This is a genomic window from Paenibacillus pinistramenti (assembly GCF_005869875.1).
Classification (GTDB): Bacteria; Bacillota; Bacilli; order Paenibacillales; family Paenibacillaceae; genus Fontibacillus; species Fontibacillus pinistramenti.
Map to the genome: position 1 here is coordinate 1 of NZ_VAWG01000013.1, position 57,671 is coordinate 57,671.

The 57,671-nt window shown below is 52.2% G+C and carries 50 protein-coding genes and 9 tRNA genes (1 of these 59 running past the window's edge); 50 read left to right on the plus strand and 9 right to left on the minus strand.

Annotation, left to right across the window (positions count from 1 at the left end):
* The first annotated feature begins 55 nt into the window (after positions 1–55).
* The 17 genes from FCN15_RS14275 (at position 56) to yajC (ending at position 8,882) form a co-directional block, all read left to right on the plus strand.
* A tRNA-Glu gene (locus FCN15_RS14275) sits at positions 56–130 on the plus strand.
* Positions 131–137: 7 nt separating this feature from the next.
* Positions 138–213 (plus strand) — tRNA-Val (locus FCN15_RS14280).
* Between the two features lie 27 nt (positions 214–240).
* Positions 241–314: transfer RNA gene (locus tag FCN15_RS14285), tRNA-Met, on the plus strand.
* 79 nt (positions 315–393) lie between these two features.
* Positions 394–470 (plus strand) — tRNA-Asp (locus FCN15_RS14290).
* Positions 471–484: 14 nt separating this feature from the next.
* Positions 485–557 (plus strand) — tRNA-Lys (locus tag FCN15_RS14295).
* 15 nt (positions 558–572) lie between these two features.
* Positions 573–647 (plus strand) — tRNA-Gly (locus FCN15_RS14300).
* Between the two features lie 6 nt (positions 648–653).
* Positions 654–730: transfer RNA gene (locus FCN15_RS14305), tRNA-Arg, on the plus strand.
* 24 nt (positions 731–754) lie between these two features.
* Positions 755–837, plus strand: a tRNA-Leu gene (locus FCN15_RS14310).
* Between the two features lie 7 nt (positions 838–844).
* Positions 845–918, plus strand: a tRNA-Pro gene (locus FCN15_RS14315).
* Positions 919–1,135: 217 nt separating this feature from the next.
* Complete coding sequence (locus FCN15_RS14320) at positions 1,136–1,753, plus strand: BofC C-terminal domain-containing protein (RefSeq protein ID WP_238996696.1); 618 nt, start codon at positions 1,136–1,138, stop codon at positions 1,751–1,753.
* A gap of 193 nt (positions 1,754–1,946) precedes the next feature.
* Positions 1,947–2,450, plus strand: a complete 504-nt coding sequence (ruvC, locus tag FCN15_RS14325) for a crossover junction endodeoxyribonuclease RuvC (protein WP_138495674.1) — start codon at positions 1,947–1,949, stop codon at positions 2,448–2,450.
* On the plus strand, positions 2,447–3,061 hold the full coding sequence (gene ruvA / locus FCN15_RS14330) for a Holliday junction branch migration protein RuvA (protein WP_138495675.1): 615 nt from the start codon (positions 2,447–2,449) through the stop codon (positions 3,059–3,061). The genes ruvC and ruvA overlap by 4 nt, the downstream gene beginning before the upstream one ends.
* A 30-nt stretch (positions 3,062–3,091) precedes the next feature.
* On the plus strand, positions 3,092–4,096 hold the full coding sequence (gene ruvB / locus FCN15_RS14335) for a Holliday junction branch migration DNA helicase RuvB (protein WP_138495676.1): 1,005 nt from the start codon (positions 3,092–3,094) through the stop codon (positions 4,094–4,096).
* A gap of 98 nt (positions 4,097–4,194) precedes the next feature.
* A complete protein-coding gene (locus FCN15_RS14340) occupies positions 4,195–6,318 on the plus strand; it encodes a SpoIID/LytB domain-containing protein (RefSeq protein WP_138495677.1) in 2,124 nt (707 codons plus the stop codon).
* A gap of 8 nt (positions 6,319–6,326) precedes the next feature.
* The gene (gene queA, locus FCN15_RS14345) at positions 6,327–7,355 is read left to right on the plus strand and encodes a tRNA preQ1(34) S-adenosylmethionine ribosyltransferase-isomerase QueA (RefSeq protein ID WP_138495678.1); all 1,029 of its coding nucleotides are present in this window, start codon (positions 6,327–6,329) and stop codon (positions 7,353–7,355) included.
* Positions 7,356–7,382: 27 nt separating this feature from the next.
* Positions 7,383–8,522: a tRNA guanosine(34) transglycosylase Tgt gene (tgt, locus tag FCN15_RS14350; RefSeq protein ID WP_138495752.1), complete on the plus strand. Its 1,140-nt coding sequence runs from the start codon at positions 7,383–7,385 to the stop codon at positions 8,520–8,522.
* 39 nt (positions 8,523–8,561) lie between these two features.
* The gene (gene yajC, locus FCN15_RS14355) at positions 8,562–8,882 is read left to right on the plus strand and encodes a preprotein translocase subunit YajC (protein WP_138495679.1); all 321 of its coding nucleotides are present in this window, start codon (positions 8,562–8,564) and stop codon (positions 8,880–8,882) included.
* An 83-nt stretch (positions 8,883–8,965) separates the two neighbouring features.
* On the opposite strand, the gene FCN15_RS14360 is transcribed toward yajC, so the two are convergent.
* From FCN15_RS14360 to spoVB, 3 genes are all read right to left on the minus strand, one after another.
* Positions 8,966–9,793, minus strand: coding sequence for a phosphatase PAP2 family protein (locus FCN15_RS14360; RefSeq protein ID WP_138495680.1), 828 nt, complete (start codon positions 9,791–9,793; stop codon positions 8,966–8,968).
* 91 nt (positions 9,794–9,884) lie between these two features.
* Positions 9,885–10,277, minus strand: a complete 393-nt coding sequence (locus tag FCN15_RS14365; protein ID WP_138495681.1) for a TIGR04086 family membrane protein — start codon at positions 10,275–10,277, stop codon at positions 9,885–9,887.
* A 69-nt stretch (positions 10,278–10,346) separates the two neighbouring features.
* A complete protein-coding gene (spoVB, locus tag FCN15_RS14370; protein WP_138495682.1) occupies positions 10,347–11,942 on the minus strand; it encodes a stage V sporulation protein B in 1,596 nt (531 codons plus the stop codon).
* Between the two features lie 237 nt (positions 11,943–12,179).
* Here spoVB and FCN15_RS14375 point away from each other — a divergent pair, with 237 nt between their 5' ends.
* The 6 genes from FCN15_RS14375 to FCN15_RS14400 all read left to right on the plus strand — a co-directional run bounded on the left by FCN15_RS14375 (position 12,180) and on the right by FCN15_RS14400 (position 18,830).
* Positions 12,180–12,437, plus strand: a complete 258-nt coding sequence (locus FCN15_RS14375; RefSeq protein WP_138495753.1) for a post-transcriptional regulator — start codon at positions 12,180–12,182, stop codon at positions 12,435–12,437.
* Between the two features lie 129 nt (positions 12,438–12,566).
* Positions 12,567–13,841 carry a protein translocase subunit SecD gene (gene secD, locus FCN15_RS14380; RefSeq protein ID WP_138495683.1) on the plus strand — a complete coding sequence of 425 codons (1,275 nt, stop codon included), beginning with the start codon at positions 12,567–12,569 and terminating at the stop codon, positions 13,839–13,841.
* Positions 13,831–14,778, plus strand: a complete 948-nt coding sequence (gene secF / locus FCN15_RS14385; RefSeq protein WP_420819581.1) for a protein translocase subunit SecF — start codon at positions 13,831–13,833, stop codon at positions 14,776–14,778. The genes secD and secF overlap by 11 nt, the downstream gene beginning before the upstream one ends.
* A 91-nt stretch (positions 14,779–14,869) precedes the next feature.
* A complete protein-coding gene (locus tag FCN15_RS14390) occupies positions 14,870–15,820 on the plus strand; it encodes a cation diffusion facilitator family transporter (protein WP_162515368.1) in 951 nt (316 codons plus the stop codon).
* Positions 15,821–15,862: 42 nt separating this feature from the next.
* On the plus strand, positions 15,863–18,262 hold the full coding sequence (gene recJ, locus FCN15_RS14395) for a single-stranded-DNA-specific exonuclease RecJ (RefSeq protein ID WP_203232155.1): 2,400 nt from the start codon (positions 15,863–15,865) through the stop codon (positions 18,260–18,262).
* A gap of 49 nt (positions 18,263–18,311) precedes the next feature.
* Complete coding sequence (locus tag FCN15_RS14400; protein WP_138495686.1) at positions 18,312–18,830, plus strand: adenine phosphoribosyltransferase; 519 nt, start codon at positions 18,312–18,314, stop codon at positions 18,828–18,830.
* A 103-nt stretch (positions 18,831–18,933) separates the two neighbouring features.
* Here the strand turns inward: FCN15_RS14400 and uraA are convergent, their stop codons facing one another.
* Complete coding sequence (gene uraA, locus FCN15_RS14405) at positions 18,934–20,250, minus strand: uracil permease (RefSeq protein WP_138495687.1); 1,317 nt, start codon at positions 20,248–20,250, stop codon at positions 18,934–18,936.
* 346 nt (positions 20,251–20,596) lie between these two features.
* On the opposite strand from uraA, the gene FCN15_RS14410 reads away from it, so the two are divergent.
* The 9 genes from FCN15_RS14410 to FCN15_RS14445 all read left to right on the plus strand — a co-directional run bounded on the left by FCN15_RS14410 (position 20,597) and on the right by FCN15_RS14445 (position 31,700).
* Positions 20,597–22,777 carry a RelA/SpoT family protein gene (locus FCN15_RS14410; RefSeq protein WP_138495688.1) on the plus strand — a complete coding sequence of 727 codons (2,181 nt, stop codon included), beginning with the start codon at positions 20,597–20,599 and terminating at the stop codon, positions 22,775–22,777.
* A 65-nt stretch (positions 22,778–22,842) separates the two neighbouring features.
* A complete protein-coding gene (dtd, locus tag FCN15_RS14415; protein ID WP_138495689.1) occupies positions 22,843–23,289 on the plus strand; it encodes a D-aminoacyl-tRNA deacylase in 447 nt (148 codons plus the stop codon).
* 125 nt (positions 23,290–23,414) lie between these two features.
* A complete protein-coding gene (locus tag FCN15_RS19210; protein ID WP_162515369.1) occupies positions 23,415–23,585 on the plus strand; it encodes a hypothetical protein in 171 nt (56 codons plus the stop codon).
* Positions 23,586–23,786: 201 nt separating this feature from the next.
* Complete coding sequence (locus FCN15_RS14420; RefSeq protein WP_138495690.1) at positions 23,787–24,293, plus strand: type 1 glutamine amidotransferase domain-containing protein; 507 nt, start codon at positions 23,787–23,789, stop codon at positions 24,291–24,293.
* Between the two features lie 69 nt (positions 24,294–24,362).
* Entirely contained in the window at positions 24,363–24,821 is a 459-nt protein-coding gene (locus FCN15_RS14425; protein ID WP_138495691.1) for a hypothetical protein, read from the plus strand.
* 615 nt (positions 24,822–25,436) lie between these two features.
* Positions 25,437–26,681: a histidine--tRNA ligase gene (gene hisS / locus FCN15_RS14430; RefSeq protein ID WP_138495692.1), complete on the plus strand. Its 1,245-nt coding sequence runs from the start codon at positions 25,437–25,439 to the stop codon at positions 26,679–26,681.
* A gap of 49 nt (positions 26,682–26,730) precedes the next feature.
* Positions 26,731–28,527, plus strand: coding sequence for an aspartate--tRNA ligase (gene aspS, locus FCN15_RS14435; protein WP_138495693.1), 1,797 nt, complete (start codon positions 26,731–26,733; stop codon positions 28,525–28,527).
* Between the two features lie 41 nt (positions 28,528–28,568).
* On the plus strand, positions 28,569–29,336 hold the full coding sequence (locus FCN15_RS14440) for a tRNA threonylcarbamoyladenosine dehydratase (protein ID WP_138495694.1): 768 nt from the start codon (positions 28,569–28,571) through the stop codon (positions 29,334–29,336).
* A 210-nt stretch (positions 29,337–29,546) separates the two neighbouring features.
* Positions 29,547–31,700 (plus strand): HelD family protein, encoded by a 2,154-nt coding sequence (locus tag FCN15_RS14445; RefSeq protein ID WP_138495695.1) that lies wholly within the window; start codon positions 29,547–29,549, stop codon positions 31,698–31,700.
* Between the two features lie 222 nt (positions 31,701–31,922).
* Here the strand turns inward: FCN15_RS14445 and FCN15_RS14450 are convergent, their stop codons facing one another.
* Positions 31,923–32,231 carry a CD3324 family protein gene (locus FCN15_RS14450; RefSeq protein ID WP_138495696.1) on the minus strand — a complete coding sequence of 103 codons (309 nt, stop codon included), beginning with the start codon at positions 32,229–32,231 and terminating at the stop codon, positions 31,923–31,925.
* A 480-nt stretch (positions 32,232–32,711) separates the two neighbouring features.
* Here FCN15_RS14450 and FCN15_RS14455 point away from each other — a divergent pair, with 480 nt between their 5' ends.
* Positions 32,712–34,028, plus strand: coding sequence for a replication-associated recombination protein A (locus FCN15_RS14455; RefSeq protein WP_138495697.1), 1,317 nt, complete (start codon positions 32,712–32,714; stop codon positions 34,026–34,028).
* 102 nt (positions 34,029–34,130) lie between these two features.
* On the opposite strand, the gene mnmA is transcribed toward FCN15_RS14455, so the two are convergent.
* The gene (mnmA, locus tag FCN15_RS14460) at positions 34,131–35,261 is read right to left on the minus strand and encodes a tRNA 2-thiouridine(34) synthase MnmA (protein WP_138495698.1); all 1,131 of its coding nucleotides are present in this window, start codon (positions 35,259–35,261) and stop codon (positions 34,131–34,133) included.
* A gap of 272 nt (positions 35,262–35,533) precedes the next feature.
* Between mnmA and cymR the strand changes: the two genes are divergently transcribed.
* Together cymR and FCN15_RS14470 are read left to right on the plus strand one after the other, a co-directional pair.
* Positions 35,534–35,953 carry a cysteine metabolism transcriptional regulator CymR gene (gene cymR, locus FCN15_RS14465; RefSeq protein ID WP_138495699.1) on the plus strand — a complete coding sequence of 140 codons (420 nt, stop codon included), beginning with the start codon at positions 35,534–35,536 and terminating at the stop codon, positions 35,951–35,953.
* A gap of 213 nt (positions 35,954–36,166) precedes the next feature.
* On the plus strand, positions 36,167–37,018 hold the full coding sequence (locus tag FCN15_RS14470) for a copper amine oxidase N-terminal domain-containing protein (protein WP_138495700.1): 852 nt from the start codon (positions 36,167–36,169) through the stop codon (positions 37,016–37,018).
* A gap of 38 nt (positions 37,019–37,056) precedes the next feature.
* On the opposite strand, the gene FCN15_RS14475 is transcribed toward FCN15_RS14470, so the two are convergent.
* Entirely contained in the window at positions 37,057–37,743 is a 687-nt protein-coding gene (locus FCN15_RS14475; RefSeq protein ID WP_203232156.1) for a cupin domain-containing protein, read from the minus strand.
* Positions 37,744–38,044: 301 nt separating this feature from the next.
* Here FCN15_RS14475 and FCN15_RS14480 point away from each other — a divergent pair, with 301 nt between their 5' ends.
* The 15 genes from FCN15_RS14480 (at position 38,045) to FCN15_RS14550 (ending at position 55,294) form a co-directional block, all read left to right on the plus strand.
* Positions 38,045–39,202: a cysteine desulfurase family protein gene (locus tag FCN15_RS14480; protein ID WP_138495702.1), complete on the plus strand. Its 1,158-nt coding sequence runs from the start codon at positions 38,045–38,047 to the stop codon at positions 39,200–39,202.
* Positions 39,203–39,263: 61 nt separating this feature from the next.
* The gene (locus FCN15_RS14485) at positions 39,264–39,767 is read left to right on the plus strand and encodes a PRC-barrel domain-containing protein (RefSeq protein ID WP_138495703.1); all 504 of its coding nucleotides are present in this window, start codon (positions 39,264–39,266) and stop codon (positions 39,765–39,767) included.
* Between the two features lie 29 nt (positions 39,768–39,796).
* Entirely contained in the window at positions 39,797–40,006 is a 210-nt protein-coding gene (locus FCN15_RS14490; RefSeq protein WP_203232157.1) for a hypothetical protein, read from the plus strand.
* A gap of 237 nt (positions 40,007–40,243) precedes the next feature.
* The gene (locus FCN15_RS14495) at positions 40,244–41,311 is read left to right on the plus strand and encodes an AI-2E family transporter (RefSeq protein WP_138495705.1); all 1,068 of its coding nucleotides are present in this window, start codon (positions 40,244–40,246) and stop codon (positions 41,309–41,311) included.
* 375 nt (positions 41,312–41,686) lie between these two features.
* The gene (gene alaS, locus FCN15_RS14500) at positions 41,687–44,314 is read left to right on the plus strand and encodes an alanine--tRNA ligase (RefSeq protein ID WP_138495706.1); all 2,628 of its coding nucleotides are present in this window, start codon (positions 41,687–41,689) and stop codon (positions 44,312–44,314) included.
* A 178-nt stretch (positions 44,315–44,492) separates the two neighbouring features.
* Entirely contained in the window at positions 44,493–44,753 is a 261-nt protein-coding gene (locus FCN15_RS14505) for an IreB family regulatory phosphoprotein (protein ID WP_138495707.1), read from the plus strand.
* A gap of 38 nt (positions 44,754–44,791) precedes the next feature.
* Positions 44,792–45,208 carry a Holliday junction resolvase RuvX gene (gene ruvX / locus FCN15_RS14510; protein WP_203232158.1) on the plus strand — a complete coding sequence of 139 codons (417 nt, stop codon included), beginning with the start codon at positions 44,792–44,794 and terminating at the stop codon, positions 45,206–45,208.
* 12 nt (positions 45,209–45,220) lie between these two features.
* Positions 45,221–45,523, plus strand: coding sequence for a DUF1292 domain-containing protein (locus FCN15_RS14515; RefSeq protein WP_138495709.1), 303 nt, complete (start codon positions 45,221–45,223; stop codon positions 45,521–45,523).
* Complete coding sequence (locus FCN15_RS14520; protein WP_203232159.1) at positions 45,523–45,828, plus strand: DUF1292 domain-containing protein; 306 nt, start codon at positions 45,523–45,525, stop codon at positions 45,826–45,828. Before FCN15_RS14515 ends, FCN15_RS14520 begins: the two co-directional genes overlap by 1 nt.
* Positions 45,829–45,962: 134 nt before the next feature.
* Positions 45,963–47,015 (plus strand): endolytic transglycosylase MltG, encoded by a 1,053-nt coding sequence (gene mltG / locus FCN15_RS14525; RefSeq protein WP_138495711.1) that lies wholly within the window; start codon positions 45,963–45,965, stop codon positions 47,013–47,015.
* A 19-nt stretch (positions 47,016–47,034) separates the two neighbouring features.
* Complete coding sequence (locus FCN15_RS14530; protein WP_138495712.1) at positions 47,035–47,970, plus strand: peptidase U32 family protein; 936 nt, start codon at positions 47,035–47,037, stop codon at positions 47,968–47,970.
* 27 nt (positions 47,971–47,997) lie between these two features.
* Positions 47,998–49,329 (plus strand): peptidase U32 family protein, encoded by a 1,332-nt coding sequence (locus FCN15_RS14535; RefSeq protein WP_138495713.1) that lies wholly within the window; start codon positions 47,998–48,000, stop codon positions 49,327–49,329.
* Positions 49,330–49,712: 383 nt separating this feature from the next.
* Positions 49,713–51,668, plus strand: coding sequence for a methyl-accepting chemotaxis protein (locus FCN15_RS14540; protein ID WP_238996700.1), 1,956 nt, complete (start codon positions 49,713–49,715; stop codon positions 51,666–51,668).
* 153 nt (positions 51,669–51,821) lie between these two features.
* Positions 51,822–53,708, plus strand: coding sequence for a peptidoglycan D,D-transpeptidase FtsI family protein (locus FCN15_RS14545; RefSeq protein WP_138495715.1), 1,887 nt, complete (start codon positions 51,822–51,824; stop codon positions 53,706–53,708).
* Positions 53,709–53,821: 113 nt separating this feature from the next.
* On the plus strand, positions 53,822–55,294 hold the full coding sequence (locus FCN15_RS14550) for a polysaccharide deacetylase family protein (RefSeq protein ID WP_138495716.1): 1,473 nt from the start codon (positions 53,822–53,824) through the stop codon (positions 55,292–55,294).
* A 228-nt stretch (positions 55,295–55,522) separates the two neighbouring features.
* Here the strand turns inward: FCN15_RS14550 and ilvD are convergent, their stop codons facing one another.
* A complete protein-coding gene (gene ilvD, locus FCN15_RS14555; RefSeq protein ID WP_203232160.1) occupies positions 55,523–57,208 on the minus strand; it encodes a dihydroxy-acid dehydratase in 1,686 nt (561 codons plus the stop codon).
* Between the two features lie 452 nt (positions 57,209–57,660).
* Positions 57,661–57,671, minus strand: the 3' portion of a protein-coding gene (locus FCN15_RS14560) for a KGG domain-containing protein (protein ID WP_138495717.1). Its footprint extends 247 nt past the window's final position; only the last 11 of its 258 coding nucleotides appear in the window; its start codon lies off the right edge, out of view — the gene reads right to left on this strand; its stop codon occupies positions 57,661–57,663.

Genomic DNA, 57,671 nt, shown 5'->3' on the forward strand with positions numbered 1-57,671 from the left:
CAAGCGTCTCGAGGGTTCGAATCCCTCTCTCTCCGCCATAGATATCTCATAGCATGGCCCGTTGGTCAAGGGGTTAAGACACCTCCCTTTCACGGAGGTAACAGGGGTTCGAATCCCCTACGGGTCACCATATTTTCGGAGGCTTAGCTCAGCTGGGAGAGCATCTGCCTTACAAGCAGAGGGTCGGGGGTTCGATCCCCTCAGCCTCCACCATTATTTAAATGAATATTTTATTACTGACGCGGGGTGGAGCAGCCCGGTAGCTCGTCGGGCTCATAACCCGAAGGCCGCAGGTTCAAATCCTGCCCCCGCAATTTATCCCCAAAAGTGAAGAATTGCCTTGCAGCAAATTCTGATTACTTTATAGGGATCCAATGCAATACCTTAGGCTGTGGAACCGTGGTGTAGAGGCCTAACATGCCTGCCTGTCACGCAGGAGATCGCGGGTTCGAATCCCGTCGGTTCCGCCATTTTATCTTAATAAGAGCCATTAGCTCAGTTGGTAGAGCACCTGACTTTTAATCAGGGTGTCGAAGGTTCGAGTCCTTCATGGCTCACTTTTATTTCTTAATGCGGACGTGGCTCAGCGGTAGAGCATCGCCTTGCCAAGGCGAGGGTCGCGGGTTCGATTCCCGTCGTCCGCTCCATAATACGCGCCCTTAGCTCAGCTGGATAGAGCGTTTGACTACGAATCAAAAGGTCAGGAGTTCGAATCTCTTAGGGCGCGCCATTTTTTTATAATCAAACTATACTTGCCGGTGTGGCGGAATTGGCAGACGCGCGCGACTCAAAATCGTGAGGGAAACCGTGGGGGTTCGAGTCCCTTCACCGGCACCATATGTATCGGGATGTAGCTCAGCTTGGTAGAGCACCTGGTTTGGGACCAGGGGGTCGCATGTTCGAATCGTGTCATCCCGATTCCTTAAACAGCAGTCATTCATTTGAATGACTGCTGTTTTTTTTATATTCAATTTTACAATTTTCATTACGAGAATGATTTGAATAAGAAAACTAAAGGGAGGTCACACTAGGTTAAAATAACACTGGATAGAAGGGATAATCCATGAGTATCTTTAATTTAAAGAGACGAATGCGAAACCGTTGGAGAAGATGGAGAAGAGCGGTTTGGACGATAATGGCTGGCTTAGCTGTGTTTGGTGTGGCTTGTCTTGGAATGCCCATTTCCGGAGAGCTTAAGGATCTCCTTAAAGACGAGGGGCCAGTAGCTCGGGAGACACTTGCCGGATTGCAGGAATGGACGGCTGAAAGCAGCGAGGAGAACGCAAGAAACATTTTTATGAATCAGCTTCTAGCATCAAAACAAACGCGAATTGTTCACACCGGCACGGTCTATGTATGCGGTTCAGAGAACAAAATCGCCGGTATAATGAAGCCGGAGGAGATTATCAGCTTGTTGAAATCCGATCCAAACCTGGAAGGCCGGATAGACAGCAAGGGAGAGGTTTGGCTTGAAAAACATGTGGCCGAATTATCGGCAACCTGCAAAGAGAAAGGATACATCGGCTTAGATGCGACCGGAAGCCTGAGCTTGTTTGAAGGGAGACCGGAGAAGGAGAAGGTGATGAGGACCTTTTTCCAGATTGATATCAAGTCGATGGAATCTTCCCTCCCAAAAGAGATTATTCAGCAGCTTCATAACGGGATCCGGGTTCAGGATTTGGAGGAGTACAACAGTGTGATCTCAACCTTCAGCGATTATGCAATGGAGTCGGAAGGGAAAATGAAGCGTTAAGCAGAGGACTATAGTTTTAGATCCCGGAAAATGAAAATTGAGCAGAAGCGGCTGGAAGGCGTTCTAATGGAACGTCTTTATTTTTTTGTTTGGAGAGAATCATGTCCCCTACCGGATAAAGTTTGTTATAATAGATTGAATACATATGTTCGCCTCATAAGGGATTGGCGGGCATAACTTGGGAGAGATGAGATTGCGTATTTTAGGCATTGACCCGGGGATTGCGATTGTGGGTTTTGGATTTATTGACAAGCAGGGCAGCAAATGTGTGCCGGTCCAGTACGGATGCATCCAGACCGAGGCTCATACGCCTGAAGAAGAAAGGCTGCTGCACGTCTATGAAGGCATGATACAATTAATTGATAAATATAAGCCGGATGCGGTTGCTTTGGAGAAGCTGTTTTTTAACCGCAATGTCACTACAGCTATGACGGTCAGCCAGGCAAGGGGTGTTATGGTGCTTGCAGCTGTACAAAAAGGACTGCCGATTGCCGAATATACCCCTATGCAGATTAAACAGGCCATCGTAGGATACGGGAAAGCGGAGAAGAAGCAGGTGCAGGAAATGACCCGGATGTTTCTGAAGCTGCAGGAGATCCCCAAACCGGACGACGTGGCGGACGCGCTGGCGGTTGCCATTTGTCACGCTCATTCTTATACTTTAAATTCCAGGATAAATGAGGTTCTGCGCAAATGATCGATTATTTGAGAGGGCATGTGGCCCATTTTGAATCCGAATATGTAGTGCTTGATGTGCATGGGATCGGGTACAGGGTGTTCTGCCCTAATCCTTATTATTTTGCTAAATTCAAAGAGGAAGTAACCATTTATACGCACCACCATGTGCGGGAAGATGCCATTCTGTTGTTCGGGTTTGCGACTAGGGAGGAGCAGAAGCTTTTTCGCAAGCTGATTGAGGTTTCGGGCATCGGGCCCCGCGTGGCGCTCGGGATCTTGGCTGGAGGAACGCCTGACAGTGTCGTTGCTGCGATTTATCAGGAAAATATTACATTTCTGACCCGGCTGCCGGGCATCGGGAAGAAGACGGCGCAGCGCATTATTTTGGATCTGAAGGACAAACTGGACGGAATCAGCACAGGTGCGGTAGTTATCCATTCCGAGCTTGAAATTGATTTGTTTAATCCGGATCAGTCAACCTGGCAGGAGGCTAAGGACGCTCTGAAGTCGCTGGGGTATACAGATGCGGAGCTGGATAAAGTATGGCAGAGCCTGAAGGGCGATGTAACACCGGATGAGTCTGTGGACGCGGTTATGAAGAAAGCGCTGAAGCTGCTGTATGTCGGATAAGCGATTTAACGGGAAAGGAGCGGTACAGGGATGGAGGACCGGATCATTTCGGCAAATTTGATGATGGAAGATCAGGCGGTGGAGCTCAGTCTAAGACCGCGTTATTTAGCCGAATATATCGGACAAGGTCAGATTAAAGAGAATTTGAAAATATACATTGAAGCAGCAAAAATGCGCAAGGAAGCCCTGGATCATGTGCTGCTCTACGGTCCCCCTGGTCTCGGAAAAACGACGCTCGCCAATATTATTGCCAACGAGCTTGGCGTAAACCTGCGGACAACCTCGGGTCCTGCCATTGAACGGCCGGGGGATCTCGCCGCGCTGCTGACGAATCTGCAGGAGGGCGATGTTCTTTTTATTGATGAGATTCATCGTCTGCACCGAACGGTTGAGGAAGTGCTGTATCCGGCCATGGAGGATTTTGCGCTGGATATTATGATCGGCAAGGGGCCGAGCGCAAGGTCGGTCCGGCTGGATCTTCCGCCTTTTACGCTGATCGGGGCTACCACGCGGGCTGGACTGCTTTCTGCGCCGCTGCGGGACCGTTTTGGCGTCGTCAGCCGTCTGGAGTTCTATACGGTCGAAGAATTGAGCTACATCATTTCGCGGGGAGCCGATATACTGGGCATTGAAATTGTCGGGGATGCGGCGGAAGAGATTGCCCTGCGTTCCAGAGGAACGCCGCGGATTGCCAACCGGCTGCTAAAGAGAGTCCGTGATTTCGCGCAGGTGCGCGGTGACGGCATTATTACGCAGGACGCTGCGGTTGAGGCGCTGCGCATGCTGCAGGTGGACCCGAGGGGACTGGATCAGATTGACCACAAGATGCTGCGGGCCATGATTACCAGCTTCAGAGGCGGGCCGGTGGGCTTGGACACGATAGCCGCAACGATCGGCGAGGAAAGCCAGACCATTGAAGATGTCTATGAGCCTTATCTGCTGCAGATTGGTTTCTTGCAGCGTACGCCAAGAGGGCGGGTGGCCACGCCGGCAGCTTATCATCATCTGGGATTGCCTATTCCGGATCCTCTTTAAACAAGGATAAGTCCGATACAGGCAAAGAAAGTACAAGATTTTTAATCAGCAGGAAATAGAATAATTTGTAGTATGTCGATACGGAAAGTGAGGTCTCCATGAAATCTACCGGAAGATTGACCGGATTCATGAAATGGGGCAGGAGCCTGGGGGCCGGGCTTCTTGCGCTTGGTGTATTGTACATGCCGGTTAAGGCGGAAAATTTGGAAGGGCAGTCCACGGATTTGATTCGGGTAGCCATGTTTCTTGATCTTGGAAGCACTTATAAATCAACTACGCCTTCTGTAACGCTTGTCTCCTCAGGGGGCCTGAGCGCCGGACCGGGAACAGAAGGAAGCTACCAGAACTGGATTCAAGCAAGTGCGGGAGAAGCTGCAAAATTCAGCGTAAATGCCTTTCGGGTAAAAGTAATGGAAACGTCCAGCTTCAGCACGGCGGCATCAGCGGCCAAAAAGCTGCAGGCGACAGCGAATAAACCGCTTATTTTTGCTGAGGAGGCAGGTGGAGCGACGGTCTATAAGCTCTATGCCGGTATGTATGCTACGGCAGAGGACGCTACTAAAGCAGTTACGTCCATCACAACTACACTGGGGAGCCTGCTCGGTTCGCAGAAGCCGGAAGCCCGCGGCAAGCTGTATCTCTCGGCAGGACAGTTCAGCTCAGCCTATGACGCACAGACCCTGCGGGATCAAATATTGTCCCAAGGCATTGATGCCTGGGAAGTCTTAACGCCTGGAGCCGGGGACAAGCCGGCTTATTCGGTCTGGATCGGTGAGGCTGCAACTGAAGCACAGCTTGCGGCTGATAAAGCTTCGCTGTCCGCCAAACTGCCGAATGCAGCAGCAGCGGAGGTCGATGATTCGGCACCAGCGCTTGTGATCCAAACCGATGTCACTTCCGATCTCAGCAATCCGGCAGAAACGCCGCTGTTCATGCTTACGGGCAGCGGTGCGAAGCTGTGGATAGACACAGGGGACAGCGGTGTGACAGAGGTCAAGGAGAGATCGGACCGGAAATACCGGGGCGGGTTTGAGATCAGCATGGTGAACGGCCAGCTTGCCTTTGTGAACGAGCTTCCTGTGGAACAATATTTGTATTCGGTTGTGGGCGGGGAGGTCTCCTCCTCCTGGCCGATCGAGTCTTTAAAAGCACAGGCGGTTGCCGCGCGAAGCTATGCTCTTTTTCAATCTCCAACCAAGTTCAAAATAGCCGGAGTTGTAGATACAACGCTCAGTCAGGTCTATTCAGGCACAGGGACAGAAGCGGACAGCATTAGACAGGCAGTAGACAGCACGGCAGGAGAAGTGTTAATGAGCGGCGGGAAAATGATCGAGGGCGTCTTCTCCTCAAACAGCGGAGGAATGACAGCGGACCCGTCCGAGGTATGGGGCAACCCGAGCACGGTTTATGCAGCTGTTACAAGCGTAGAGGACAATGCCGCTTCGGCAGGGTCAAAGCAGTGGTATCATGTTCTCCTTAGCAGCGGCAAGAGCGGCTATGTGCGGGAAGATAATACAAAGCTGACAGGGGCTTCTACGGCTGCCGGGCTGAGCTACTTGACGGTGACGGCAAGCAGCACGAATGTCCGGCCGCTTCCGATGATTCAATCGGGCGTCGATCCGGTAGCTAAAATGAATCCGGGTGATCAGGCGGTGGTGCTGGAGAAGGTGAACGAGTCCAATTCCTATTCCTGGGTCAGGGGGCCTTTCACCTCGAGCCAGATTGCATCAAGCCTGAAGGGTAAAATTTCGGGGACGGTTCCTTCTTCTATTACGTCTCTTGAGGTCACCAAACGCGGGCCTTCGGGACGGGCAGTTGAAGTGCAGGCTAGCGGACAGGTGCTGAAGGTCAAGTATCCGGATTTGTACCGTTCGGCTTTCGGAAGCCTGCCAAGCACGTTGTTTGATATTGTAGAAACAGGAAGGTATACTGTACTGGGTGCAAATGGACAAACGGATACGGGAACAATGAGCTCGGGAACGACTGTGCTTTCGGCTTCCGGTAAAACAACGGTTTCCGGCAGCACCGGGCTTGTGGTCATGAATGGCGACAAGTCAGCCAGAGTGATTGAGAAGACGAATGGATTTCTGTTTATCGGACAGGGCAACGGACATGGCCTCGGCATGTCGCAATGGGGGGCAAAGGGAATGGCCGATGCCGGGTATGATTACCAGAGTATTTTGCAACACTATTATCAAAATGTAACTATTACAAAGGAATGACTGGACTTATGAATGTAGATTTATATGATTTTGAACTGCCGGAGCGGCTGATTGCGCAGACGCCGCTGCCTGACCGCACCGCCTCACGGCTGCTTACTTTAAATAAAAAGACCGGACATATCGAGCACCATCATTTCACCCATATTCTTGAAGAGCTGAAGCCGGGGGATACGCTAGTCCTTAACGATACCAGAGTGCTGCCGGCGCGCCTGTTTGGCACAAAGGAAGATACGGGTGCAAAGGCTGAAGTGCTGCTGCTCAAAAATTTGAGCGGGGACAAGTGGGAGACGCTGGTCAAACCGGGAAAGAAGCTGAAGAAGGGCTCTGTCATCGTATTCAGCGACGAGCTTAAAGCGGAAGTGGAAGAAGAAGGCGAAATGGGCGGACGGGTGCTTCGCTTCATTTATAAAGGCATCTTTAACGAGATTCTGGACCGGCTTGGTCAGATGCCTCTGCCGCCTTATATTAAGGAGAAGCTGGATGATAAGGAACGTTATCAGACGGTTTATGCCCGCAACGAAGGCTCGGCGGCGGCTCCGACAGCCGGCCTGCATTTTACACAGGAGCTTCTGGAGCAGATCCGGAATAAGGGTGTGACCATCGCTTTTGTAACCCTTCATGTAGGTTTGGGAACCTTCCGTCCGATGTCGGTTGACCGGGTCGAAGACCATGTCATGCATGAGGAGTATTATATTTTGCCGCAGGAAACGGCAGATATTCTGAATGAGACGAAAGCAAGAGGCGGACGCGTCGTCGCGGTCGGTACAACGTCAGCCCGAACGCTGGAGACGGTGGCGGGCAAATGCGAGGATGGCAGAATTGTCAAGTCCAGCGGCTGGACAGGCATTTTTATATACCCCGGCTATGAATATAAATTGGTTGACTGCCTGATCACGAACTTTCATCTGCCAAAGTCAACACTGGTGATGCTGGTCAGCGCCCTTGCCGGGCGGGAGCGCATTTTGGAGGCCTATCGCGAAGCCATCAAGCAGGAATACCGCTTCTTCAGCTTCGGAGATGCCATGTTTATTTATTAAAAGATTGTCAGAGGATGGTTGATGAGATTGGCAGCAGCGATTACTTATGAGCATATCAAAACGTGCAAGCAGTCCGGCGCGCGGCTTGGACGCGTACATACGCCGCACGGCGTGTTTGAAACTCCTATTTTTATGCCGGTAGGAACACTGGCAACGGTCAAGACGATGAGCCCCGAGGAGCTCAAGGAAATGGAAGCGCGGATTATTTTATCCAACACGTACCATTTGTTCCTCCGTCCTGGACATGAAATTGTCCGCGAAGCAGGCGGCCTGCACAAATTTATGAACTGGGATCGGGCGATTCTGACGGACAGCGGCGGTTTCCAGGTCTTTTCTCTCAGCGAAATGCGGAAAATTACCGAGGAAGGCGTTCATTTCCGCTCTCATCTCAATGGGGACAAGCTGTTTATCTCCCCGGAAATAGCGATGGAAATCCAGAACGCGCTGGGCTCGGATATCATGATGGCGTTTGATGAATGCGCGCCTTATCCGGCTGATCACAGCTATGTGAAGCAGTCGCTTGAACGGACGACCAGATGGGCGGAAAGATGTCTGAACAGTCATGCCAGACCGCATGATCAAGGCCTGTTTGGCATTGTTCAGGGAGGCATGTTTGAAGACCTGCGCAAGCAGAGCGCGCGGGATTTGACTTCCCTGGATTTTCCGGGTTATGCTATTGGTGGACTGAGTGTAGGTGAGCCTAAACACCTCATGTATGAAGTGCTCGATTACACGGTGCCCTTACTGCCGAGTGACAAACCCCGGTATCTGATGGGGGTTGGTTCACCGGATGCGCTGATAGAAGGTGCAATCCGCGGTGTGGATATGTTCGATTGCGTACTTCCGACCCGGATCGCCCGAAACGGAACAACGATGACCAGCCAAGGAAGACTGGTAGTCCGTAATGCTCAGTATGCCCGTGATTTCGGTCCGCTTGATCCGGAGTGCGACTGCTATACGTGCCGGAATTATTCGCGCGCTTATCTCCGTCACTTGATCAAGAGCGACGAGACTTTTGGCCTCCGGCTGACGACGTATCACAATCTGCACTTCCTCCTGAATCTGATGAAACGGGTGCGCGAAGCGATTATGGAAGACAGATTGCTGGATTTCCGGGATGAATTCTTCGAGCAGTACGGCCTTTTCGGCAATGAAAAAGGGTTTTAAAACAACATCCGTTTAGAAATTAGAGGGGGAGGAAGTAATATGTTCAGTAATTTTGCAGCAGCAGCTTCAGGAGGAAGCTCTATGCTTGGCGTCATTGTTCCATTTGTTATCATGTTCGCTGTATTCTATTTTCTCCTGATCCGTCCACAGCAGAAGAAACAGAAGAGCCGCAGCGCCATGCTTAGAGAGCTGAAAAAAGGAGACAAGATCGTAACAATTGGCGGTCTCCACGGTACAATTGTGGAATTGACCGACGATGTGGTTGTCATCCGGGTTAACGATGTAACGAAGATGACGTTTGACCGCAGTGCGATCAGCCACGGCGTACCTTCAGGTTCCAATCAATCAACGACTGCCTAAATCGTTGGTTTCAAATGTAAAAGCCGGCCGCAGCGTGAGAACGCTGCCTGCCGGCTTTTGCTATTTTTAAAACTGAATAACATTTAAGGCTGATGTACAAGCACAGGATTATTAACCCTGGCGTTAACCGTACGTGATGCCCAGTAAACGGCTAGGGTAGTGGCAAAAGCAGAAAGCATCAATCCGCCCATCATGTCTGTAAGCCAATGAATGCCCATGTAGAAGATTGTGAAGACAATGACCGCTGCGTTTGTACAAGCGATTGCAGCCCAGCGGCGGTTGCCCGATCGAACGGCAAGAATAGCCATGGAAACGGATATGGACGTATGTAAGCTCGGAAAGCAATTATCAAGGCCCGACATGGGTCTGTACACTTCTTCAAAGCGGGGGAAAGCTTCAAGCATGTAAAACGTAACATTAGCCGGCGGGTAAGACCACACCTCATTGATAGGAAAGAACAGAAAGAACGGGATGGCAATTCCGTAATTGAGGAGTACGGTGTAACAGGCAGCGAACAGGAACACCTTGTTCCGCTGTCCTGCATAAATGCCAATGGAAGCGACCAGCACGGACTGGAGCATGATGACATAGAAAAACGCTGAAACCTGGGTTACCCAATTCTGGTGGAAGAGCTGCTGAAAATGATGGACAAATTGGCCTTCCAGATGAAAAAAGACCGGCGTTAAGTCAGGACGTTCAGGCATCAAATGTTCAAGTTTGAGTTCATATTTGTTGACCAGAAGCACGCAGGCCATAGCGGCAAACAGCAGCAGAAATCGCCAGGAATGAAGCAGTTCATAAGCAAACAGATAAGCTGCAGACAAGGGATTCCGGCCCGTTCCAAAGCAGATTAATACGGCAGTCATCACTACGGTTAATGCCGATACGAAATACATGGATTCATAAAGCAAAACGGGTATAGCCTCCTCTGGTTTCAAGAAAATGATTATATTAGTTTAGCATAACTAAAGAGAGAGAGGATATCCCTGTTTTAAAGGTGAATCAGTTTTTTTTGGCATTTTTACCAAAAATTCCGCCAGCAGCCCCGATGATAAACGCGGGAATCAAATAGAGCAGATCATGTCCGCCGATCGTGGCATCAAGGGCAAGAAAGCTGATGATATTCAATACAATAGAGTAAAGCGTGCCCGTCAATGCGCCCTGATACCAGCCTTTACGATCGCTTCTTTTGCCGGAGATAAAGCTTCCCGCAAACACAGACAAGCCATGGATGACATAAGTAAGCGGGGAAAGGTTGTCCTCCTGCAGATTGGTCCATCTCAGAAGCAGGGACAGAATCAGGGCGCCAAGCATCATCCATAAATAGGCATACCATAGACCGGACAGGGTGGGACCTGCAATACGGAACGGAAGAAGACGGCGAATCTGTTGCATAAAAACCCTCCTTAAGCTGCTGATATATTAAAAATGTATGGCAAGCGTGACAAGCCTAGACCGGCTGTTTTAGCGGAACCATTTTCCCAGCACAGGCACTCTCTGCATATCCGAGCGGTCGATCAGACCTGTGGCGAAAGTAAGAATCAAATAGAGCATAAAAGCAGCCGTACAGGAGAAAATAAATTGGAAAATGGAGGATGCGGCCACGTGGACTTCATGATACAGGTAGCTGGCGCAGCCTGCCATAATGACCATGCCGCAGCTGACCTTGATAACATCCGCAAGCGGAAATTGATACTGCAGCGCACGGGAAACGGCATAACCGTGAAGCAGCGTGACAATCACGATGTTGACAATGCTGGCGATGATAGCTCCGTAAATTCCGAGCGACGGATTTGAGGCCAGGTACAGGATCAATCCGATTTTGATGATGGCTCCGATCAGCGTATTTGTCAGGGCGGTTCCGGGTTTGTCCAGTGCCTGGAGCGTAGCCTGGAGAGGCGCCTGCGCATACATAAACACAGCAAACGGGGCCATAACCTTCAGCATCCCGGCAATTTCGCCGTTATTATATAGAAGCTGGCAAAGGGGCCCGGCCAAAACGTACATGATTACTGCGAAAGGAGCTCCGGTAACAACAGCTAAGCGAAGCGATTGGTGCAGCCTTTTGTGAATGGTGCGTTTATCCCCCCGCGCCTGGGCTTCCGCTAAAGACGGCACGAGTGAAGTGGCCAAAGAGGTTGTAAGCGCTCCAGGCAGAAGCAGGACGGGGATAATCATCCCCTGCAGTGCGCCGTATTGGGCAGTGGCTGCGGCTGTCGCGACCCCGGCGATGGCGAGGCTTTGGGCGGTGGTGATGGATTCTAGAAGGTAGGAAAGCGAACCTACGAGCCTGCCTCCGGTTACAGGAACGGCAATACGAAGGATGCGGCGAAGCGTGTAAATGAACCCCGTATCCGCTTTAGCTGCCTTAGCTTCCTGTAAGGACTCAGGCTGGGCAGTCTCTTTGCCTGTCTCCTGCTTGTCTTTCTTGCGCTGTGCAAAAAACTGCCACAGTAAGGACAGCAGCGCGATTCCTTCCCCTGCGACAACTCCCAGCATGGCTCCTGCAGCTGCATAGGCTATGCCGTATGGAAGGAACAGGGAAGCAAACCAGAGCTGGCACAGAATCCGGGCTAATGTCTCCAGAATGGAGGAGCTGGCTGACGGAATCATGTTCTGTTTTCCCTGGAAATAACCCCGGAAGACGGAGGAAACCGCTACGATCACGATCATGGGGCTCATGCATACAAATGCCGGGTACACCCGTCCGTCTGTCAGCACGTTCCGCATCAGCCATGGAGCAAGCAGAAGGGAAAGTACCATAAACAATAAGCCTGCGGCACTGGAAATGATCAGGCTGGTCCGCAAAATCGCTTTGGACTTATCCGGCCTGCCCTCGGATTCGGCTTCGGCAATCAGCTTGGCGATGGCAAGCGGAATTCCGCCCGAGATGATGGTGACCAGGACAAGAAAAAATGGATAGCCAAGCTGGTACAGCCCCACTCCTTCTGCTCCGATCACCCTTGGCAGCAAGATACGGGGAATGAAACCCAAGATCCGGTTTACGATGCCTGCAGCGAGCAGAATCATAGTTCCGCGAATAAAAGATTGTTTGTTCAAATGAAGTCCCTCTTCCCTTACGTAATCCTGGGCAGTCCATCAGGTAGTTGATATATGGATATGCCTGACCTGTCCAGCTTCATGACATCTACTTTTAAGCTCATATCGTGTCAACTTCATGAAGAAGCAGGAATTCTGGGAATGGACCGCGAAAAAAATCTCATTCTCTGCACACAGAGAATGGTATAATGACAGAGAGGTTCAGATCACCTGAGAGGGGCGATAGAAGTCCATATGATGGCTGAGGAAGAAATCAACGAACAGGAACTGATGAAGGCCATTGACCAGCTCTGTCTAAGCAAAGCGGAAGAGTTTCACCTGTTTGGCTATGAACACGTAACGGCGGACGATATATGGGAATGTGTCAGCTCCAAGTACAAAAAGGGAGGAATACCGCCGATTCACCGGCTTGTCAACGATATCCTGACCTTAAAAGCAACGGCCTTTATGAATTATTTGACGCTTTCCGCCTTCCGTGGATCCCGTTTTGAATAACCGGGGTTCTTTTTTTGGCTGCGGCAGACCATAAATTGACAAGGTCCAACTTGTTTCGAACAAATTGACGCCATTTTCTTGCATCGCTATAATGGGAATATTGAGAATGAAAGGGGAACAATTTACGGGATGAAAAGAATCATCACATTCATAGCCGTAGTGGTAATTACCATTGGGGTTATGGCCGGGACAAGCCCTTGGCTGATCAGCAAAATCGAACTCGGCCTCGACCTTAAGGGTGGACTTGAGATTTTGTATCAAGCGACACCTTTGGAGAACGGCGCTAAAGTAACAAAGGAATCCCTGACACAAACGGCACTAAGTCTTGAGAAACGCTCCAACACGCTGGGGGGGACGGAGCCTGAAGTTACGACAGAAGGAACTGACCGGATCCGGATTAAAATTCCGGGTGTAGCGAACAGCGAGGAAGTCCGCAAGAAGCTCAGTGAACCGGCTACGCTTACTTTCCGCAGTAAGGATGGTACGGAGACAGACGCTAACCAATACAACAAGATTGAGCTGATTGGCAGCGACTTTGCGGAGAACGGAGCAAGCATTACGTATGACCAGTTAAACAACCCGCAAATCAGCATTAAGCTTAAGAGTAAAGATAAATTTGCAGAAGTAACCAAGCGGCTTTCGGCTAACGCTTCAGGCTCCGCTGAAAGAAAGCTTGCGATTTTCCTTGACGACCAGCTGCTCTCCGCTCCGGAAGTACAGCAGGAGCTTGACCAAGGGACAGCCGTCATTACAGGTTCTTATACGCTGGATGAAGCGAAAGACCTTAGAGATACGATCAACCTCGGTGCCCTGCCTTTGAAGCTGACCGAGAAGTATTCCCAGGTTGTAGACGCAACTTTGGGTAAATTGTCTCTGCATCAAACCCTGCTTGCAGGTACGATTGCATCTGTTGTCATTCTGCTGTTTATGATGATTATCTATCATCTGCCAGGAGTGATCGCGAGCTTCACCTTGATTTCCTATGTATGGCTGATGCTGCTCGTCTTCCATTTTGCAGGAGTAACACTCACCCTTCCGGGCATTGCGGCATTTGTACTCGGGATCGGGATGGCGGTTGACGCCAACATCATCACCGACGAACGGATCAAGGAAGAGCTTAGAAGCGGCAAGAGCATCATGTCCGCGGTTAAAGCCGGCAACAAGGTTTCGTTCCGTACGGTTATGGATGCTCACGTGACCACATTTATTGCAGGTGCGGTTATGTACTGGATGGGAACAGGTTCCGTAAGAGGCTTTGCTCTCGTCCTGATGATCGACATCGTAGTAAGTATTATTACGAACATTTTCTTCTCCCGCTATCTGCTTGTGCTTCTGGTGAAGGGAAATGTCATCAAGAAACCGGGCTTGCTTGGTGTTAAGGAGAGTGAAATCGGTGCCCTCTAATTCGAATAAAACAACGGATAACCCGAATCAAAAGACAAAATGGAATTTGGATTTTATTAAAACGAGCAAATATTTTTACACCTTTTCCATTATCTTGACGATTGTGGGGATCATCAGTCTGCTGGTGTTCCACTTGAACTATGGAGTAGATTTCCGGTCTGGCTCAAACGTGGATATTTCCTCCAAGAACTTGACGAAAGCCAAAATTCAAGCTGTATTGGATGAAGCGGCTTTAGGCAGCCGCGACGCGGTCATTACCCCAGGGGCACAGCAGAGCAGTATTCGTTTTTCGGACGTGCTGACCGAATCCGAGCAGGCCAAGCTTCAAAGCGTAGTTACGAGCAAGCTGGGCAAAGACGCATCTACCGAGATCAATACAGTAGATACGGAAATTGCTAAAGAACTGGAGCGCAATGCTTTGATCTCAGTTCTGGTAGCCAGCCTGGGGATTATCATTTACGTAACGATCCGGTTTGAATGGCGGTTTGCCATTTCGGCCATTGTAGCGCTGCTGCATGATGCGTTCATGGTTATCTCTGTATTTTCCATTTTCCGTCTGGAAGTCAATTTGACATTTATCATCGCGCTGTTGACGATCGTCGGTTATTCGATTAACGATACCGTCGTTATCTTTGACCGGATCAGGGAAAATATGAGATTCGCCAAAGTGAAGAGCCGTCAGGAGCTTCAAATGGTAATTAATAAGAGTATTTCTCAAACTATGACACGGTCGATCAATACTGTATTTACGGTGTTTATCGCTTCTCTGGGGCTGCTGATCTTCGGCAGTGAATCGATCCGGATGTTCTCGCTTGCCATGGTCATCGGCCTCTTGTTTGGCGCTTATTCTTCTATCTTTATTGCGAGCCCGCTCTGGTTTCTCCTTAAAGGTAAAAATGTCAGCACCAGCAGCAAACCGGCTAAGGCTGCAAATTAAGCCATAATCAAAGATCACAGAGCCGCGTCGCTTGACGCGGCTTTGCCCTTTTGAGGGATGCAAAAGGAAGATTGCAAGGAGGACTAACATGATGAACAGGCATTCTGTTCAAGGGGATGAAGCAGCTTGGGCGGGAGCTTTAAACAGCTTTACCCTTGCTTTGTTTAAAGGAGCTGTTGGCTGGCTTGGCGGCAGCAAGGCGCTTGTGTCCGATGCGCTGTTCTCCGCGGGAGAGGCGGTACAGGACTTGTCGAGGATGGTGCGCCGTAAGCCGGCAGAACGAAGTAACGTGACTGAAAGCTCCTCCAAAGCCAGACAAAGTGACAGCAGTCTGCTTCTGATCGTGATTTTATTCCTTATTCTTGTTTGGGGAGCTGCCCAGGCTGTTGCGGTTTCAATTAAAGCTCTCGCAGGCACGGTGTCCGGCGCCCCTCATTATACGGCGGGGATGGCAGCAATTCTCTCCATCGGAATTCGAGAAGCCGCCTTCCAGGCCAAGATTCGTCATCTCCCTGCAGGAGAGAATACAGGCAGACTGCTCTATCAGCACAGATTGTCTATGGCCACGTCACTCCTTATCCTGGCCGGCGTGATTGGAGCCATGACGGGGGAGCTGCTGGACAACAAACTGCTGCTCAGCTTTGATCCTATAGCGGCAGTTCTTGCAGGAATGATCGTCTTGTGGAGAACGGGGCAGATGCTGTATCAGGTTTCTTCCGCAAGCTCCAGCGGGCGCAGGCAGTCTCCGCAGGATTCGGGACAAATGCTGGACACCATCCAGCGGGTGTACGGAGTGATCACGGTCGAAGAGCTGGAAATGAACGATCGTGCGGCTAAGCCATTCCTATTCGTCCAAATCGGTGTGAGTCCCCGCATTTCCATGCAGGAAGCCGCAGAAATTTCAGGAAGAGTGAAGTTCTTGCTGCTGAGCAGGTTTTCTTATATTCAGGATGTTGAGGTTAGAGCTGTTCCTTATGAGCAGGGATATCCTTACAAGAGCAATTTTGAGGACAAAGACAGTGATGAAACGCTGCTGCAATAAATACGCTTCATCTATTAGAACAAACAGCAGGAGGTGGCCGAAGTGCTGCATGCCCATTATCGCTGGGATACGCTTAAGCCGGATCAAGACGCGGTTACCAGACTTGCGGAAGACTTAAAGCTTCCGGAGATGGTAGCTTCCCTGCTGGTTAGCCGGGGATTTGACACGTCAGAGAAAGCAGAGGCTTTCTTAAATGCGGACAGGCAAGGACTTCATGACCCGTTCAGCCTGCATGGAATGGACAAAGCGGTCAGCCGGATACGGCAGGCTCTGGCCGGTAAGGAACGGATTCTGATTTATGGAGATTACGATGCCGATGGGGTTTCTTCAACAGCACTGATGATCAGGCTGATGGAGCATCTGCAGGCCCATTTCGAATGGTACATCCCGCACCGCTCAAAGGAAGGATACGGTCTTCATAATCATGCGCTGGAGGCAGCGGCAGAGCGGGGAGTAACTTTGGTGGTGACGGTGGATACGGGAGTCAGCGCCGTCAAGCAGGTTGAGTTTGCCAAATCGCTTGGCATGGATGTGGTTGTAACGGATCACCACGAACCACCGGCCGTTCTGCCGGAGGCGTATGCGCTGGTGAATCCGAAGCTGCCTTTTTGCCCCTATCCGTTTAAAGGACTTGCGGGCGTCGGAGTTGCGTATAAACTCGCTTGTGCTTTATTGGATGACGTGCCTGCTCCATGGACCCAGCTGGTTGCGCTGGGCACCGTAGCGGATCTGATGCCGCTGACAGACGAGAATCGGATTCTGGTTACGGCGGGGTTAGCTTCCATGAAGGAGGAGCCGCTGACGGGATTTTCCGCGCTGCTCAAGGTTTCAGGCAGTAACGTTATCAACTCTACGGCAATCGGATTTGCCTTGGCCCCGCGGATTAATGCAAGCGGACGCCTTGCACACGCGAGAGACGCCGTTGAGCTGCTGACTGCGAGCGACTTGGACAGAGCGGAGCAGGTTGCGGAGCAGCTGGATTTGCTAAACCGGGAACGGCAGCAGATTGTAGAAGATATTGTGCAGGAAGCAGCGGCGCAGCTGGAAGAGACCCGTGCAGGCGGAACTGTTCCATCCGTTATTGTGCTGGCGGGAGAAGGCTGGAATGTCGGCGTGGTTGGTATAGTTGCTTCCAAAATTCTGGAAAAATATTATCGTCCCGTTCTTATTCTGGGAATTGATCCCGAGACCGGGATGTGCAAGGGATCTGCGCGGTCCATTCCCGGATACGACATGTACGAAGCGTTAACGGACAGTGCGGACCTGCTGGATCACTTTGGCGGGCACCCTTCAGCAGCAGGCATGTCGCTGCACCGGGATCAGCTGGATGCGCTGCGGGAACGTCTGAATCAATTTGCGCAGAAGGTTCTGACCGAGGAGCACTACGTCCCGATGCTGACCGCTGATCTGGAATGCACCTTGGAGGAGGTCAATGTCCGGTCCATCGAGCTGCTGTCGAGGCTTGAGCCCTTCGGCATGAACAACGGCAGCCCGCGGTTTCTCATCCGGGGCACGCAGATTCACGAATGCCGGCAAATGGGCAAAGACAAACGGCATTTAAAGATTACGCTCAAACAGAACGACATCATGATGGAGGCGGTAGCCTTCGGTAAAGGCGCGTGGGCCGAGCAGCTGACCGAAGGGGCAGTAATGGACCTGATCGCAGAGGCGAGCATTAATGAGTGGAACGGTTCAAGGAAAGCCCAGCTTATGCTGGTGGACGGGGCCGTCGGGCACACCCAAATTTTTGATTACCGGGGCATTAAAAATCCTTGGCATAAGGTAGACGAGCTCCTTGAGCAGCTGCGCGCCTCGGCAGACCGGAGCAAAGGGCAGGCTGCACTTGTGGCCAGAGCGGAAGCTGACCTGAGGTTATTTAGGCAATTGCGGGAACTGCCGGTTTGGGTATATGATAGGAACGCTGGTCTGATCGAGGAATCCGCCGCACAAGCGGTGCGCTGCTCACCGAAGGAAGTAACCGTGCTTCTGATCGCGGATGCTCCTGAAACCCCTGAACAGTTGAACGCCTTGATCGCAGCTTTCGGTGCGGTAGAACGCATCTACCTGCTTCATTCAGCAGGAGAAGCTTCAGAACGTGTGGAAATTCCTACACGGGAGCAATTTAAGAACGTATATGCACTTCTGCGTAAAGCAGGCGGACAGGCAGTCTCTGAAGCCAAGCTGATGGCTTGGATTGCAGGGCAAACGGGTCTGTCAGCCCGAATGGTTACAAAAACGCTGGCTATTTTTGAAGAGCTGAGCTTTATTTCTAGAGACCGGGGAATGATAATGCTGAATCCTGCTCCGGCGAAGAAACCTTTGGAATCGTCTATACGCTTTAACGAATTGAGCCGTCTGGCGGAAATGGAGCATTATCTGCTCTACGCCGGCATTTCTGAGCTGACAGAATGGATGTTAACCAGAATGAAGGGCGTGTCCTGATTCTGTGTTCTGCAGAATGACTGGAACATTTTTAGGAGGAGATTTAACAGTGAATTTCAAAGACTACATCCGGGTTATCCCCGATTTCCCGCAGCCGGGAATCAGCTTTAAAGATATTACGACCCTTCTTAATGACGGGGCCATATACCGTGAAGCGATTGAGGAAATGAGAAAGATGATCGCGCACCTTAAAATTGACCTGATTGCCGGACCGGAAGCCCGCGGCTTCGTAGTCGGCGCTCCGCTTGCATATGCGCTGGGGGTTGGATTCGTGCCGATCCGCAAGCAGGGCAAGCTTCCTTACGATACGATTGAGGTTTCTTATGATCTGGAGTACGGTACGGATACGCTTGCAATGCACAGCGACGCCGTGAAGCCTGGGCAGAACGTGCTGATTGCCGATGATTTGCTGGCAACCGGGGGAACGATCGGAACCTGTGTTGATCTTATTCGCCGGGTAGGCGGTAATGTGGTCGGCGCTGCTTTCATGATTGAACTGCAGGATTTGAATGGCCGTGAGAAGCTGCCGGACACTGAAGTATTTACGCTGACGCAATATCCATTTTAATAAGCACCCTGGACGATTTAAGTCTTCGGGTACAAAAAAGGACCGCCGTGCAGGCAGTCCTTTTTTTATCCTTATATGTGATGCCAGCTGGTCCAGCGTGTATTCAATCCGGATTTTTGGCCGGCGGTGCCTGCTCGGTGTCGTTGGAGAGGCCTGTCACCTGAAGAAGACGGAAGAACAGGCTGAGCAGAATACCGACAATCGTTGCGAGGGACATGCCTTTAAGGCTCACTGAACCAAAGGTAAGCGTTGCCCCGCTCAGGCCGGTTACCAGCACTACGGTCGTCAGCAGCAGGTTCTGCGCTTTGGAATAATCGACTTTCTGCTCGACGAGAATGCGCAGTCCCGAAGCCGCGATAACTCCGAAGAGCAGCAGGGATACGCCGCCCATAACCGGTGAAGGGATGGCCGCGATTGCGCCGGTGAAGGTTCCGGAGAAGGACAGGATGATCGCAATGATGGCGGCTCCCCCGATCACATAGATAGAATAGACGCGGGTCAGCGCCATAACGCCGATATTTTCACCGTAAGTCGTATTCGGGGTAGAACCGACGAAGCCGGACAGAATGGTAGAGATGCCATTTCCCAGCAGAGAACGGTCCAGACCGGGATCCTTGGATAGATTCTTGCCGACGATATTGCCGGTTACAAGCAGGTGCCCTACGTGCTCTACGATCACGACAAGGGAGACCGGAATGATGGTCAGGATAACGGACCAGTTGAACGTTGGAGAGGTGAATTCCGGCATTTGAATAAAGCTTGCTTCCCGGATCGCAGAAGTATCCATGAGCCCGAGCGGGAAGGCAAGCACATAACCTACAACAATCCCGATCAGAATGTGAATAATCTTCGGAAAGCCCCGGAACATGACTGCTCCCAGCAGGGTAACAGCGAGGGTGACCAGCGACAGGGTGATCACTTTGCCGTCAGGTGTCCAGGTGGCAGCGTCCTGCCCTTCCGGCGCAATAAGCCCGGCCATGCGGGCAGCTGTCGGAATCAGCTCCAGACCGATCAGCGCGACGATTGCGCCCATCGCTGCAGGCGGGAACACAACATCCAGCCAGCCTGTCCCTGCAAAACGGATAATCACCGCCACCGCCACGAATATAATCCCGGTAATGACAAAAGCGCCCAGCACCAGTGAATACCCGTCATAATTGAATCCGTACTTGGTCAGAACAGTCGTTACAGGTGCAATAAAGGCAAAGCTGGAGCCCAGATAAGCGGGTATTTTCCCTTTACAAATCAGGATGTACAGCAGGGTTCCGATTCCGTTCATCAATAAGATGGTCCCGGGATCGACATGGAACAGGTTGGGCACCAGAATCGTGCTGCCGAACATGGCAAACAGATGCTGAAGGCTCAGCAGCAGCCCCGGTGCGAAAGGCAGCTTGTCATTTACTTGAATTTCACGTTGCACAATTTCCGCTCCTTACGTTGAATTTTTCCAGATAAAAGTTGTCCTTAATCTCAATAGCTTATAGAGTTAATCGACTTTTTTCAACAAGGATTTTTATAGTTGTCCAAATTCTTTAACAAGCCTTCATCCAGAATGGTTGACGCGGCCTTATGCAAGAGGCATAATTATAGGAAATCACTATTTCAGGGACCTGATGCCGAAAGAGCTGCGAACAGGTTCCCTTTTAATATTTCTATGGACGGAATCAACCTATTTTAAGTATAAATGAACGAGGCTTAATTATGCGCCGCATTGGAGAGTTCTCAGGGTGTTCATTTATGGATAGAAAGGATACGACAACGATTCAATGGGTATACAGCGATTACTTGAAAAGGCGTCCGCCTATATCACAGAAGCCGATTTGAACGACATACGGGAAGCCTATGACTTTGCTGAACAGGCTCATCACGGCCAAGTCCGCAAATCGGGAGAGCCCTATATTCTGCATCCGCTAGCAGTAGCGGATATTGTTGTAAATATGGGCATGGATGCGCTGTCTATTATTGCGGCACTGCTGCACGACGTTGTCGAGGATACCACAGTCTCCCTGCAGGAAATTGAGGACCAATTCGGCAGCGGCTGCGCCATGCTTGTGGACGGTTTAACCAAGCTGGAACGGATTCGGTTTCAATCCAAGGAAGAGCAGCAGAATGAGAATTACCGGAAAATGTTCATTGCTATGGCTCAGGATATCCGGGTAATCGTCATAAAGCTTGCCGACCGCCTTCATAACATGCGGACTCTTAAATATCAATCGGAGGAAAGCCAGCGCCGGATCGCTTACGAAACGCTGGAGATTTTCTGCCCGATTGCCCACCGCCTCGGTATTTCCGCGATCAAGTGGGAGATGGAGGATATTGCGCTCCGTTATTTGAACCCCCAGCAGTATTACCGGATTGCCAACCTGATGCACAAGAAACGGGCGGAACGCGAAGCCTTCATCGATTCCGTTATTTCGCGTATTTCCGAGAAGCTGGATGAAATGGGCGTCGATGCCGATTTGTCGGGCCGTCCGAAGCATATCTACAGCATTTACAAGAAAATGACAGCAAAGAACAAACAGTTCAATGAAATTTATGATCTCTTTGCAATCCGTATCATCGTTGACAATATTAAGGACTGCTATGCCACGCTGGGGATTATCCACACGTTATGGAAACCGATGCCGGGCCGTTTCAAGGATTATATTGCCATGCCGAAGGAAAATATGTACCAGTCTCTTCATACGACCGTGGTAGGTCCAAACGGCGAGCCGACTGAGGTTCAGATCCGCACCTGGGAAATGCACCGGACAGCCGAGTTCGGGATCGCTGCCCACTGGGCGTATAAAGAAGGCGGAGGAGATACGTCCGGACCGGAAAGCAAGATGCCGTTCTTCAAAGAAATTCTGGAGCTTCAGCATGAGGCCCAGGATGCGTCGGAGTTTGTGGAATCCCTGAAGATGGATTTCTTCTCCGATCTAGTATTTGTCTTTACGCCCAAAGGTGAAGTGATTGAGCTGCCGATGGGCTCTGTCCCGCTCGATTTTTCTTACCGGATTCATACTGAGGTGGGCAACCGGACCATTGGCGCCAAGGTGAACGGCCGGATTGTGCCGCTTGACCATAAGCTGAAGAATGGCGACATTGTAGAGATTCTTACCTCCAAGCATTCTTATGGACCAAGCCAGGATTGGCTGAAAATCGCCCAGTCTTCGCACGCGCGGAGCAAGATCAAGCAGTGGTTCAAGAAAGAGCGACGCGAAGAAAATGTCGAAAAAGGACGAGAATTGATCGAGCGTGAATTGAAGCGCTCCGGGTTTGAGCCATCCTCCCTCATGACGGATGACAAGCTGATGGACGCTGCCCGCAAATTTGCGTTCAACGACATTGACGATATGCTGTCGGCGATCGGCTTCGGGGGGCTGACGGCCGCCCAATGCTGCACGAAGCTGACCGAGAAGCTCCGGAAGGAGCAGGAGGAAGCAGGCCAGATTGAGCTGACCTCAGACGTCAAGGAGGTTAAGGCTCCGCCGGAAGAGAAGAAGCCTCGTCCGACGAACGGTATTAAAGTGAAGGGCATCGACAATCTGCTGGTCCGCTTTGCCCGGTGCTGTAATCCGGTGCCAGGGGACGACATTATCGGCTATATTACGAGAGGCCGCGGGGTATCCGTGCACCGCAGGGACTGTCCGAACATTCCTGCCGGCGATGATGGTGAAGAAGCAGCACGCGTGATCGATGTGGAATGGGAAGAAGCCATTGAGGCGAATTACAGCGTGGACATCGAAATTACCGGACACGACCGCAGAGGCCTGCTGAACGAGGTGCTTCAGGCCGTCTCCGAGAGCAAGACGAATATTTCCGCAGTGTCCGGCCGTTCGGATAAGAACAAGCTGGCGCTGATCCACATGACCATTCTCATCCGCAACACCGACCATCTGCAGTCCGTCGTTGAGAAGATCAAGCGGGTTAAGGACGTTTATTCCGTACACCGGATTATGCAGTAAGGATTTCGGCAGTAAGGATTATACAATAAGAATTTCAGCAATTAAGGATTAAGGGAGCTTAGAAAATGCGTGTACTCATTCAGCGCTGCAAGCGTGCAAAAGTGACCGTTGAAGGCGAAATCACCGGTGAGATCGGCACAGGACTCCTGCTGCTTGTCGGCATCACTCATGACGACCAGGAATCGGATGCTGCTTATATGGCCGACAAAGTTGCCGGACTGCGCATTTTTGATGATGAAGATGGAAAAATGAACCTCAGCGTCCAGGACGTCGGAGGAAGTGTGTTATCCGTATCCCAGTTTACGTTATACGGGGATACTCGCAAGGGCCGGCGCCCAAGCTACATCTCGGCCGCTGGCGGAGACAAAGCGGAGCCGCTCTACAACCGCTTTAACGAAATGCTGCGTGACAAAGGGCTGACGGTGGAAACAGGCCGCTTTGGCGCCGACATGGACGTCGAGCTGGTCAATTGGGGACCTGTGACTCTATGGCTGGAGACCCCGCAGAAGTAACAATTCAGGCATTCGGCTAATTCTAAACCTCTATGCAAGGCTTGGCTGGTTCAGGCTTTTGCATAGAGGTTTATTGCTGCGGGCATTCTTTAGGGTGAATGAACCAGCAAAGGAGCTTGTTGCACTTGCGACAACCGGACAAGCATTACTTAAGCGCCTCGGCAGCCAGCCAGTTCCCTGGACATTTTCGCGAAGCTTCCGCAATTGCGGGACTTGCCGCGGACGAGAGGCGGGAAGTGCTCCGTGACCTCAAGCCCTGGAACAGCCATGGACGCCGCGGCAGCCGAATGTCCTGAACGAACTGAATGTCCTGAACGAACTGAATGCCTTGAATGAACGAAATGTCTTGAATGAACCGAAAGTTCCTCGAACGCTCGTATTGAACGCGGAAGCATCCTGCTGGCCAGGGTGCTTTTGCTGTATTTTGTTAGAAGTATTTATTTGCCGGGTAATAAAGAAGAGAACGTTTAACACTGCTTGAAGGGAGAAGGATTGAAATGAGCAAGGTGGCGTTTTTGCTGGCAAATGGATTTGAGGATTCCGAAATGCAGGTTCCTTATGATGAAGTCAAAAAAGCTGGGCATCAAGCAGAAATTATCGGCCTGAAAGCCGGTGAAACGGTAAAAGGAAAAAAAGGAAATGCTGAATATACAACGGATAAAGCGATTGCGGAGGTCAAAGCCGAGGACTATGACGCGGTTGTCATTCCCGGCGGCTCTTCGCCCGAAAATCTGCGGCTCGATCCGGATGTGCTGGAATTTGTGAAGCAATTAGACGCTTCGAAAAAGCCCGTGGCGGCCATTTGCCATGGCCCGCAGATTTTGGCGAGCGCCGGTCTGCTGAAGGGCAGAACGATCACCTCCTACCCGCCGCTGCAGGATGACATGGTTAATGCAGGGGCAAACTTTGTAGACCAGGAGGTTGCCGTGGACGGAAACTTTATTTCCTCACGCACGCCAAAGGATGAGCCTGCGTTTGTCCGCGAGCTGCTTCAGGTCTTGTAAGGCATTGGGTAAAACCTATTTGGGTAAAACCTATTTGGATAAGCATATTTTGAAAAGGGAGTGAATGTCATGTCCAGACATATTCAGGCTTATTTTCGAACAGAAGACGAGGCGGAAAGCGCAAGATCACATTTGGTCGGTTACCGCATGGACAATTTGGAGGTAGGAAGGCTGGAAGAGGGCATCGGCAGAGACCGTGACATCCTGATTCCGATTGTTCCGATTGGCAACACTTCAGGCATGTATACAGGCGGGGCAATGACAACAGGCGGAGCAGCCGGTGCTTATACCACGCAAGGTGCGGTTCCGGTCGTCGACCCGAATGCGGAAGAGTCGGTGGCCGAGCGCGATATCCGCGAGGACAAACCGGAAGACAATGCCCCGGGCTTCGGTGCTTATGAGACGCTGACAGACGGCGATTACGATGATCTAAACTATGTGCTGAGTGCGAGAGTGGACGATCAGAGCTACGATGAAATCGTGCAGAAGCTCCGTTCGGAAGGCGCCTATGTGGAGCGGCTCGACTGACCTGCCGTTTTCCAAACAAGTGTTTTGTAATATAACTGTAATATAAGCGCAGTTTTGCTGTAATGTTGCCTGTTTATAATAACAGCATGACCCCCTTTTTTAACATATCTGTTGACCTGCTGAATGAAGCAGGTTTTTTTCTTGTTTCTTTTTCCTGCTTCTTTCTTGACTTTGCCTCTTTAGTTCCTTAAAATCTAACAATAACAGTTACAATAACAGTTACATTCAATATGTCGAACTTCGACGAAGGGACAAAGTACTTCAACCCCACTTCCACAGAGAGGGATTCCGGAACCGCCAACAGCTTATGAGAAGCTGGCGAATGCGGTCAGGCTGGAAGAATTCCGTAGATGATTGAACGAAAGACCTCCCGGAGAACCTGCGGCGAACCAATTAGTAGCCGTACGGCGTTTAGCGGGCGTTAACCGTCTAGAGCGGCCGGTTGTCAGAATCATTCTGCATCCTGCCGGAATGTGGGTGGTACCACGGGCGACTGTATGAATAACAGTCCCTCGTCCCTGTTGCGTTGTGTCGCATCAGAGGCGGGGGATTTTTTGTTTTGCATAAAGAGTTTGTAAGCTTTGTATAAAGAGCGAGAAATTGGAGGAACTGACAATGGCTTTTCAAAAACCCACAGGCACGCAGGATCTGCTGCCGGGCACCGTGGAGAAATGGCAGTTTGTAGAAGAGAAGGCCCGCGATTTGTGCCGCAGATTTAATTACCGGGAAATCCGTACGCCGATCTTTGAGCAGACTTCCTTGTTCGAACGCGGCGTTGGCGAAACCACGGATATCGTGGAGAAGGAGATGTACACCTTTGAGGATAAAGGCGGGCGCAGCATGACGCTCCGGCCGGAAGGAACCGCGGGCGTTGTCCGTTCCTATGTGGAAAATAAGCTGTACGGCGAGCCGGATGTCAGCAAGCTGTACTATATCGGGCCCATGTTCCGGTACGAACGTCCCCAGGCAGGCCGCCAGCGGCAGTTTCACCAGTTCGGCATTGAAGCCTTCGGCGCGACAGACCCTTCGATTGATGCAGAGGTCATTTCGCTAGGCTATCAGTTCTGTCTGGAGCTTGGGCTGCAGGGCGTCAAGGTAGAGGTGAATTCCGTCGGCAATCCGGCGGTACGCGCTGCTTACCGGGAGAAGCTGCTGGAATTCCTGCTGCCGATGAAGGACAGCCTGTGCAAGGACTGCCAGTCCCGGATTCACCGCAACCCGATGCGTGTGCTGGACTGCAAAACCGACCAGGACAAGTTCACGAACGCACCATCGATTCTCGACAGCCTGGATGAGGAATGCAGCACCCATTTTGAACAGGTGAAGAAATATCTGGACGACATGGGCGTTGATTATGCGGTCAATTCCCGCCTTGTGCGCGGACTGGACTACTACACGCATACCGCCTTTGAATACAAGGCCCAGGGCATCGGCGCTATTGATACGGTCGGCGGCGGCGGCCGCTACAACGGGCTTGTAGCGGAGGTCGGCGGGCCGGATCAGCCGGGCATTGGACTTGGCATTGGCCTGGAGCGGATCCAGCTGATCCTGGAGAATCAAGGCGTTGAAGTGCCGGCGGTTAAACCGCTGGATGTCTACTTCATTGCGCTTGGAGAAGCGGCTGAGCAGGAAATTACAAAGCAGCTCTACAAGCTGCGCCAGGCCGGATTCTCCGCGGAACGCGACTATCTGGGCCGGAAGATGAAAGCGCAGATGAAATCCGCCGACCGGATGCAGGCGCGCTACACGGCGATCCTCGGTGACGACGAGCTGTCGCGCGGCGAAATCGCACTGAAGTCGATGGAGAACGGCGAGCAGCGGACAGTGAAGCTGTCGGAGCTTGCAGGCGAGCTGAAGTAACTATTTTTCAAAATAAATAAATCTAACTGAGAATAAAGGAGCTAATTGTATGTCAAGGACAAGGACACACCACTGCGGCCAAATTACGGAGGCCCATATCGGAGAAACAGTAACACTGAACGGCTGGGTGCAGACCCGCCGCGACCTCGGGGGCGTACTCTTTATCGACCTGCGCGACCGCAGCGGCATTGTGCAGATCGTTTTTAACCCGGATTATTCCGGCGAAGCCCTTTCCATTGCAGACCGTGTGCGCAGCGAATACGTGTTAGCTGTTACTGGCAAGGTGGTCAAACGCAGTCCCGAAACGGTAAACTCTAATCTGCCTACAGGCCAGCTGGAGGTGCAGATTACGGAAATCGAAGTGCTGAATGCCGCCAAGACCCCTCCATTTTTCATTGAGGACGGAATTGAGGTTGAAGAATCGCTCCGCCTGAAATACCGCTACCTGGACCTGCGCCGTCCGGAAATGCAGAACACGCTTCGTCTGCGTTCCAAGGCCTCGAAGATTTTCCGCGATTTCCTGGACGAGCAGGGATTCTTTGAAGTTGAAACACCGATCCTGACGAAGAGCTCTCCGGAAGGCGCGCGTGACTACCTCGTGCCAAGCCGGGTGCATGAAGGCGAATTTTTCGCCCTGCCGCAGTCGCCGCAGCTCTATAAGCAGCTGCTGATGGTGAGCGGGATCGAGCGTTACTTCCAAATCGCACGCTGCTTCCGCGACGAGGATCTGCGCGCTGACCGCCAGCCTGAATTTACCCAGGTCGACCTTGAGACCTCCTTCCTGAGCCAGGACGAACTGCTGGGTATGATGGAGCAGCTGATGGCGCGTCTCTTTAAAGAGACGGTCAACGTGGACATTCCTCTGCCGTTCCAGCGTTTGACTTATGCCGAAGCCATGGACAAATACGGCTCTGACAAGCCGGACCTGCGCTTTGGTCTGGAACTGATCCAGGTCAGTGACCTCGTGGCTAACAGCGGTGTTAAAGTGTTCGCCTCGGTTATTGAAAAAGGCGGCGAAGTCAAGGTGCTGAACGCCAAAGGCTGCGGCACATGGAGCCGTAAGGAGATCGACGATCTGGGACCTTTTGCAGCCCGTTACGGTGCGAAGGGCCTTGCCTGGATTCAGGTGAAGGAAGGCGAGTTCAAAGGGCCGATCGTGAAGTTCTTTACACCGGAAGAAATCGAAGCGCTGAAAGAACGCACCGGCGCTGAAGAAGGCGACCTGCTGCTCTTCTCTGCCGACAGCAAGAAGGTCGTAGCCGACGTGCTTGGTGCACTCCGCCTCAAAATTGGCAAACAGCTCGGCCTCATCAACGAAAATGAGTTTAAATTCGCTTGGGTGGTGGACTTCCCTCTGCTCGAGTGGGATGAAGAAGAGAAGCGTTATGTAGCCTTGCACCATCCGTTCACCCGTCCGCGGGAAGAGGATGTACACCTGCTCGATACAGACCCAGGCCAAATCCTGGCCCAGGCTTACGACATTGTGCTTAACGGCTATGAAGTGGGCGGGGGCTCAATGCGGATCTACAAGCGTGACGTTCAGGAAAAAATGTTCGCAGCCCTCGGCTTGTCGCCTGAGGAAGCGAAAGACAAGTTCGGCTATCTGCTCGACGCGTTTGAATACGGCACGCCTCCGCACGGCGGTATGGCCTTCGGTCTTGACCGTCTGGTGATGCTGCTGTCCGGCCGCAGCAACCTGCGGGAGACGATTGCGTTCCCTAAGACGGCCAGCGCGACCGATCTGATGATGAACGCGCCTTCCGCGGTAGATCAATCCCAGCTTGACCAGCTGCACATCAAATTGGCGCTTGCAGCGAAGAAAGCTGCTGAAGAAGCTAAAGCGTAAGCGGCCTGAGCCTGCCTCAGGATAAGGAGGAAATCACTGAAATGCGCAACCAATTCTCAAGAACGGAGCTGGCCATCGGCGCTGAAGGCATGGAAGTTATGCGCAGCAGCACGGTGGCGGTGCTGGGCGTCGGCGGCGTCGGCTCCATGGCTGTCGAAGCGCTGGCCCGCGGCGGAATCGGCCGGATTATCATGATTGATAAAGACACGGTCGATATCACCAACGTCAACCGCCAGATTCCCGCGCTCATGACGACCATTGGCCAGAAGAAAGCCGACGTCATGCTGGATCGGGTGAAGCAGATCAATCCGGACTGCGAAACGATTGCCTTGAACATGTTCTACACCGAGGAAACGTATGAGCAGCTGTTTGACTTGAACCCTGATTATGTAATTGACGCATCGGATACGATTGTTTATAAGATTCACTTGATCAAGGAATGCCTGAAGCGGAACATTCCGCTGATCTCCAGCATGGGAGCGGCGAACCGGATGGACCCGACCAAATTTCTGGTTGCAGACATTTCCAAGACGCATACGGACCCGATGGCCCGTGTGATCCGCAACAAGCTGCGGAAAGAGGAAGGCATCAAGAAAGGCGTCAAGGTCGTCTTCTCAACCGAAACGCCAGTGAAGCCGCGCCGGGAAGTAACGGAGAAGATTGTGCCGGAGAACGCGCCGGACATCCGCAAAGCAAAGCAGCCGCCTGCGAGCAACTCTTTTGTGCCGCCAGCCGTCGGTCTGATTATGGTCAGCGTGGCCGTAAGAGAGCTGCTGGAAGCGGCCGAGAAGAAGACAAACCAAGGCTAATTACAGTCAGTTATCGGAAAAATGCTTATCGCAGCCGTTTCGGGAGAACGCTCCTGGACCGGCTGCTTCTTTTTTTAATGGCTTCCATTTTGCGGGCAAATCAGCTGCGATACCTTTTTTCCCCTGCAGGTGATATAATGGTTATTCTTTGGTTCAGGAGCTATTCACCTGGCACCATTAGACCCATACCAATCTTAGGAGGTAACTGAAATGGACGATTTTCAAAGTGCCTATCAAGAGGAAAAGGAACACTTGAACCGTACGCTGGCTGCGATTGAGGCCGAACTGAAACGGCTGCAGGCGGTACCCGTATATACGGGCAGCGATTACACGGAACAGGTGCTGGAATCGGGCAGGGAGGCCGCGCGCAGAGGGCTGGCCCAGTCGGTGCAGGAGCCTTACTTCGGACGGCTTGATTTTGAGGAGAAGAACGGCACCCGGATGCCGCTGTACATAGGGAAAAATGGGGTGGCCGGCGAAGGCGACAAGCCGGCTGTGATCGACTGGCGTGCCCCGGTGGCCAGTTTGTTCTACTCTTTTACCGGGGGAGATTCAGCTTCTTATGAAGCGCCTGAAGGCCTGATTGAAGGGCTTGTCTACTTGAAGAGAAACGTGCTGATCCGCAGGCAGATTCTGGAGCGCGTGGTCGACACCTATAACCGCGAAGGCGGCGGCCCGGCCGTATCGGATGAGTTTCTGCTGTACCGGCTTGGCGAGAACAAGGATAACCGGCTGCGCGACATCGTCTCCACGATTCAGGCGGAGCAGGACCAGATTATCCGGGCGGCCCGCAATACGGCGCTGATTATCCAGGGCGTGGCGGGAAGCGGCAAGACGACGGTCGCGCTGCACCGGCTCGCTTATCTGCTTTATCAGTATAAGGAGCAGATTGCGGCGGAGCGGATGGTGATTTTTGCCCCGAACCGGATGTTTATCGATTATATTTCCGACGTGCTGCCGGAGCTCGGCGTGGGCGATATTCAGCAGAATACGTTCAGCGACTGGGCTGCAGGTGTGCTGGGGCTGGATGTAGTACCGGCAGACGGTCCGGAGGAGCTTGGAAAATGGTTTGACCAGCCGGGAGCCGGCCGGGTTGTGGATGAACTGCTGCCCGGACGATACAAAGGCTCGCTCGCCTTTCGGGATCTGCTGGAAGCGGCGGTTCAGAGGCTGGAGCAGCACAGCCTGCCTGAGGAGGATTTTTCACCTTGGGAGGGTGCGGTTCTGAAGCAGAAGGTGATCCGGCAGTGGTTTGACGAGGAGTATAAGCCTTATCCGCTTGCCCTGCGCAAGGAACGGACACTGGCCAGGATTCACCGCTGGATCGAAATGGCGCTCAAGAAATCGCCGTCTGCTGCTGCCCTTAAGGACCGGAAGAAGAAGGCTGCCCAGCGGGAGAAGGCCTATGCGAAGAAATGGCCGGACCTTTCGGCGGCTGCGGTCTATAAGGCTTTATTTGGCGCGCAAAAGCTGTCCGGAGAGCTGCAGCAGGAGCTGGACGGCCTTGCAGCAGCCATTCCAGAGCCGATACTGAAGCAGACGCGGTCTGATTTGAAGAAGAATAACATCCGCGAGGAGGACCTTGCCGGACTTCTGTATGTGTATGCCATATTGGAGGAGATCCGCGGGGGCCAGCGGTTTGACCATGTTGTCATCGATGAGGCCCAGGATTTCTCCCCGCTGCAGGTGGCGGTATTGGACAAATTCGTCAAAGGGCATTCGTTTACGATTTTGGGCGACCTGTCCCAAGGCATTCATTACTACCGGGGCATCCGCCGGTGGGAGGAAATGCAGGCCTTGTTTGCTCCCGGAGAGACGGCTTATTTTGCGCTCACGCGGAGCTACCGGTCCACGATGGAGATCATCACCTTCGCCAATGAAATCCTCAAGAGAGGGGTCGGCGCGGATCTTCTGGCGGTGCCGGTATTCCGCAGCGCCGAACCGGTGCGGGTGCTGAACATCGACCGGTCTGCCAGGGTAGAGCGGATTGCCGCTGCGCTTGAGCGCGTCATGCAGGGGCCCTACCGGACGGCGGCCCTGCTGACCCGCACGCTGCAGGAAGCGGAGGAGCTGCATAAGGAGCTGGCGGCGATGGGGCAGGAGCTGAATCTGATTGACGGCCGCAGCAGCCAGTATGCAGGCGGATTGTCTGTACTGCCGGCCTATCTGTCGAAAGGCCTCGAGTTTGACGCCGTTATTGTAACGGACGTTGATGCTGACCATTACGGCGGGCAGGATGCCAAACTGCTGTACGTGGCCTGCACGCGCGCGCTGCATGAGCTGTGGCTGCTGTCCTCCGGCGAGCTTCCGGGCTATGTGGCTGCGGATGATCCGGAGATTGCCCTGACGGTATGGCCGGATTAAGGTACAGCGAATAAGGCGGGAATTTCCGGATTCCGGGAATCCCGGAATCCCAACAAAATTTAAGCCCTGCTGCTCGATTCCGAAGCGGCAAGGGCTTAAATTTTGTTCCGTACCGTACACCAATCGGCTTCCCCGCTGTTGAACCCGTTATGAACAGGGAGAAGCCAGGTGTACGGTCTTATGAGCTGTGGAGAAGAATCGTGCTTTATTCTTCCCATCTATTTATTGATGGCTGCCGACTGCGGCAGAAGCCGCCCGTTTGGCTGAGCGCATTTTCGTAAGGATCTTGCGGATGCTGTCGATCGACAAATGGTAGGATTCTGCGAGCTCCTCCACGTCGTTCCCCGCACAGTACGAATGGTAAATTTCCTCGTTCCGGCGCGCAATCAGTTTGCGCGAGCCGCTGATTTCACCCCAGAGGGCGCGCTGCTTGCCGCATTTCGGAATGTAGACAAGCTCGCCTTGTATGTAATCCTGAAGTTCCTTCAGCAGCCTAGGGGGAAGCACATCCTTCCCATTTTTGTAGTTCACGTTTCATTTCCTCCTTAGAACATTGTCCGGCAGCTGCAGCAATTGCCTTGTTAAAAGTAGTCATGTATACGCTTCCTCCTTTCGTGAATTTGAAATGTTTGACTTGCTAAATTGGATTAAATTGCCTTTAGATACAGATCTATTATAAAGGAATTTGAATGCGGATGGTAAGAAACTTTCCCTTGAAAATAATAAGGGAGGCCGCGAAGGGCCTCCCGGGATGGGGCTCCGCTGTTAGGCGGAAACCACCTCATATGCTGTAATCAATTCGATCAACTCCTTTCCCAGCTTATTGCCCGGCCGGACACTTATTATTAACTCATATCCGCTAGGGGAAGGAAAGTGAAAGAATGTTTATAAATATTTATTGCGAAAATGGCTGCCGGGCTGCCAGCGTTCCTGCCGTGTTCGCGTTATGGTAAAATAGAGGGAGTGCCCAGGCGACTGGCTATGAATTTGTTGGGGAAGTGACGAAATAAGATGGACTTATTTTCTTATAACGATAAGCCGGAATCCGGCATGGGCCTGCTTGCGGACCGGATGCGGCCGGCAGCGCTGGAAGAATACATCGGCCAGGAGCACATCATCGGCAAAGGCAAATTGCTGCGCCGGGCGATTGAGGCGGACCAGGTCTCCTCGATTCTGCTGTACGGCCCTCCGGGCTGCGGCAAAACAACGCTTGCCCATATCATCTCCCGCCATACGCAGGGGGAATTCGTACGGCTGAACGCGGTGGACGCTTCCGTCAAGGATGTCCGCGAGGTCATTGACCGGGCGCAGGACGCCAAAGCGCTGTACGGAACCAAGACGATTCTGTTTCTGGACGAGGTCCACCGCTTCAACAGCGCCCGGCAGGATGCGCTGCTGCCGGCGGTAGAGCGCGGTACGATTATATTCATCGGCGCGACGACGGAGAACCCGTTCCACTATGTGAACGGGGCCCTGCTGAGCCGTTCGACGCTGTTCCAGCTGGAGGCCCTGACCAGCGAGCATTCGCTGGAGGCGATGCGCCGGGCGCTGGCGGACACGGAGAAGGGCCTCGGCTTTATGCAGCTGCGCGTAGACGAGGAAGCGCTGCAGCATATCGCGTCCATGGCGAACGGCGATATCCGCCGCGCCTTGAACGCGCTGGAGCTGGCGGCGCTCACGACGCCGCCGGAAGCCGACGGCACCGTCCACATTACGCTGGACGTTGCCGAGGAATCCATCCGCCGCCCGATTGTGAAGGCGGATGAGTCCACGCAGTACGATGTACTGTCTGCGTTCCACAAGAGCATCCGCGGCTCCAGCGACGCCGCGCTCTTCTGGTTTCTCTACGCGGTAGAGAAACTGGGCATGGACCCGATGGTCTTCATCCGGCGGCTGATTGCCGCCGCCAGCGAGGACATCGGGCTTGCGAACCCGCAGGCCATGGTGCAGGCGGTCAGCGCGCTGGACGCTTACCGCACTAACGGCTGGCCTGAAGCCCGCCTGAACATCGCGCAGGCGATTCTCTTTGCGGTGGAGAGCCCGAAATCGAACGCCGTCGTGATGGCGATTTCGCGGGCGATGGACGCGATGGATGAGCTGAAGTCGGCGGAGGTGCCGCTTCATCTGCGGGACGCCCATTACAAAGGCGCGGTCAAGCTCGGTCATGTCGGATACCAGTACCCGCATAATTTTCCCGGTCATTACGTCAAGCAGCAGTATTTGCCGGACAAGCTGGACGGCATGACCTTCTATAAGGCAACCGAGCAGGGCAGCGAAGCCAAAATCAAGCACAACCAGGAGCTGCGGCGCAGGCAGGACGGGGTTTGAGCCGTGGAATTAAAAAAATTAAAAAAATTAAAAAAATTAAAAAAATTAAAAAAATCCGAATCCCTTTGCCAGCTGCGGCGGAGGGATTCGGATTTTGTGTTTTTACAAAGCTTTCACAGCCGCTTCATAAGGTACCTTCTCGGCAGCTTCAATGATGCCGCCGCCCAGGCAAACTTCGCCGTCATAGAAGACGACGGCTTGTCCCGGCGTAATGGCTTTCTGCTGCACATCAAAGGCCACATGGACGGTATCGTCCTCATGGAACGTAAGGGTTACGCCCTGGTCCGGCTGGCGGTAGCGGAATTTCGCTGTGCAGCGAAGGGTGCTTCCTGCCGCCGGACGGACGCCGGCGATCCAGTTCAGGCCGCTGGCTGTTAATCCGGTGGAGTACATGCTGGGATGCTTGTCGCCCTGGACCACATACAAAATATTTCGTTCCAAGTCCTTCTCGGCCACGAACCAGGGCTGTCCGTTGCCCGATCCGCCGATGCCCAGGCCCTGGCGCTGCCCGAGCGTATAATACATCAGGCCGTCATGGCGGCCTTTCACCTCGCCGGTCTCAATATCGACCATATCGCCGGATTTGGCCGGCAGATAGTGGCTGAGGAACTCGCGGAAGTTCCGCTCGCCGATGAAGCAGACGCCGGTGCTGTCTTTCTTCTTGGCGGTATACAGCCCGGCTTCTTCCGCAATGCGGCGTACTTCCGGTTTCGGCAGGTGGCCGATCGGGAACATTGCCCGGGACAGCTGTTCCTGGTTCAGCGCGTTCAGGAAATAGGTCTGATCCTTGTTGCTGTCCACGCCGCGCAGCAGCTTGAACTTCCCGTCTTCTTCCACGACGCGGGCATAATGCCCGGTAGCGACATAATCTGCACCGAGATCAAGCGCCTTGTTCAGAAATTCCCCGAATTTGATCTCGCGGTTGCACATGACATCCGGATTCGGTGTGCGGCCCCGCTTATATTCATCGAGAAAGTAGGAAAATACTTTATCATAGTATTCTTTTTCGAAATTTACGGTGTAATAAGGGATCCCGATCTGCTCGCAGACACGGCGGACATCCTCCGCGTCCTGTTCTGCTGTACAGAAACCGAATTCGTCGGTGTCGTCCCAGTTCTTCATAAAAATTCCGATGGGCTCATAGCCCTGCTGCTTAAGCAGAAGTGCGGTGACGGATGAATCCACGCCTCCTGACATGCCTACGATTACTTTTGGTTTTGCGCTTTGCTGCATAGACTTATCAACTCCTCTGGACTTGAAGGGTCCGAATATTGATGGCTGGCCTGTAATCAGGGGGAAGTTTCCTAAATTCCGTGACTTATGTTACGATATCTTAGTGTTACGATATTTAAGTGTTTAGATATTTAAGGCTGGAATTTAGAGTGCAATAACGAGGTTTCCCCGCCAATGGCCAAATTGGTGAATTTGTCCTTTACCCTTGTAGTATAACAAATCCGAAGTTCTATTATATAAAGATCATGTGAAAATTGAAAGAGGTGCCACGTTTGAAGATTTCTACAAAAGGACGTTACGGGTTGACAATTATGATGGAGCTTGCCGCCAAATACGGTGAGGGCCCGACTTCATTAAAGAGCATTGCAGAAAGAAACCAGCTCTCCGAGCATTATCTGGAGCAGCTGATTGCCCCGCTGCGGAATGCAGGTTTGGTAAAAAGCATCCGGGGAGCTTACGGCGGCTACATCCTCGCCAAAGAAGCAGCCGAAATTACGGCGGGAGACATTATCCGCGTGCTGGAAGGGCCGATTTCACCGGTTGATTTTACCGAAGAGGACGATCCCGCTAAACGTGACCTCTGGCTGAGAATCCGTGACAGCATTGCCGAGGTGCTCGATTCAACGACTTTGGAGAGTCTGATCAACTTTGAAGATAACCAGGAGAAAGCCAACTATATGTTCTACATTTAAAAAATGTTCTACATTAAAAAATGCCCCTGCCTCTTTAGAAGGCAGCAGGCATTTTTTTATTTTCCGGTCAAAGAAGCCGAAGATAAAATGGGGCAGGATGCAACTTTTTCCAGTTTCTTACGTCTACCTAGGGTGTGAAAGCATGACATGATTCCGCTCCGGACCCAAGAGGAACCCGGTCTGGGCCCGGTTTCGAGGAGGAGAACGTTAACCATGAAGAAAGCTTGTTTAAGTGTCCTATTTGCCTCGGTTTTATTCCTATCTTCGACTTCCGTCTATGCTGCTTCAAGCCCTTCCATCAAAGTGGACGGGACAGCCGTTGTAACTGATGTGAAGCCAGAAATCAAGAACAACCGGATGATGGTGCCGCTGCGTACAGTCAGTGAAAATTTAGGGGCCCAAGTTGTCTGGTCAGGATCGGAAGTTACTCTGATCAAAGACGATATGAAGGTCACTTTGCAAGCAGGCAGCAGCTCGGCAGTCCAGAACGGCAAAACAGTGAAGCTGGATGCGAAGCCCTATGTGAAAAATAACCGCTTCTTCGTTCCCCTGCGATTCATAGCTGAAACCTTCGGCTGCGAAGTCGGTTACAGCGGCTCCGCAGTGACGATCGATTCCGAACCGTTCCTCATCGGCGGGGTGCCGGTGAAGGCTCTGCAGCAGGAATATCATATGACAATGGGCGGAATTGTGCAGCAGATCGGCGGGACTGCTTACAATGAAGCCATTTATAACCTTATTGTGAACAATAAGGGGGACAAGACCGATGCCCCTGCCAGTTACTCATGGATGTTCAATATTGATGTCCCTGGTTCGTATTACAAGAATGCCCAGTATGATTTTTTGGATGAGAAAGGGGACAGCATTAAACAGTACGATATTTATTCGTTAGTCGAGGCCTTTCCGGCCGAGGAGCTGGAGGGTTATCCGAAAGTACTGCTTTATGACGCCTCTGAGCAGCAGTGGTACTTGTTCAGCACGGCCGCCAGAGATTCCATCAATTCAATCATTGAGAAAGCGGCCTTGAATGGATTCCTGAAGATCATCAGCAATACGGTTGTTTAAACGAAAGCTGACACTATATTTCCTCTTCAATAACACTCTTACCGTTCCCAGATACTGTAATATCTTTGCTGCGGTGCATAGGGCCCTGCTTGGGCCTGATATTGCGGCGCGTAGTAGGAAGGATAGGCCTGCTCCGCCGGCTGGTTATAATACCCGGGCACCATGCCGTAGCCGGTGTATCCTTTGGAGTCAGCAGATTTGCCGCCCGCGCAGCCGTTTGGCGGACCGATCACAACGGTGTCCGTTATCGGGGCTAGGGTTTCCTTGACCATTGCCTCATTCAGACAGTAGGTGTGGGCGAAGATGCTGGCCGGAGTCAGGCGGAGCAGATCGGAGCCTCCGATAAATTCCGGAACCGGCGCGTCAAATATTGCCAGCAGATGGGTATTGTCTTCGCCGGCGACCTCGTAATGCCACCACCCCTGCGGAACGTTAGCCACCTGACCGGGTGTAATCGGCAGATTGAGCAGCTCCTTCGTAAAAGGGTTAATTAAGGAAACGACAGCCGAGCCGGAGATGCAGTATACCAGCTCGGAAGCATTTTGATGAATATGGGGTTCAATGACGTTGCCCCTGCTCAAATAAATGTCGAGCACTGAAGTATTGCCCAAAGTGTTAAGCTGCTGAATGCCCAGGGCATTAATGAGATTCCGGCTGTCTTTGGTAAAGAAATTATTATTCTTTAAATCGTAAGTAAACTGCACGTCAGGTGAAGTAAAATCCATATAAGATACCATGTGTTTCTGTCCAACCCCTCGGTATAGATTGGGCTTTTGCCCTAGGATGGGATAGAATATGCCCGGAGGAAGGCAAAGGTACCGGACCTTTCTTGCTGCTTTTCTTGCTGCTTGAGGATGCGGGGGCGTTTAGCGGACAGAAAACCGGGTAAAAATGAAAATATTCAGGATTATTTCATTGTAAGGATGACTGGAAAAGACTATACTTAGGTTTACGGTTTCAGTTTGACTTTAACTGATTAATGGGATTAATTTTAATTTTTAATTAAGTAAGGGAGCATATTTCGTTATGGCTTATATATATTTGGATCACGCGGCCTCAACGCCCGTTCATCCGCTTGCGGCCGACGCCATGCTGGAGGTAATGCGCAATCAGGTCGGTAATGCTTCAAGCACGCATGCCTTTGGCCGGGACGCCAAACGGATCGTTAACGGAGCAAGGGATCAGGTGGCGGCAGCACTTGGCTGCGGACCGGACGAGCTTATCTTTACATCAGGAGGGACAGAGAGCGACAATCTGGCCCTCTTTGGCGCGGCCTGGGCCAGCCGTGAGGCGGGTAAGGGCAGACATATCATTACCGGGGCAACCGAGCACCACGCGGTTCTGCATGCGTGCGAAAGACTGGAGGCTCAAGGCTTTGAAGTCACTTATCTGCCGGTGGACCGCTATGGACAGATCCATCCGGAGCAGGTCAAGGAAGCCATCCGGCCGGATACGGTTCTGATCAGCCTGATGTATGGCAATAATGAAGTAGGCACGCTTCACCCTGTAGCAGAGATTGGGGCTGTAGCCAAAGAACAGGGCATTTTGTTCCATGTGGACGGCGTACAGGCCTTCGGGAGCGTTCCTTTTCAGGTTAACGAGCTTCCGGTCGATCTGCTTAGCGTATCCTCGCATAAAATCAACGGGCCGCAGGGCGCAGGTGCGCTCTACGTGCGGCGCGGCACGACGCTGGTTCCGCTGCTGTATGGCGGCAATCAGGAGCGCAAGCGCCGTGCCGGAACAGAGAATATGGCCGGCCTGGCCGGCTTTGCCAAAGCGGCCGAGCTTGCCGTCTCCAGCCTGGAAGGCAGACGCGCACATTATGAAGAGCTTCGCCGGAGCCTTTTGCAGCATCTGGACCAGTCCGCTGGAGAAGGGCATTATCATGTGAACGGTCATCCGTCCGAGCACCTGCCGCATATTCTCAATATCAGCTTTCCCGAGGTGGCTACCGAGACGATGCTGATGAACCTGGATATGGAAGGAATTGCGGTGGCCAGCGGCTCTGCCTGCACCTCCGGTTCGCTTGAGCCGTCCTATGTTCTGGGGGCGATGAAGCTGCCGGAACAATTTTTGCGGTCGGCGATTCGTTTTAGTTTCGGTTTGGGTAATACTACTCAAGAAATGGAGCAAACGGCTGAAAAAGTTGGAACCATTCTTGCCCGGATTCGTAATAGAAGGTAAGGATTGCTATTTCGTTTTGCCGGGAGAGGAGGTTTGTTAAGACCAGAGGAGGTGCCCTGCCATGAAGCTGCAGGAAATGATCGGTTTGCCGGTATTTGATGTGGACAATGGCAAGGAGCTTGGCAAGGTGCTGGATATACTCCTTAGCGAAGACTGGAGAATCAGCGGCGTAATGCTGGAAGGCAAGAGCCTGTTCTCCCCCCAAATCAAAGCCGTGCTTTGGGAAGATATAATTGCTTACGGCGAAGACGCTGTAATGATTCGTAATCAACAGGCCGTCCGCAGGATGGATGCCGAACATATACAACTTACATTTGCGCTGGGAAGCGGGCGGGTGAAGGAGCTTCCTGTTCTGACCAGCGAAGGGGTCATGATTGGTCACGTCAGTGATGTTTATTTTGACCAGCAATTGGGAAATACAATAACAGGGTTTGAAATTAGTGACGGTTTTATCTCCGACCTGGTTGAGGGGCGGAAGCTGCTTCCTTTTACCGGGGATATTGTCAAAGGCGAGAACGCCGTGATGGTGCCTGCGCTGAGCGAGCAGCGGCTGGAGAACCGTTAATTTACCGGAGAGATAGGTGTTGTGATATGATGAAATGTCCAAATTGCAATTCTAAAGATATTGGGAAAATCGGCTCCCACCAGTTCTATTGCTGGGGCTGTTTTATTGAGCTTACTGTGAACGGCGAGAAGATGTCGGTCTATCAAGTAGAGGAAGACGGAACGCTGAGCTCGCTGGATGATTTATTTTTCGGCGATGAGATGGTTCAGGATTACCCCGAGCTTCATGCCCCGTCCTGAGGCTGAACCTACATACTTCGCATGCCTGCTGCCTTGCCTGACAGGCAGGCCGCTGTTTGCCGAGCAGATCCTTACGCCATGCGTAAGGGTCTGTTTTCTTTTTGACGCGTCTGCATCATTCTCCCTGAAGCCGTCTGAAGCGGTCTGAAGCCGTCCCTCCCCGGCCCGGATTATTTTGGGCAACTGCGGCATATACTGACCTATAGCCAGTCCATTGACAGGGAGGGGTTACGGACAATGGAGCCATTTTATAAAAGCAAAATGTTCCGCTATGCCTGTTGGGTGCTTCTGACGCTCATTATTCTATATTTTATTTGGCTGCTGCGGCCGTTATTCGGACTAGTTTACAGCTTTCTCAAGGCAGTGCTCGCCCCGTTTGTGATCGCGGTCATTATATCCTACGTGCTGAATCCGATTGTCAAAATGCTGAATGCGCGGAAAGTGCCGAGAACGATGGCGGTGCTGCTGATCTATGCCGTCTTCTTAACGAGCTTTACGGTCATTCTCATGAACATGATTCCGATGTTTATCGAGCAGCTGGGCGAGCTTGGGGAGCATTTGCCTGAGCTGACGATGCATACACAGCAAATTATGAACAAATGGGACAATCCGATGATGCCGCAGGGGATACGGATGGGGATGAACAACTGGTTCTTTCAAGCGGAGCAGCGGCTTGCTACCGGTATTTCCGGATTTATGAACAATATCGGGACGACAATCGGCGTCATGTTTAACGCCTTCATCATTCCATTCCTGATCTTCTATATGCTCAAGGATTTCGAGGTGTTCGAGCGGCTGCTGATCCGCTGCCTGCCGAAGTCGCACCGCAAGTCCATTGTCGGGCTGCTCAAGGATATTGATGAAGCGCTCGGGAACTATGTGCGGGGGCAGCTTCTCGTATGCGTCATTATCGGCGTACTGGCCTATGCGGGCTACATGATCATCGGGATGCCGTATGCGCTGCTGTTTGCGGGTGTGGTGGCGGTCTCCAATATTATCCCCTACTTAGGCCCGTTTCTCGGTGCTGCTCCGGCGGCGCTGGTGGCGACCACGATCTCATGGCGGATGGTGCTGCTGGTGGTCATCGTGAATATGGCCTGCCAGATCATTGAGAGTAATATTATTTCGCCGCAGGTAGTGGGGCGGACGCTTCATCTGCATCCGATGCTGATTATTTTCGCGCTGCTGGCCGGCGGGGAAATCGGAGGCATACCGGGGCTGATTCTGGCCGTGCCTTTTTTCGCGGTGCTCAAGGTCGTCATCCAGCATTTCTACGGATATTATATCCGGCGGAAAACGGTATAGCCGGCTCTGGCTGCCGTTCTGCTGTGTTGACAGTCAGCGCTGCGGGCTTATATACTAAAAGTGACTTTTTATGCGACTTTAAACAATAAAACGATGATGAAAAAGAGTAGGTCCTGGCGGATTCACCAGCGAGCGGTTCCTTTGCCCATACGGGCATCGGGTGGAAGAACCGGAATAGACGGCAGGGCTGAACGCTGCTTTCAGAGTGCGGACGAACTCCGCCGGGGATTCCCGTTACAGAATCAGGTAAAGGCGATCAGCTGCCTTCCGGGAACACGTCCGGGAGTGCTGATAACCAGGGTGGTACCGCGAGACAATCGTCCCTGAAGTTCAGGGGCGTTTTTTCTATTTTCAAATATAGGAGGAATTTCGTAGATGAAAGCAAGTGAAATCCGTTCCAAATGGCTGCAGTTCTTTGCATCCAAAGGACATACCATCGAACCGAGCGCTTCGCTGGTTCCGCATAACGACCCGTCCCTGCTGTGGATTAACGCCGGTATGGCGCCGCTGAAGCCTTATTTTGACGGCCGGGTGAAGCCGGAGAATCCGCGGATCGCGAACTCCCAGAAATGTATCCGCACCAACGACATCGAGAACGTCGGCAAGACCCGCCGCCACCATACGTTCTTTGAAATGCTGGGCAACTTCTCCATCGGCGATTACTTTAAGGAAGAAGTGATCACCTGGGCGTGGGAATTCCTGACCGGCAAAGACTGGATCGGCTTTGATCCGGAGCGCCTGTCCGTAACGGTATACCCAGAGGATGAAGAGGCGTACAAGCTGTGGAATGAAAAAATCGGCCTGCCTGCTGAACGCATCGTGAAGCTGGAGGACAATTTCTGGGATATCGGCGAAGGCCCTTGCGGACCTTGTACGGAGATTTTTTACGATCGCGGCGAAGCCTACGGCAATGACCCTGAAGACCCAGAACTGTACCCTGGCGGGGAAAATGAACGCTACCTCGAGGTATGGAACCTCGTGTTCTCGCAGTTCAACCATAACAAGGATGGCAGCTATACGCCGCTTCCTAACAAGAACATTGATACAGGCGCGGGCCTGGAGCGTTTCGCATCCATTCTGCAAGATGTGGACTCCAACTTTGATACCGACCTGTTTGTACCGATCATCAAGCATACGGCTGAAATCGCCAAGGTGGAATACGGCAAAGATTCTGAGCGGGACGTTGCTTTTAAAGTCATTGCCGACCATATCCGTACCGTGGCGTTTGCAGTTGCGGACGGCGTGCTGCCTTCCAACGAGGGCCGCGGCTATGTCATCCGCCGCCTGCTCCGCCGTGCGGTTCGCTACGGTAAAATGCTGGGTCTGGACCGTCCTTTCATGTTCTCCCTGGTTCCGACCGTGGGACAGATTATGGGCGAGTTCTACCCGGATGTGGTGTCCAAGCATGAATTCATCGAAAAAGTTATCCGAGGCGAGGAAGAACGGTTCCACGAAACGCTGACGGACGGACTTGCCATTCTGGAGCAGGTTTCGAAGGAAGCGAAAGCGGCCGGCAGCACGGTAATCGGCGGGGCGGATGCGTTCAAGCTCTACGACACCTACGGCTTCCCGCTTGACCTGACCGAAGATTATGCGCTGGAGCATGGCCTGACGGTTGACCGCGAAGGATTTGAAGCAGCGATGCAGAAGCAGCGCGAGATGGCGCGCGCGGCGTCCCATACCGGCGGCAGCATGAAGGTGCAGGGCGGCGTGCTGGCTGATTTTACGACTAAAACGGATTTCGTTGGATATAATGAGCTGGAGGCTTCATCCAAGATTTTGGCCATTATTTCGGGCGATTCCTTTGTGGACATTCTGTCCGAAGGACAAACCGGCCAGGTGATTCTGCAGGCGACTCCATTCTACGCCGAGAGCGGCGGCCAGGTCAGCGACCAGGGCTGGATTCGCAGCGAAAGCGGCACCGCTGTTGTGAACGGGCTGTTCAAGGCTCCTCATGGCCAGCATGTGCATGAAATTACTGTAGAAACGGGCGAGCTTCGCACAGGCGCGACGGTCACTGCTGAAGTGGACCGCACCAAGCGTTCGGATATTGTGAAGAACCATACGGCGACACACCTGCTGCATAAAGCGCTGAAAGAAGTGCTCGGGGCTCACGTTAACCAGGCAGGCTCCCTTGTTGAGCCGCAGCGTCTGCGCTTTGACTTCTCGCATCTAGGCAGCATTTCACCGGAAGAGCTGGCGGACATCGAGCGCCGCGTTAACGAGCAGATCTGGAACAGCCTGAAGGTGACGATTGAGCTGAAGCCGATTGATGAAGCGAAAGCGATGGGCGCAATGGCGCTGTTTGGTGAAAAATACGGCGATATCGTCCGCGTCGTGCAGGTTGGCGGCTACAGCCTTGAGCTGTGCGGCGGCTGCCATGTGCAGAACACGTCCGAAATCGGCATGTTCAAGCTGGTCAGCGAAAGCGGCATTGGCTCCGGTGTGCGCCGGATCGAAGCCGTAACAGGGCGTAATGCTTATCTCTATATGGACGAGCAGCTGGACGTGCTGAAGAATGCAGCCGCTCTGCTGAAATCGAATATTAACGAAGTGCCGAAGCGGATCGACGCCCTTCATCAGCAGGTGAAAGACCTGTCCCGCGAGAACGAATCGCTGCAGGGCAAGCTGAGCGCCATTGAAGCCGGGCAGCTGACAGACCGTGTCGTTGAAGTGGGCGGCACGAAGCTGCTTGCCGAACGGGTGCAGGCCGGCAGCATGGACGCGCTCCGCACGCTGGCTGACGAACTGAAAGTCAAAGTTCCGGATGCGGTGCTCGTGCTTGGCGCAGCAGCAGACGACAAGGTGAACTTTGTCGTAGCGGTGCCGCCTGCGGATGTGAAGCGCGGCCTTCATGCCGGCAAGCTTGTGAAAGAGATTGCCGTGCTTTGCGGCGGCGGCGGGGGCGGACGGCCGGATATGGCGCAAGCCGGCGGCAAAGATGCCTCCAAGCTGGACGACGCCTTGAAGCTGGCCGGTGAGCTCGTAGCGGCTCAGGCTTAAACGGAATTTTTTATCGGGGCTTCCAAATGACGGGATATTTTCTAGTTTCCTATTTCCTTCCGGAAGCCCCGATATGTTATAGTAAGAGATATAAGCTTAAGCTCGAAATTGCGGGAGAAGCTTAGTTTAAGGCACAGGGAGATTCGAATCTGCTGTGGCCGAGAATTGAGGTGGCATCATGGACTCCATGGATAAAACTGTCAAGTTTAACGTCACCGGCGATGAGCAGGAGGCGTCAGCACAGGAAATCCTTCTTACGGTGTACGGTGCGCTGCAGGAGAAGGAATACAATCCAATTAATCAGATTGTCGGATATTTGCTGTCAGGAGACCCGGCTTATATCCCGCGGCATAATAATGCCAGAAGTCTTGTACGCAAGAAAGAAAGAGATGAGCTGATCGAAGAGCTGGTTCGCTTCTACATGAAGCATAACCGTTAATCCGCCTTCGTTGGCCGTCTGTCGACAGGAGTTATGTGATGAGAATTTTGGGGCTCGATTATGGCGACCGCAGGATCGGCGTGGCTGTAAGCGATGAGCTGGGCTGGACGGCCCAGGGCATTGATACGCTGGAGAAACGCCGGGATGACGGGGAAATCACCAGAATCGCCGAGCTGGTCAAGCAATACGAAGTCGGAGAGATCGTGGTAGGACTGCCTAAGAACATGAATGGCACGATCGGACCCCGCGGCGAAATCTGTCAGGAATTCGCGGAGAAATTGCGTGGTCAATTGGAATTGCCGGTTCACCTTTGGGATGAGCGGCTTACGACGGTATCAGCGCATCGGACGCTGCTTGAAGCGGATGTAAGCCGGGGCAAACGCAAACAGGTCGTGGACAAAATGGCTGCGGCGCTTATTTTGCAAAATTATTTGGACTCAAAGACTATAAGGTGAGGGTGATGAAGGATGGCAAACCAAATGATCAACAATGAAGAAGAACCGGAAATTATTTATATTCCAGATGATGAAGGCAATGAAGAAGAGTTTGAAGTCATCATGAAGTTCGAAGTGGACGGTTCTGATGCCAAATATATGATGGTGGTTCCTTTGGAATCCGACGACGATGAAAGCGATGAGGTTTATGCTTTCCGTTATGAGGAAGACGGGGACGACCTGAAACTCTATACAATCGACAGTGATGAAGAGTGGGAAATCGTCGAAGAAACCTTCAATACACTGATGGATGAATTCGGCGGTGACGAAGACTGATGCCGGGTTTCAATAAAGAAGAAGTGGTTTGGACCAGCCGGATCCGCGATGCGTTTGGTCCGGTCGTTGAGCTCCAGGATGAAAATGGAGAAACGACGTATTACCAGGTGGAGAAGGAATTTGACGTGTCCGGCGGCTCTTATGCCGTGCTTCGTCCAGATGTGCCGGGGCGGACGGAAGAAGAACCCGAAATTCTTAAAGTTGTCACTGGAGCGGACGGAGAGCTGTCTCTGGAAACCATTGACGACGATGATGAATGGGAAGATATTTCCGAGCTGTACGACGAGCTGACCTTTTCCGAATAGAGGGAAAAGAACCTGCGCCGGATAGACTTGTGAATTGCAGACTTGCTTGAATCGCAGAAGTGCTTGAATCTGTATAGATTGAACTCAAGAAGGGCGGAGCTTCCGCTCTTTTTGGCTGTAAAGGAGCTGGCTAAGTGAAGAAGGCAGTACGTCTTGTTTTGGCGGCGGTTCTGATCGTAATTATTGCCGCCGCTGCAGCAGGGGGATATGTATATTGGGGGCTTCAGCCGCCCGCAAAGTCAGACCAGGCTGTTAAATTTACAATTGAGCCCGGCACAGGCACCGGTCAGATTGCTGAGCTTTTGCAGGAGCAGGGTCTCATCCGCAGCGGTCTGCTGTTTAAGCTTCACTTGAAGTTTAAGTCTGAAGGCAGCAAGTTTCAGGCCGGAACCTATGAAATGACACCGGGAATGACGGCCGATCAGATTATACAGAAGCTGAATGACGGAGATGTGGCCGCCGAAGAGATGATTCGGTTCACCATTCCGGAAGGCTATACGGTCAAACAAATGGCGGACAAGCTTCAGGACGAAGGACTCGTGAACAGCGATGCTTTCCTCAAGCTGGCTGAGAATCCCGCCGGGATCGACGATCCGCTGCTCAGTGAAATTCCGGACAATTCGAAGCTGCTGTACAGGCTGGAGGGTTATTTGTTCCCGGAAACCTACGAGCTCAAGAAGGGCAGCACAGAAGCCGATATTATCCGGCGTATGCTTGAAGAAACGTCGGTCAAGCTGGATCAGATTCCTGACTTTGACACCAAGCTTGCAGCAAGCGGTTATTCGCTTAATCAGATTATGACGATCGCATCCCTGGTGGAGCGCGAGGTGGCAGTGGACAAGGAGCGTCCGATCGTTGCCGGTGTCATTTACAATAGACTTAAAGCCGGAATGAAGCTCGAGATTGATGCAACCGTCCAGTATCTGCTTGGCAAAACCAAGGAGCGGCTGCTGAATTCCGATCTCCGCAAGGTTGACAGTCCTTATAACTCTTATCTTTATGAGGGGCTTCCTCCCGGCCCGATTGCAGCGCCGAGTTTAAAGTCCATTGAAGCGGCTCTGGAGCCGGAGAAGTCGGATTATCTCTTCTATGTCACGAAGAAGGACGGCAGTCAGGAGCATTTGTTTGCCGCTACGTACAAGGAGCATTTAGCAAATATTGAGAAAAGTGAGGCTTCGGCCAAATAAGACAGAGGTGTGAGATATAATGAAAGCAGATAAACCGGAACTTCTTGTGCCGGCAGGATCGGTGGAAGAAGCGGTCTCTTTTATCAAGGCCGGGGCAGATGCGGTGCTGGTAGGTGAAGACAAATACGGCATGCGTCTGCCGGGTGAGTGCAGCCTGGACGACATCCGCAGAATTGCGGAGTTTGCGCATGCTCATCAGGCCAAAGTATATGTAAGCATAAACAACCTGGTAAGCAATGAATTACTGGCAGAGCTTGAACCCTATATTCAGGGGCTGCAGGAAGCCGGCGCGGATGCCGTGCAGTTCGGGGATCCCGCTGTGCTGCGGGCCGCGCAGAAGGCTGCACCGGAAATGGCGCTTCACTGGAACGCGGAGATGACTTCGACGAATTATGCTACAGCAAACTATTGGGGCAGCAAAGGGGCGTCCCGCGTCGTGGCTGCCCGGGAGCTGAATATGGATGAAATTACGGGCATGATTCCGAACCTTCAGATCGAAGCCGAAGTTCAGGTTCATGGAATAACCAATATTTATCATTCCAAGCGGGCGCTTGTAGCCAGCTACATGAACCATCAGGGGCGTCCTGTGGAAGGAAACAATCTAGGCAAGGACCGCGGGTTGTTCCTGATTGAAGCAGAGCGCCAGGATGAGAAGTATCCGATCTATGAAGATGCTAACGGAACGCATATTATGAGCTCCGATGATATCTGCATTCTGGAGGATCTCCATCTGCTGATGGAGGCTGGGGTTCACAGCTTCAAAATTGAATCCCTGCTCAAGCCGACAGCCTATACCATTGCTGTGATCAAGGTTTACCGGCAGGCCATTGATGCGTATGCTGCAGATCCGGAGTGCTATGCCTTCCAGGAGAGCTGGATGGAGCAGATCCGCCGCCTGCAGGACCCGGAACGTGAGTTGTCCTTCGGATTTTACTATAAAGAACAAGTTTATTAATCTACATCAAGTGAGGTGAGCGTAACCATGTCAACTCTAGAACATCATAAACCTAAATATACAGGAAAAAGATACCGGCTGGACAAACCGGAGCTGCTGGCTCCTGCCGGCAACCTGGAGAAGCTGAAATTTGCGATTCATTACGGAGCAGATGCCGTTTATATCGGCGGGCAGAAATACGGCCTGCGCTCCAATGCGGATAACTTCAGCTTCGAGGAAATGCGTGAAGGCGTGGAATTCGCCAAGAAGTATGGAGCGAAGGTATTTGTTGCGACCAATATTTACGCGCATAACGAGGACCTGGAAGGCATTGAAGAATATTTGCGCAATCTGTACGAAGCCGGAATTTCCGCCATCATCGCGGCCGACCCGATCATTGTCGATACCGCCAAGCGGGTGGTGCCAAACCTGGAAGTCCATTTGAGCACCCAGCAGTCGACGATCAACTGGCAGGCTGTTCAATACTGGAAAGAGGAAGGTCTTCCGCGTGTCGTTCTGGGGCGTGAAGCCAGCCTTGAGGAAATCGCTGAGATCAAGAAGCATGTGGATATCGAAATCGAAGCCTTTATTCATGGCGCGATGTGTTCTTCCTACTCGGGACGCTGCGTGCTCTCCAACCACTTTACAGACCGGGATTCCAACCGCGGGGGCTGCTGCCAGTCCTGCCGCTGGAAGTATGATCTGTTTGAGGATGCCCGGGAGCAAACCTGGATTTCCGAGGAGGAAGCGGCCGAGGACCGTGTGCTGCAGCAGTTCCAGCTCGGAACGACACAAGTTCCGTTATTTGCGGAAGAGGACAACGCTTTTACAATGGGATCCAAAGACTTGTGCATGATTCAAAATGTCCCGGATTTGATTGATGTCGGCGTGGACAGCTTTAAAATTGAAGGCCGGATGAAATCCATCCATTACGTGGCCACGGTCGTTAACGCCTACAGACGGGCGATTGACGCCTATATGGCCGACCCGGACAACTACGTGCTGAAGCCGGAATGGGTGGAAGAGATCAACAAAGCGGCGAACCGTCCGCTGAATACCGGATTTTTCTATGACACGCCGGATCATGAGGATCACATCTACGAGCCTGAGGAGAAAGCTGCGCCTTATGACTTTGCGGGCCTTGTGATGGCCTACGATGCCGAGACAGGCATGGCGACTGTCCAGCAGCGCAACCATTTTAAACCGGGCCAGGAAGTGGAATTTTTCGGACCGGGCGATACCTTCTTCAAGCAGGTTGTGGGAACCCTGTATGATGAAGACGGCAGCGAAATTGATGCGGCGCGTCATCCGCTGCAGCTGGTCAAATTTAAGGTGGATCAGCCGGTCCAATATTTTGACATGATGAGAAAGAAGAAATAGGCCTATTTGCTCTTACGCCTGTTCATTATTCAGCCCTTTGTCTCAGACAGAGGGCTTTTTTGTCGTTTTTTAACAAAAAAATTCGAACATGAAGCGTTATATTTTTACAAAAGTCTTAACATTTCAAATGATCTGCCGAAATATAGAGTAGGACTAAAATAATAGAGAAGAAACGGGTGAAAGGGATGGCCAAATTTCCAAAAGTGCTGAAGAAGGAAAACAATAAGGGGGAAAAGCAGCCGAAGGCAGACCAAAAGGGGAAAGATTTTTTTTCGCGCGCATTTAAGAAATCGGTTTCATACACGAAGAATGTTAAAATTAAACAATTCGATCCTACCAGATCTGTAGGTGTACGTCTGTTTCTTATCTTTTTTGTGGCAATCATGATCTTTGTGCTGTCACTGGGTTTCCTGTCTTATCAAACGGCTAAAACAATTGTCCAAAAGAACGCTAAGCTGTCCAACCAGCAGACCGTTATTCAAACGGCCGAGAAGCTGGATATTATTATGAACCGCTATCAGGAGAGTGTGCAGCAGATCTTCTTCGACCAGGAACTGCAGAACAGCCTCGGAAGCTTAAGCTCAAGCGAGCTTTCCGGTTATGACAAGTTTACGTTAGTGAAAGACGTCAATTCGAAAGTAAGCAGCTTGACTTACTCGATTCAAGGCGCATCAGCGCTCTATATCTTCCCGATGGACGGAAGCTTTGATCCCGTCACTGCCGGCAGTCCGGATACGGAGCTTACTTCTAATCTGAAGAACGAGAAATGGTACAGTACGGTCTCCGCAGCGAATACTACTGCCTGGCAGGCTGTTGCGAGCAACGGAAGCGGTGTATACCGTTTTGTTCAGTCTATTAAGGCATTAAGCGGTTCTGACCGCTATATCGTAGTGCTTGATATTAATATGAGCACCTTGAACGAGCAGCTTGAGAAAGTATCGCTTGGATCAGGTTCCAAAGTGGAGCTGATTGATGAAACCGGGCAGATTGTCACAGCTAATGTGGATCTTTCCAAGGAAAAATTGACGGCGATCGAAGCCGTAACCAAGAGCACCAAAGACACAGACAGCCTGACAACGAAAGATCAAAACGGCAATTCGGTGCTGGCTGTCTTTGATAAGCTGAGCACCTCAGGCTGGAAATTGGCAGGCGTGATTCCGGTCAAGAACCTGGTGGAGGACGCGAAGAGCATCCTGGTTACCACCTTCATTGCTGCAGCAGTCGTTGCATTGATTGCGGTTCTGCTGGGCATCTGGATGGTCCGCATGATTGGACGGCCTTTGTCCATGATGAACCGGCTGATGCAGCAGGGGGCAAGCGGTCAGCTGAACGTGCGCATGCAGCATAACAGCAGGGATGAAATCGGCCAGCTTTCGGCCAGCTTCAATCAGATGATGGAGGAAATTACCGGGCTGGTTACACAGGCTAACCACTCTGCTGCGGATGTTCTAAGCACGGCGTCCGAGCTTGCGGAAGCCTCCAAGAAGACGGCGCTGTCCGCGCGTGAAATTGCCATTGCGACAGAGGAAATTGCCAAAGGCGCAGGAAGTCTGGCTACAGAAGCAGAACGCGGCAGTGACTTGACGGAAAATATCGGTTCACAGGTTGCTGCGGTTATCGCATCCAACCGGGAAATGGAGCAATCCGCGCGTGAGGTGGAACAGGCTAGTGACCGTGGTACCAAATATCTGCACGGCCTCACAGAGAAGACCAATGCTACCGGTGCGATGACACGGGCTTTGGGCGACCGGATTCATTCGCTGCATGCCAGCACGGCATCCGTACTGAAGGTGCTTGATGTGATGCAGAATATTACTCAGCAGACTAATATCTTGTCCTTGAATGCTACGATTGAAGCAGCCCGTGCGGGTGCGGCAGGACGAGGCTTTATGGTTGTTGCGGATGAAATCCGCCAGCTCGCCGAGCAGTCCAGACAGTCCATTGCGATGGTTGGTCAGATTACCGATGAAATTCAGAAGGAAATGAACGAAACGCTTAAGGCGCTTGAAGAAGTAAATCCGGTCTTTGAACAGCAGATTCAATCGGTTAAGGAAACCGGAGATATCTTCGTCTCCGTACAGGAGCAGATGGAGCAGTTCGTGGCCAAATTGGATGCGGTTACGACATCCATTGAAGGCCTGAACCAGTCCCAGCATATCTTGGCGGAGGCTATGACCAATGTCAGTGCTGTAGCGGAAGAATCCTCCGCAACCTCGGAGGAGGTTGCCTCCCTGTCCAGTGAACAGCAGCTGGTAGGCGATCAGCTGGTGAATTTGTCCGGCCAGCTTGAGAAGGTTTCGGATCAATTGAAAGAGTCGCTGTCCAGATTTAAAGTTTAATTTAGAAACGAAGAACTGAAAGGCTGCCCCGGCTGCCCGTCTGAGAAACGGGCCGGGGCGGCTTTTTTTTGTTCAGCAAAGGTAATATCCCCCTTACAAAGGTGTGAGATGGTCCGGCAAAGGAAATACTTTGTCGAAAAGGGGGAATTACAGATGAATCTCACCATGAAGAAGCGGATATTTATATGCTTGCTGCTGCTCTCTTCCGCCATCGCCGTCATGCACGTCCGGCTGGCGTGGCTGCAGCTGCTGGACGGAGTTCCCAAGGCGGCTTCCGCCCATGGCAGAGTGACATCTGAAATGGCGGTCAGGCAGCGGGAGAGCCGGATCGAGCTGGACTCGGGCCGCGGGCGTTTCGTCGATGCCGCCGGACTGCCATTAACCAATGAAGTGGTCATGACCCCGGTCCTGTTCCCTGTGCGAAGCCGGGAGGAGAGCGGTCAGCTGCTGATTCAAAATAAAGAGCTCCAGTCACTGGCACAGCTGTTGAAGACGACCCCTGATCATCTGCAGGAGATTCACAGCAGGCTGCAGCATCCGGTTTATTGGACAGAGCAGACTGAAGCTGGTGTACACATACAGGACAGCCCGCTTCATTTGAGTGCAGATCAAGTAACCAGGATTGAGGGTCTGAAGATTTCGTGGATCAAGGTGCTGCCCCTGGTCCAGCGCTACGCATATGAGCCCTCAGGCAAACAGTGGCTGGGCTTTCTGGCTGAGCAGCCGGAGCTTGTGGAAGCAGCGAACAAGAAGAGCGCAGATAAGGGCCAGAAGCGGGAGGAAGCCCTATCCGTTACAGCCAAGCTGGGGGCGGCGGGTCTGGAGAAGACTTTTGACCGGATAATTCGCGGCGAAGGAGCAACAGGCATATCCTACCGGATGGATGCCGGACACCAGCCGATGTCCAAAGACGATCTTCGTATTCATACCTCGGGCAACCCTTATTATCCGCTTACCGTGCAAACCACGATTGATCTGCCGCTTCAGAACCGGATTGAGCGTCTTGCCGCCGCAAAAGGGGTAAAAGAAGGGGCGGTTGTCATACTGGACGCAGTGAACGGAGATATTAAGGCAATGGTGTCGCTGCCTTTTTATAATCCGAATCAGGTGGATCCGCAGAACTTAGCGGCATGGAGCAACCGGGCAGTGAAGGAAGCGGTCCCCGGTTCGATCTTTAAGACGGTTACCGCAGCCGCAGCGCTTGAAGCCGGAATTACGGCGCCGAATGAAGCTTTTATGTGCCTCGGCAGCTACGGGAAATACGGCCTGTCCTGCTGGAAAAAGGGAGGGCACGGCCATATCACATTGGCACAGGCCTTTGCGGAATCCTGCAATACCGTATTCGGCCAGCTGGGCGAACGGCTGCCGCCTGCCATGCTGCAGCAGACAGCAGATGCGTTGGGGCTTGGACGCACAATCGGGTGGCAGGCGGCTGACTTTATGAACAGCGGTCCGCTCCGGCAGATTGATCAGGAGGAGAGCGGCACGGTATTTGGCGGTGAAGCCCATCCTGAGGATGGAGGCGTGCGCGCACAGACCGCGATTGGACAACGGAGCGCCCGGATGAGCCCGCTTCAGGCCGCGAACCTGGTTGTGACGCTGCTGCATGGAGGAGCGGTGCAGGCCCCGCGGCTTGTCAGCGGTATTTTCTACGCGAACGGTACGGAGATGATTCATTTTAAACCTCACAAATCCCCGGGCCAATCCGGTCAAATTTCTGCGAATACAGCAGCTGCAATTACAGAGTGGATGCGCAGCGTTGTCACAGACGGAACCGGGCGCAGGCTCAGCCATTCCAAATGGCATCTGGCCGGGAAATCCGGCACGGCTCAGGTTACGAGAAACGGGAGGGCGCTAAACGACCAATGGTTTATTGGCTACGGCCCGTACGAGTCACCGCAATATGCGGCTGCTGTTCTGGTGCAGAGCCGGGAGCCGGGATCTGTTCACCTCGCTACCGAATTGTTTGGAGAGATCATGGATGAATTGGCCGAAATGAAAGACCAGGCAGGCGGTCAGAGGGGCAAGAGCCTGTCTTAAAAAAATCAGGCCTAAAATAGAAGAATTTATGATAAAATAGAGAAGATGTTCAAACAAGTCTGTTGATTTGAGCAAGCAAAAGTCAATGAATAGAGAGAAATGGGGAATATGGCATGGAGACTTTGCTGCTGGGTTTATTTTACATTTTCTCGTTGTATGCCTTTATTCCTGGGCTGATCAGCCGTCTGTTCGGTTTCCGAGTATTTAAGAAGGGCATCGCAGAACACGAAATTTCCTTAACGTTTGACGACGGGCCTGATCCGGTCTATACGCCTCAGCTGCTGGATCTGCTGAAACGCTACAACGCGAAAGCCACCTTTTTTGTAGTGGGCTCAAGTGCCGAGAAACATCCTGAGCTGATCAAACGGATTTATGAGGAAGGTCACCTGCTTGGCATCCACAACTACAAGCATAAGACGAATTGGCTGATGAGGCCAAAAACGGTGACTAAACATATTGAAATGACCGCCAAGGTCATTAAAGAGGCAACCGGACAGGATGCGCATTACTACAGACCGCCTTGGGGGATTGTCAATTTATTCGACTATACAAAGCAGCGCAACAATCTGCAACTTGTTCTATGGTCAGCCATCTTCAAGGATTGGCGGGTAAATGTCGGTGCTGACCGGTTAACCCAGAAGATGCTGAAGAAGCTGCGCGGCGGTGAAGTCTTTCTGCTGCATGACTGCGGAACCACTTTTGGCGCCAACCCCACTGCGCCCCATGAAATGCTGACCGCTCTTGAACGTGTACTGGACGAGGCCGAGCGAAGAGGAATCCGCAGTATTACGATACAGGATATGATTCAGCATACGGCCCAAGCCAAGAATGAAGCGATTGCGGCATTACAACAGCCGGGTTCAAGCCAGCCGCAAGCCGTGCGAAAGGGAGGAAGTTCAGTGCCAGTGCTGCCTTGGTATAAACGGTTGATCGTCAGCCTTTGGCTGCTGTGGGAGAAGGTATTCCATGTGATGTTCCACTTACAAACAACGGATAACCCTGACCCAATGTTTCACTTCCGGAAAATAAAATATTCGGGAGCGCCGATCGAATTAACGACAGGAGACACGCTGGTCAAAGGCGATTCTGTACTGGAGCTGCACTTTGATAATAAAAAGCTGTTCCAGCTGGGCTCCAAAGCCAAGTCCTCCGTTCAGCTGGCAATCCAGCTGGTGCGTATGACGGAGAAGGCCCTGCCAGAGCTGGCCGAATACATCCAGAATCATCCTGATCTGCGGGAGGCGAAGGCGCTGTACGGTATCACGATGATTAACCGCGGGCCGGAGCAGTTCGGTTTTTCAATTACAGATCTGCCCAAAGGCCTCTTTGCCACTTCAACCACATTCTACTTAAAGCTGCTGATGAGCGTCATCCACCCGAACGGGCGGGAGCGGGTCAAGGCCCACCAGGAACAAATGGTTCCTAAAATTCTGGTGATTCCGACTCAAACTTTAATCAGCCGTTTCTCGCAGCAGGGCGGGACGGTTCAGGGATCAAAACGTAAGCCGGTAACGGCTGCTGCCAAATCAGAAGAAGAGCTGGACGGAAAGAACGATGCGGAGCTAAAGGCAAGCTTGCCGGTTTAGAAGCAGAAATCTGATTAGTGCAGAATTGCAGGACTTATTTTGCAGCTCATTCTAGTTCAATTATCAGGATTCATGATCGGATTTCCACATTTGAGAGCCCCTTTGGGGTTCTCTTTTTTTTTATTTTTGGCTGCTTTGTTCGGAAAAATAAAACAGGCCGATCACTAGGATCAGCCTGTCTGTATTTTAAAAGTGCGGAATCATTATCTCAACAGAGAATATGATTAGTTAAATTTTCATAACGCCGCCGGAGCTGGCATTTGTTACGAGCTTGGAATAACGCGCGAGGTAGCCGGTCTTCACTTTAGGCTCGAATTCTTTCCAGTTGGCGCGGCGCTTTGCGAATTCTTCATCGCTGATGTGCAGCTCGATTTTGCGGTTGTTCAGGTCGAGCTCGATAATATCGCCATCCTCAACAAAAGCGATTGGACCGCCTTCTGCCGCTTCCGGAGAAATATGCCCGATGCTGATGCCGCGGGATGCGCCGGAGAAACGTCCGTCCGTAATCAGGCCAACTTTGGCGCCAAGGCCCATGCCTGCAATCTGGGAGGTTGGTGCGAGCATTTCCGGCATGCCTGGTCCGCCTTTCGGACCTTCGTAGCGGATGACAACGACATTGCCTTCTTTAACCTTGCCGTTCGCGATGCCTTCGAGCGCTTCATCCTGGGAATCGAAGCAGATGGCAGGACCTTTATGGTAGCCGCCTACGGAAGGATCAACCGCACCTACTTTGATTACGGAGCCTTCAGGAGCCAGGTTGCCGTACAGGATGGCAAGTCCGCCGCGTTCCGAGTAAGGGTTGTCGATCGCATGAATGACTTCATGATCGCGGATTTCAACGCCTTCAACGTTCTCGCGCAGTGTTTTGCCGGTAACGGTCATGCAGTCGGGATGCAGCGCACCCGGTTTCTTGAGCAGCTCGTTAAGCACCGCGCTCACACCGCCGGCACGGTCCACGTCTTCAATAAAGTAGTTGGAAGCCGGAGCCAGCTTGCTGATATGCGGCACACGGTTGGCAACCTCGTTAATCCGCTCAATCGAATAGTCGATGCCTGCTTCTTGTGCCAGCGCGAGCGTATGCAGAACTGTGTTGGTCGAACCGCCCATCGCCATATCCAGCGCAAAAGCGTTGTCGATGGATTCTTTGGTCACGATATCGCGAGGCTTGAGGTCCATCTTCACAAGCTCCATCAGCTGCTTGGCGGACTTTCTTACGAAGTCGCGGCGTTCTTCAGCAACAGCAAGGATAGTGCCGTTCCCCGGAAGCGCCAGGCCAAGAGCCTCTGCCAGACAGTTCATGGAATTGGCTGTGAACATACCGGAGCAGGAGCCGCACGTTGGGCAGCCGAATTGTTCAAGCTCGAGCAGGTCTTTATCGTCGATTTTACCAGCCTGGTAAGCGCCGACGCCTTCAAATACGGAAGTCAGGGACAAGCGGTTGCCTTTGCTGTCTACGCCGGCCTTCATTGGTCCGCCGCTGACAAAGATCGTCGGAATGTTGACGCGCAGCGCGCCCATCAGCATGCCGGGAGTAATTTTATCGCAGTTCGGAATACAGACCATGCCGTCAAACCAGTGTGCGGAAACCACCGTCTCCAGGGAGTCAGCGATAATTTCGCGGCTCGGCAGCGAGTAACGCATGCCAATGTGACCCATCGCGATTCCGTCATCAACGCCAATGGTATTAAACTCAAATGGAACGCCGCCGGCTTCGCGGATGGCTTCCTTGACGATTTTACCAAATTCCTGCAAGTGAACATGACCGGGAACGATATCGATATAGGAGTTGCAGACCGCAATAAACGGCTTGCCGAAATCCTCTTCTTTAACCCCTGCAGCACGCAGCAGACTGCGGTGCGGTGCCCGGTCGAAACCTTTTTTGATCATGTCAGAACGCATTTTGTTAGCTCCCATGATGGCTTTTCTCCCCCCAGAACGGAATATGATTGAGCGCAAGACCTGTCGGATTATAAAGAAACAGCAGGCCCTTTGCCGGAATAAAAAAATTTAGAGGTGTAAACCGCTAAAGCTTTCTATACAGTCTATCACAACCTTTTCGGCTTTTCTACCATTTCAAGTAAGGGAAAAACGATGGAAATCTAGCGTAAAACAGTAAAGGAGGCTGATTGGAGGAGCGGCTGGGGACTATTGATGGGGAGCCGGGAGCCTTATAATGAAGCAATCCGGAAAATAGATGAACAGATCTTAGCGTTGGTTCCGTTAAGAAGGAGTATGCTGCCTAGGGGAAGCTTTATGCCGAGCCTGTCCGAATCGGCTAAACAAGCACACAAAAAGCCGCCGGCAGTCTGCCGGGGCTTATTGTGGCGGGCAATTCAAACTATTCACTGCTGAGTCAGAGTCCGCTGCTAATTGTTGT

Bases quoted from the DNA above. Each gene is read 5' to 3' on its own strand.
- FCN15_RS14375 (WP_138495753.1), top strand. From the start codon at position 12,180: ATGGCTGAGGAAGAAATCAACGAACAGGAACTGATGAAGGCCATTGAC.
- ruvB (WP_138495676.1), top strand. From the start codon at position 3,092: ATGGAGGACCGGATCATTTCGGCAAATTTGATGATGGAAGATCAGGCG.
- FCN15_RS14550 (WP_138495716.1), top strand. From the start codon at position 53,822: ATGGAGACTTTGCTGCTGGGTTTATTTTACATTTTCTCGTTGTATGCC.
- hisS (WP_138495692.1), top strand. From the start codon at position 25,437: ATGGCTTTTCAAAAACCCACAGGCACGCAGGATCTGCTGCCGGGCACC.
- secD (WP_138495683.1), top strand. From the start codon at position 12,567: ATGAAAAGAATCATCACATTCATAGCCGTAGTGGTAATTACCATTGGG.
- FCN15_RS14480 (WP_138495702.1), top strand. From the start codon at position 38,045: ATGGCTTATATATATTTGGATCACGCGGCCTCAACGCCCGTTCATCCG.
- queA (WP_138495678.1), top strand. From the start codon at position 6,327: ATGAATGTAGATTTATATGATTTTGAACTGCCGGAGCGGCTGATTGCG.
- alaS (WP_138495706.1), top strand. From the start codon at position 41,687: ATGAAAGCAAGTGAAATCCGTTCCAAATGGCTGCAGTTCTTTGCATCC.
- FCN15_RS14545 (WP_138495715.1), top strand. From the start codon at position 51,822: ATGAATCTCACCATGAAGAAGCGGATATTTATATGCTTGCTGCTGCTC.
- FCN15_RS14470 (WP_138495700.1), top strand. From the start codon at position 36,167: ATGAAGAAAGCTTGTTTAAGTGTCCTATTTGCCTCGGTTTTATTCCTA.
- FCN15_RS14475 (WP_203232156.1), bottom strand. From the start codon at position 37,743: ATGGATTTTACTTCACCTGACGTGCAGTTTACTTACGATTTAAAGAAT.
- FCN15_RS14425 (WP_138495691.1), top strand. From the start codon at position 24,363: ATGTCCAGACATATTCAGGCTTATTTTCGAACAGAAGACGAGGCGGAA.
- FCN15_RS14340 (WP_138495677.1), top strand. From the start codon at position 4,195: ATGAAATCTACCGGAAGATTGACCGGATTCATGAAATGGGGCAGGAGC.
- FCN15_RS14535 (WP_138495713.1), top strand. From the start codon at position 47,998: ATGTCAACTCTAGAACATCATAAACCTAAATATACAGGAAAAAGATAC.
- FCN15_RS14490 (WP_203232157.1), top strand. From the start codon at position 39,797: ATGAAATGTCCAAATTGCAATTCTAAAGATATTGGGAAAATCGGCTCC.
- FCN15_RS14320 (WP_238996696.1), top strand. From the start codon at position 1,136: ATGGCTGGCTTAGCTGTGTTTGGTGTGGCTTGTCTTGGAATGCCCATT.
- aspS (WP_138495693.1), top strand. From the start codon at position 26,731: ATGTCAAGGACAAGGACACACCACTGCGGCCAAATTACGGAGGCCCAT.
- FCN15_RS14540 (WP_238996700.1), top strand. From the start codon at position 49,713: ATGATCTTTGTGCTGTCACTGGGTTTCCTGTCTTATCAAACGGCTAAA.
- FCN15_RS14365 (WP_138495681.1), bottom strand. From the start codon at position 10,277: ATGCAACAGATTCGCCGTCTTCTTCCGTTCCGTATTGCAGGTCCCACC.
- FCN15_RS14455 (WP_138495697.1), top strand. From the start codon at position 32,712: ATGGACTTATTTTCTTATAACGATAAGCCGGAATCCGGCATGGGCCTG.
- dtd (WP_138495689.1), top strand. From the start codon at position 22,843: ATGCGTGTACTCATTCAGCGCTGCAAGCGTGCAAAAGTGACCGTTGAA.
- mnmA (WP_138495698.1), bottom strand. From the start codon at position 35,261: ATGCAGCAAAGCGCAAAACCAAAAGTAATCGTAGGCATGTCAGGAGGC.
- FCN15_RS14445 (WP_138495695.1), top strand. From the start codon at position 29,547: ATGGACGATTTTCAAAGTGCCTATCAAGAGGAAAAGGAACACTTGAAC.
- ilvD (WP_203232160.1), bottom strand. From the start codon at position 57,208: ATGGGAGCTAACAAAATGCGTTCTGACATGATCAAAAAAGGTTTCGAC.
- FCN15_RS14530 (WP_138495712.1), top strand. From the start codon at position 47,035: ATGAAAGCAGATAAACCGGAACTTCTTGTGCCGGCAGGATCGGTGGAA.
- FCN15_RS14420 (WP_138495690.1), top strand. From the start codon at position 23,787: ATGAGCAAGGTGGCGTTTTTGCTGGCAAATGGATTTGAGGATTCCGAA.
- FCN15_RS14485 (WP_138495703.1), top strand. From the start codon at position 39,264: ATGAAGCTGCAGGAAATGATCGGTTTGCCGGTATTTGATGTGGACAAT.
- FCN15_RS14440 (WP_138495694.1), top strand. From the start codon at position 28,569: ATGCGCAACCAATTCTCAAGAACGGAGCTGGCCATCGGCGCTGAAGGC.
- FCN15_RS14505 (WP_138495707.1), top strand. From the start codon at position 44,493: ATGGACTCCATGGATAAAACTGTCAAGTTTAACGTCACCGGCGATGAG.
- FCN15_RS14520 (WP_203232159.1), top strand. From the start codon at position 45,523: ATGCCGGGTTTCAATAAAGAAGAAGTGGTTTGGACCAGCCGGATCCGC.
- yajC (WP_138495679.1), top strand. From the start codon at position 8,562: ATGTTCAGTAATTTTGCAGCAGCAGCTTCAGGAGGAAGCTCTATGCTT.
- ruvX (WP_203232158.1), top strand. From the start codon at position 44,792: ATGAGAATTTTGGGGCTCGATTATGGCGACCGCAGGATCGGCGTGGCT.
- FCN15_RS14410 (WP_138495688.1), top strand. From the start codon at position 20,597: ATGGGTATACAGCGATTACTTGAAAAGGCGTCCGCCTATATCACAGAA.
- FCN15_RS14390 (WP_162515368.1), top strand. From the start codon at position 14,870: ATGAACAGGCATTCTGTTCAAGGGGATGAAGCAGCTTGGGCGGGAGCT.
- ruvA (WP_138495675.1), top strand. From the start codon at position 2,447: ATGATCGATTATTTGAGAGGGCATGTGGCCCATTTTGAATCCGAATAT.
- FCN15_RS14495 (WP_138495705.1), top strand. From the start codon at position 40,244: ATGGAGCCATTTTATAAAAGCAAAATGTTCCGCTATGCCTGTTGGGTG.
- FCN15_RS14515 (WP_138495709.1), top strand. From the start codon at position 45,221: ATGGCAAACCAAATGATCAACAATGAAGAAGAACCGGAAATTATTTAT.